The organism is Streptomyces sp. NPDC048434 (assembly GCF_043200375.1).
Classification (GTDB): Bacteria; Actinomycetota; Actinomycetes; order Streptomycetales; family Streptomycetaceae; genus Streptomyces.
Genome location: NZ_JBICXQ010000030.1, coordinates 56971 through 114641 on the forward strand (window position 1 = coordinate 56971; position 57671 = coordinate 114641).

Consider the following 57671-nt stretch of genomic DNA (forward strand, 5'->3'; position numbering starts at 1 on the left):
TCTCGGCCTCCGTGGCGTCCTCGGCAGCCTCCGAAACGGCCGGCTCCGCCGTCTCCTCCGCCTCGGCCGTCACCGCCGCAGCGGTGCTCTCCTCCGTCGATGCTTCGGACTTATGGCGGCGAAACCGCGAAAACACGCCCATAACTGCTCCTACGCTCTTCATGTGGCGAAATCCCATGCCGCTGGGGAACGGCCCATTGCGCCGCTCGCGGGCGCCGGTGAGACGCACCGGCTTCTCGGGACCTCGCAACAGGCAACGAACCCATCGGTTGCCCGTCACGTCGCTCGTTCGAGATGGGGGTGTGATGTTTGCGAGACTGACGGGGTGAACACCGCCGTTCCCGCTCCGCGGGTCATCGCCGTCGTCGGTCCCACCGCGGCCGGAAAGTCCGATCTGGGCGTCGCACTCGCACAGCATGTGGGGGGCGAAGTCATCAATGCCGACTCCATGCAGCTCTACCGCGGCATGGACATCGGCACCGCCAAACTCACGCCAGAGGAGCAGCAGGGCGTCCCGCACCGGCTCCTGGACATCTGGGACGTGACCTGCGCGGCCAGCGTCGCCGAGTACCAGCGGCTGGCCCGCGCCGAGATCGACCGGCTGCTCGCCGAGGGCCGCACCCCCGTCCTCGTCGGCGGCTCCGGTCTGTACGTACGCGGTGCGATCGACGCCCTCGACTTCCCCGGCACCGACCCGGAGGTACGCGCCCGTCTGGAGGCCGAACTGGCCGACGTGGGCACCGGCCCCCTCCATGCCCGGCTGGCGGCCGCCGACCCCGAGGCGGGCCGCGCGATCCTGGCCAGCAACGGCCGTCGCATCGTGCGCGCCCTGGAGGTCATCGAGATCACCGGCCGCCCCTTCACCGCCAACCTCCCCGGCCACGAAGCGGTCTACGACACCCTGCAGATCGGCGTCGATGTCGAGCGCCCCGAGCTCGACGAGCGGATCGCCCGACGGGTCGACCGCATGTGGGAGGCGGGCCTGGTCGACGAGGTGCGGCGCCTGGAGGGCAAGGGGCTGCGCGAGGGCCGTACGGCCTCCCGGGCGCTCGGCTATCAGCAGGTGCTGGCCCAGCTTGCGGGGGAGTGCACCGAGCAGGAGGCGCGCGACGAGACGGTGCGCGCCACCAAGCGCTTCGCGCGCCGTCAGGACTCGTGGTTCCGCCGGGACCCACGGGTCCACTGGCTCAGCGGCGCCGTCGAGCACCGGGCGGAACTTCCCGGGCGGGCGCTGACGTTGCTCGAACGACCGGTCACAGCCTGATCACGTCATGGCATCGGGACGCTCCGGCCGCCATCCGGGCCCCTGAGGGCGTGTCATCATCGACCTTCGATCGAGGCGTGCAGTCAGCAGTGGGGAGGGCGCGTGGCTATGGAGGCCGGCCCTCGCAACCGAGCGCAGCAACCGGACAGCGGCGCTGACGCGGCTCCCCTGACCGACGACGGTCCGGATACCGAAGACGGTCTGACCGGCGCCGATGGCTCCGGCACCGGACCGCTCACCGACCCGGACACCCTGGACGACTCCGACGCCCCGGACTCCGGCACCGACGGGCCCGGCGAGGGCGGCGAGTCCTTCCGGGAGTTGCGCCCGCCGCGCCGGTTGCGCCTGTGGCAGCTGGCGCCGATCGTCGCGCTCGCGGCCCTCGGCTCGCTGATGTTCGCCTTCCCCCTCGCCTTCGAGTTCGGCGGGGACGGCGGCGCGGTGATCGCCATGCTCGGCCTGCTGCTGTGCTGCTGCGCCGCCGGCTGGGGCATGATGGCCGCCCGCCGCGTCGGCCACGTCTGGCCCGGCCTCCCGGCACGCGGTTCCGGCCGTCGCGCCAACTGGCGTGTGGTGCTGCTCTACGCCGTCGTGGTGGCGATCCCGGCGTCGCTGGCCATCTGGCGCGTGGCCCGGCTGCGCTGAACCGGCGGGGACTCCTCGCGCGGGGCTGCCCCGGGCGTCGTACGAGCGCCGCCCGGCCCCCGTAAGGCCGATTCCTCCGGCGCCCCCGTACGATGCAAGGGTGACCAGCACGCAGCGCCTCGCCTTCCTCAAGGGCCACGGCACCGAGAACGACTTTGTGATCGTCCCCGACCCGGACGGCCGCATCGATATGCCCGCGACCGCCGTCGCCAGGATCTGCGACCGGAGGGCCGGACTCGGCGGCGACGGCCTGCTGCGCGTCGTACGCTCCGCCGCGCACCCGGAGGCGCTGGCCCAGGCCGACGAGGCCGAGTGGTTCATGGACTACCGCAACGGCGACGGCTCGATCGCCGAGATGTGCGGCAACGGCGTCCGCGTCTTCGCGCGCTATCTGCTGCACGCCGGCCTGGTCGAGGCCGGTGACCTCGCCATCGCCACCCGCGCCGGCGTACGCCGCGTCCACGTCGCCAAGACCGGCGACGTCACGGTCTCGATGGGCCGCGCCGAGCTCTTCGAGGAGAGCGTCGTCGTCACGATCGGCGGCCGCAGCTGGCCGTCCCGGAACGTGAACATGGGCAATCCGCACGCCGTCGCCTTCGTCGACGATCTGGCCCACGCCGGCGACCTGCTGGCCGTACCGCCGTTCGGCCCAGCGTCGGTTTATCCCGAGGGCGTGAACATCGAGTTCGTCGCCGACCGCGGTCCGCGCCATGTGGCGATGCGGGTCCACGAGCGCGGCTCGGGCGAGACCCGCTCCTGCGGCACCGGCGCCTGTGCGGTCGCCGTCGCCACCGCCCGCAGGGACGGACTGGACCCCACGGCGACCGGAACGCCCGTCACGTACACGGTCGACGTGCTCGGCGGCAGCCTCTCGATCACCGAGCTGCCCGACGGCACGGTCGAGATGACCGGCCCGGCCGAGATCGTCGCCGAGGGCACCTTCGACCCCGCCTGGCTGGCCGCCGCGCTCGCCTGACGCACCTGCGGCGTCCCGGGCTCCGAGCCTCCCGCGAGCAACGATTCCGGCCGAAACATTCGCTCGAACGGGTGATCCGTATCACTCTGAGCGAGAGGCGGACAGCGCTGCGTGATGGGGTCGATAGCATCAAGCACCGGCCCGGACGTCCGAACTGGCGCGTCCCACCGCCGGTCGACGCTGCCGGAGGTGCCCATGAGCGCAGAGGCCACTAACCCTGGTAACCCTGGAGCAGCGGGCCGCAAGCGCGGCCGCCGCCGACTGGAGCTCAGAGGGCTGCGCCGTATCGGCCGTGCCGCGCTGCTCGGCACCGCCCCGCGTGACGGCCTCCCGCATGCCATGGAGCATGTGGCCAAGGTGCACCGCGGCCACCACCCGGACGCCGATCTGGACACCCTCACCAGGGCGTATCTGCTCGCCGAGTCCTCGCACCGCGGCCAACTGCGCAAGAGCGGCGAGCCGTACATCACCCACCCGCTTGCGGTGACCCTCATCCTCGCCGAACTGGGCGCGGAAACCACGACCTTGACGGCCTCCCTGCTCCACGACACCGTCGAGGACACGGAAGTGACGCTGGATCAGGTTCGGGAACGGTTCGGCGCGGAGGTCTGCTATCTGGTCGACGGCGTCACCAAGCTGGAGAAGGTCGACTACGGCGCGGCCGCCGAGCCGGAGACCTTCCGCAAGATGCTGGTGGCGACCGGCAACGACGTCCGGGTGATGTCCATCAAGCTCGCCGACCGGCTGCACAACATGCGCACCCTCGGCGTGATGCGCCCCGAGAAGCAGGCCCGGATCGCCAAGGTCACCCGCGATGTGCTGATCCCGCTCGCCGAACGCCTCGGCGTCCAGGCGCTCAAGGCCGAGCTGGAGGATCTCGTCTTCGCGATCCTGCACCCCGAGGAGTACGCCACCACCCGGGCCCTGGTCATGGAGTACGCCACCCGGACCGACCCGCTCACCGCCCTCGCGCAGCGGGTGCGCACGGTCCTGGACGAGGCCGGTATCGACGCCGAAGTCCTGGTCAGGCCACGGCACTTCGTCTCCGTGCACCGCGTACGCCTCGCCCGCCGTGAGCTGACCGGCGCGGACCTCGGGCGGCTGCTGGTGCTGGTCGCGGAGGACGCCGACTGCTACGCCGTCCTCGGTGAGCTGCACACCTGCTTCACCCCGGTCATCTCCGAGTTCAAGGACTTCATCGCGGCCCCCAAGTTCAACCTCTACCAGTCGCTGCACACGGCGATCACCGGCCCAGCCGGGGAGATCGCCGAGACGCTGATCCGTACGCACCAGATGCACCGGGTCGCCGAGGCCGGGGTGATCGCGCTGGGCAATCCGTACGCCCCCACGGACGGCGCGGACGCCCCCGAGGGCGAGCGGGCCGACCCGACCCGTCCCGGATGGCTCTCCCGGCTGCTGGAGTGGCAGCGCACCACCCCGGACCCGGACACGTTCTGGACCTCGCTGCGCGACGACCTCGCCCAGGACCGGGAGATCACCGTCTTCTGCGCCGACGCCCCGTCGGACGGCTCGTCGGCCGGCACCGGCGGTGCCATCGGTCTGCCCGCCGGGGCGAGTTGTGTGGACGCCGCCTACGAGCGGCACGGCGAGGTGGCGCACTGTTGCATCGGCGCCCGCGTCAACGGACGGCTCGCCACGCTCTCCACCGTCCTGCACGACGGCGACAGCCTGCAGCTGCTGATGGCCCCGGACTCCGCGGCCGGCCCCTCGCCCGAATGGCTCGACCACGCCCGTACGCCCGCCGCCCGGCTCGCCATCGCCCGGTGGCTGGCCGGGCCGGGGGAGCCCGGCGCCCGCCCGGCGACTGCCGGTGAGGGGACCGCCGTGGTGCCCCCCGCCGACCGCCAGACCGCAGGCCATGACCGGTCCGGAGCGGACCCGGCCGCCCCCGCCTCGGTCCTCGCGGTGGTGGATCTGCCCGGCGCGGCGGTCCGGCTGGCGGGCTGCTGCACCCCGGTGCCGCCGGACACCGTCACCGGATTCGTCGTACGGGGCGGCGCGGTCACCGTCCACCGCGCCCTGTGCCCCGTCGTGGCGCGGATGGCGGCCACCGGCCGGCAGCCGGTCGAAGTGCGCTGGCGGGGCGCCGGCCAGGGGGGCCACGGCTGCCGGGTCACCCTCCTGGCCGAGGCCTTCAGCCGGCCGCACCTCCTGGCCGACCTCACCGAAGCCATCGCCTCCCAGGGCGCCGCCGTGGTGTCCGCCGCCGTCGAGCCCCCGCACGAGCAGCGGGTCCGCCACACCTACACGCTGCATCTGCCGAACGCCGCGGGGCTGCCGTCCCTCATGCGGGCCATGCGCCAAGTGCCCGGTGTCTTCGACGTGTTGCGTGCCGGGCGGGCCCGCCGGGCCGCGGCGCTGCGCCCCTGAACGGGGCCGGGGCCCGCCGGGTGACGGTCCGTCGGAAACCCCTCCGTCCGGCGGGGTAAGACGGACGCACGATCCGCCGCCCGTTCGGGTGCCGTTTGCCCTGTTACCCGCGGGGGAGGGGGCCGCGTTGGTAGCCGTAGTTCATGTTCCTTCCCCTGCGCCGCCCGTCCCGCGACCCCGATCGCCCCGTTCCCGCCCTGTCCCGCGGCCCGAGCGGGCGGCTCCGGTGGACCGGCCGCCGGGCCGCCGCCCTCGGGCTGGCCGCACTCGCCACCGTCGGCATGGCCGAGCCGCCGGCCCTGGGGCCGCAAGGCCTCGGCGACCGCCTCTTCCCCATGCTCGGCAACACCGGCTACGACGTCACGTCCTACGACGTCTCCCTGGACTACTCCGGCCACAACGACCAGCCGCTGGACGCCACCACCGAGATCACCGCCCGTGCCACCACCGAGCTCGACCACGTCAACCTCGACTTCGCCCACGGCACCGTGCGCTCCGTGAAGGTCGGCGGCCTGCCCGCCCAGCACCAGCAGCACGGCGAGGACCTGGTGCTCACCCCGGCCTTCCACATCTCCCGGGGCCAGGAGGTGAAGATCTCCATCGAGCACACCAGCGACCCCCGCGGCAAGGGCAACGGCGGCTGGCTCCGGACCTCCGACGGCCTGGCGATGGCCAACCAGGCCGACGCCGCGCACCGCGTCTTCCCCTGCAACGACCACCCCTCCGACAAGGCGCTCTTCACCTTCCACATCACCGCGCCCCAGGAGCTGACGGCCGTCGCCAACGGGCTGCCCCTGAGCCCCGGCGCCCGCGCGGGGCGCCGTACCTGGACCTATCGCACCACCCACCCCATGGCCACCGAGCTGGCGCAGGTCTCCATCGGGAAGTCCAGCGTGCTGCTGCGCCACGGACCGCACGGCCTGCCCGTCCGCGATGTCGTACCCACAGCGGACCGCCCCGCCCTCGCGCACTGGCTGGCGAAGACCCCGGCCCACATGGCCTGGATGGAGCGCAAGGTCGGCCCCTACCCCTTCGAGGCGTACGGGGTGCTGATCGCCAACGCCAGGACCGGCTTCGAGCTGGAGACCCAGACCCTGTCGCTCTTCGAGAAGGGCATGTTCACCACCGAGCAGCTGCCCGGCTGGTACGTGGAGTCGGTGATGGTGCACGAACTGGCCCACCAGTGGTTCGGCGACAGCGTCAGCCCGCGCCGCTGGTCCGATGTCTGGCTCAACGAGGCCCATGCCACCTGGTACGAGTCCCTCTACGCCCAGGAGAAGGGCGGCAGCCGGGCCTCTCTGGACGCCCGGATGCGTCATGCGTACGAGGAGTCCGACGGCTGGCGCGCCGACGGCGGACCGCCCGCCGCGCCCAAGGCACCGAGCCCGGGACAGAAGATCGGGATCTTCCGCCCCATCGTCTACGACGGCAGCGCGCTCGTCCTGTACGCGCTGCGGCAGAAGATCGGGGTCGCCGCCTTCGACCGCCTGGAACGCGACTGGGTGGAACGGCACCGCGACGGCGTGGCGGACACCGCCGACTTCGTCCAGCTGTCCTCCCAGGTCGCCGGGCAGGACCTCACCGGCTTCTTCCAGGAATGGCTCTACGGCGACCGGACACCCCCGATGCCGGGGCATCCGGAGTGGCTGCCCAAGGGGGCCGCGGGAAAGCCGGGGCGGCCCAAGGGCGCCGTCGCGAGCCCCGGGCCGAAGGGAGCTGCCGCGAGCCCTGGGCCCAAGGGCGTCGCCGCGAGCCCTGGGCCCAAGGGCGCCGCCGCGAGCCCTGGTCCCAAGGCAGCGGCCGAGAACCCCGCGCCCAAGGGAGCCGCCGAAAACCCCGGAAAACCCGTGTGACGGCCTTCCCGGGGCGTGGGACCATCGTCGGGACGGCGCCGGTCGGCCCGGGAATCTCCGGGGCGGCTCGGACGTTGTCATGGGCGACGGCCGTGGCGGTACCGCGGCGGTCGCCGCACCACCGACAGTCCCGGCGGGAACACCCGGTCCCCGCGAGGGCTTCCCAACGACGCAAAGGATCAAATGACCTCCTCTTCTTCCCTTCCGCAGGACCGGCAGCGCCTCCCCGAGAGCCTTCGGGCCAACGCCCTGATGGAAGAGGACGTCGCCTGGAGCCACGAGATCGACGGGGAGCGTGACGGCGACCAGTACGACCGTTCGGCACGTGCGGCACTACGCCGTGTAGCGGGCCTTTCCACCGAGCTCGAGGACGTCACCGAGGTCGAGTACCGACAGCTCCGCCTGGAGCGCGTGGTGCTCGTCGGTGTCTGGACCTCGGGCACGGTCCAGGAGGCGGAGAACTCGCTCGCCGAGCTCTCCGCACTCGCCGAGACCGCCGGGGCCATGGTCCTGGACGGCGTCATCCAGCGCCGCGACAAGCCCGACCCGGCCACGTACATCGGCTCCGGCAAGGCGCTGGAGCTGCGCGACATCGTGCTGGAATCCGGGGCGGACACCGTGGTGTGTGACGGTGAGCTCTCCCCGGGCCAGCTGATCCACCTCGAGGACGTCGTCAAGGTCAAGGTGGTCGACCGGACCGCTCTGATCCTCGACATCTTCGCCCAGCACGCCAAGTCCCGGGAGGGCAAGGCGCAGGTCTCGCTGGCACAGATGCAGTACATGCTCCCCAGGCTCCGTGGCTGGGGCCAGTCGCTGTCCCGGCAGATGGGTGGCGGTGGCTCCGGTTCGGCGGGCGGCGGTATGGCCACCCGTGGTCCCGGTGAGACCAAGATCGAGACGGACCGGCGGCGGATCCGCGAGAAGATGGCGAAGATGCGCCGGGAGATCGCGGAGATGAAGACCGGCCGGGACATCAAGCGCCAGGAACGCCGGCGCAACAAGGTCCCCTCGGTCGCCATCGCCGGCTACACCAACGCCGGCAAGTCCTCCCTGCTCAACCGCCTCACCGGCGCCGGTGTACTGGTGGAGAACTCCCTGTTCGCCACCCTGGACCCCACCGTCCGGCGGGCCGAGACGCCCAGCGGACGGCTCTACACCCTCGCCGACACCGTCGGCTTCGTCCGGCATCTGCCGCACCACCTCGTCGAGGCGTTCCGTTCCACGATGGAGGAGGTCGGCGAGTCCGATCTCATCCTGCATGTGGTCGACGGCTCGCATCCGGTGCCGGAGGAGCAGCTGGCCGCCGTACGCGAGGTGATCCGCGAGGTGGGCGCGACGGACGTGCCCGAGATCGTGGTCGTCAACAAGGCCGACGCGGCCGATCCGCTGGTGCTGCAGCGCCTGCTGCGCCAGGAGAAGCACGCCCTCGTGGTCTCGGCCCGAACGGGCCAGGGCCTGGACGAGCTGCTGACCCTGCTCGACGAGGAACTGCCCCGGCCGCGGGTCGAGATCGAGGTGCTGGTGCCCTACACCCAGGGCGCCCTGGTCTCGCGGGCACACGCCGAGGGCGAGGTCATCTCCGAGGAGCACACCGCGGACGGCACGGTCCTCAAGGCGCGGGTGCACGAGGAGCTGGCCGCCGAGCTCCAGCGCTTCGTCGCCGCGGCGTAGCGGCCGGGCAGCGCGGACGGCAAAGGGCCCGCCCCCGGGAAACCGGGGGCGGGCCCTTTCGTCCTGCCCATGGGCGATGCGGGGGTGGCGCCGTCCCCGGCACCACCCGCCTCACACCCTTACTGCTTGCCGGCCCACTTCTTGCTCATGGTGTCGAACATGCTCTTGGCCTCGGGGCCCAGGTGGGGACCGGCGGACCAGCGGGCCGGACGCGGCCCCATCGACATGTTGGAGACCAGCACCGGCTTGCCGTCATTGCCCTTGATGAACCAGGGGCCGCCGGAGGAACCACCGGTCATGGTGCAGCCGATCCGGTACATGGTCGGCTTCTTGGCGTCCATCGACAGACGGGTCGGCTTGTCGGTGCACTGCTGCTGCGCCGCACCGTCGAACGGCGGCTCGGCCGGGTAGCCCTGGGCGGTCAGGCTCGGGATCTTGGCCATCGCGGGCGCGTTGAAGTCGACGTCGTAGGCGCCGCCGGCAACCTCTTCCAGCGACTTGCCGCCCGTGCTCTCCTCGGGCTTCACATGCATCAGCGCGAAGTCGTACGGAGCCATCGGCACGCCCGGAACGGCGCCGCCGCCCTTGATCCACTGCTGGGACGTCGCCATGTCGTCCGCCCACCACTTGCCCGACGGGACCCGGTCCTCGTAGGGCTTGCCCTTCAGCTGGCCGGCGGTGCCGCCGGTCTTGTTGAAGTTCGGCACGAACATCATGTTGCGGTACCAGCCGCCGCTCTTGCCGGCGTGCACACAGTGCGCCGCGGTCCACACGAGGTTGGACTTACCGGGGTGCGCCGGGTCCTTGACGACGGTGGCGGAGCAACGCGACCCGCCCTCGGGGGTGCTGAAGAGCAGCAGGCCCACGCCGGGAGCGGTCGAGGTGTACGGGGTCTTGACGGCCTGCGCCGGAACGGCTGCGGGCTCAGGGTCGGTCTTGCCCTGGTCCTCCGAGATGTCCTCGGGCTTGCTGGGGTCCTGGGGCGGCTTGACCTTGTCGATCTTGTCCTTGTCCCAGAAGTCCTTGATGATCGGGTTGATGAACTCCCCGGCCTCCCGGAGCCACTTGTCCCGGTCCCAGTTCTTCCACTCGCCGTTCTTCCACTTGTCCAGGTCGACGCCGTGTTCCTTGAGCTTGTCCTGGATGTCCTGAGGGATCTTGAAGTCACCCCCGCCTGTGGAGTCCTGAGCCGCGGACTGGCTGGGCTTGGCGTCCGCGTTGTCGCCCTCCGGTCCGCAGCCGGTCGCCGTGAGTGCCACGACAGCGGTGAGGGCGGCGGCGGCCAGGACTGGCCGACGTATGGATCGCATGGGTGAGCTCCCCCTGGTGAATCGACTGAGCCGGTGTGGCTTGTTCGGTGTTGCGCCGGTCTGTTCTTTGTCATGAACCTCAAGACCCGGCGCAACACCCCACTATGCCGGTGACGATGGGGACGGCGGTACTCGGGTCCCCGGTTCCACGCCATCAAGGATCTTGCGGACAACCGTGATCCCGGGTCGCCGTCGTCGTTGGTACGTACGGGGGACGGCCGGGCTGCCCCCAGCCCGCGCGGCATTCAGCAGCTCACCAGCAGGAGGACACAACTGCCGTGGTGTTGACCGAAACCGTGCCGGCGGCCGTGCCGCCGGCCCATGAGGGAATCCTGCGGCGGCAGTCCCTGCGCGAGTCCGCCGCCCGCACCTACGCGCGCTCGCTGCCCATCGTCCCGGTGCGCGCCCGCGGGCTGACCATCGAGGGCGCCGACGGCAGGCGCTATCTCGACTGCCTCTCCGGCGCCGGCACCCTGGCGCTCGGCCACAACCACCCGGTGGTGCTCGAAGCGATCCGGACGGTTCTCGACTCCGGCGCACCGCTGCACGTCCTCGACCTCGCCACCCCCGTCAAGGACGCCTTCACCACCGAGCTCTTCGCCACCCTGCCGGGGGAGTTGGCGGAAAAGGGGCGCATCCAGTTCTGCGGCCCGGCCGGCACGGACGCCGTCGAGGCCGCCTTCAAACTCGTCCGCACCGCGACCGGCCGGGACGGCCTGATGGCCTTCTCCGGCGCCTACCACGGCATGACCTCGGGGGCGCTCGCCGCCTCCGGGGGAGCGCAGCACACCAGCGTGGTCCGGCTGCCCTATCCGTACGACTACCGCTGCCCCTTCCAGACCGGCGGCGAGCGCGGTGCCGAACTCGCCGCGCGCTGGACACAGAGCCTGCTCGACGACGACAAGAGCGGGGTACCCCAGCCGGCCGGGATGATCCTCGAACCCGTCCAGGGCGAGGGCGGGGTGATCCCCGCGCCGGACGGCTGGCTGCGGCGGATGCGGGAGCTCACCGCCGCCCGGCAGATCCCGCTGATCGTGGACGAGGTACAGACCGGCGTCGGACGGACCGGCGCCTTCTGGGCGGTCGACCACAGCGGCATCGTGCCCGATGTGATCGTGCTGTCGAAGGCGATCGGCGGCAGTCTGCCGCTCGCCGTGATCGTCTACCGCGAGGAACTCGACGCCTGGCAGCCCGGCGCGCACGCGGGGACCTTCCGCGGCAACCAGCTCGCGATGGCCGCCGGCGCCGCCACCCTCGCCTACGTCCGCACGAACGGCCTCGACCGGCGTGCCGGGGAGCTCGGCAGCCGGATGCTCGACCGGCTCACCTCGCTCGCCGCCGCCCATGACTGCATCGGCGACGTCCGCGGCCGCGGGCTGATGCTCGGCATCGAGCTCGTCGACCGCACCGCCGATGCCGACGCCACCGGCGCCCGACCCGCCGACCCGCAGCTCGCCGCCGCCGTTCAGCACGCCTGCCTGGACCGCGGCCTGATCGTCGAACTGGGCGGCAGGCACTCCGCCGTCGTCCGGCTGCTGCCACCCCTGACCATCACCGACGAACAGGCGGACGCCATTCTCGACCGCCTCGCCGACGCCATCGCGGCGGCGGTCCGCACCACCCCCGGGCCGACGGGCTCGTCCCCCACGACAATGCGAGGCACCTCCCCATGAACGAATGCCCCGGCCCCGACGGTGGCCAGGCCGCCGAGCGCATCCCCGCCCACCAGGGCGCGGGCACGATCGAGGCGGTACCACGCCAGCAGCGGCGCGCCGCCGACGACACCTGCCACCAGCAGACCCACGAGGCTCCGGACCGGGCCGCCCCCGCTCCCCACGGCGCTCCCGGCCCCTACGACCACGCCCGGTCCGGTGACCACGACCCCCTCGACCACCCGGACCCGGCGGTCGCCGCCGACGCCGCGGGCATCGAGCATCTGCTGCGCTGCTGGCTCCGGGAGAGCGGCACCCACCGCCCGGCCGAAGGCGGGCTGCGCATCCCCCTGAGGGCCGCGGCGTGTGCCCTGCACATCCCCGTCCGCTACTGGTCACCCACGGGCTGGCACCGTCTGGGCGCCCCCACCGTCGAAGGCGCCCCGGCCGGCGCCGCCCCGCTGGACGCCGTCACCCTCGCCGCGCTGCTGCGCCGGGAGGCCGCCTACGGCGACCGCCGGGCTTCCGACGGCGGCGAGCACCGGGTGGCGGACGGCGACGAGCGACCGGACCCGGACGGCGCGCGGCAGCAGGCACCGGACGGCGACGGTGCCGAACTCATCGGCCGGGTCGCCAACTCCGTACGCAATGTCGCCACCTTCCTCACCGACCGGCGGGCCCGGCCCGCCGACGACCACGGCGCCCTCTTCCTCGAAGCCGAACAGTCCCTCCTCCTCGGCCACCCGCTGCACCCCACGCCCAAGAGCCGCGAAGGCCTCTCCGATGCCGAGACCCGGGCGTATTCGCCCGAACTCCGCGGCGCCTTCCCGCTCCACTGGACGGCCGTGCACCGCTCCGTCCTGGCCGCCGACTCCGCCTGGACCGAACGCGGCAAGTCCGTACCGGCCGAGCAGCTCGCCAGGGGCCTCGCCGGGGACGGCCTCCGACTCCCCGACGACACCGTGCCGTTGCCGCTGCACCCCTGGCAGGCCAGGGAGCTCGCCGACCGCCCCGACATCGCCGCCCTCCGCGCGGCCGGCCTGCTGCACGACCTCGGCGCCCACGGCCCGCTCTGGCACCCCACATCCTCCGTCCGCACGGTCTACCGCCCCGACGCGGACGCCATGCTCAAGCTCTCCCTCGGGCTGCGGATCACCAACTCCCGCCGGGAGAACCTCCGTAAGGAACTCGCCCGCGGCGTCGAGGTGCACCGACTGCTGCGCACCGGCCTCGCCGAGCAGTGGCAGACCGTGCACCCCGGCTTCGACATCGTCCGCGACCCGGCCTATCTCGCCGTCGACGGCCCCGACGGCGAACCCGTCCAGGGCCTCGATGTCGTCATCCGCCACAACCCCTTCAGCACCACCGACGACGCCGTGTGCATCGCCGGCCTCACCTCCCCCCGGCCCTGGCCCGGCCGCTCGGGCGTGCGCTCCCGGCTCGAAGATCTCGTCGGTACGCTCAGCGCCCGCACCGGCCGCCCCTTGGGGGCGGTGGCCACCGAGTGGTTCCTGCGCTACCTGGAAGTCGTCGTACGGCCCGTGCTGTGGCTCGACGGCACGGCCGGCATCGTGCTGGAGGCCCACCAGCAGAACACCGTGGTGCTGCTGGATCCCCACGGCTGGCCGGTCGGCGGCCGCTACCGCGACAACCAGGGCTACTACTTCCGCGCCTCCCGCCGGGCCGAGCTGGAGCGGCGGCTGCCCGGTGTCGGCGTGGCCAGCGACAGCTTCGTCGCCGACGACGTCACCGACGAACGCTTCGCCTACTACCTCGGCATCAACAACGTCCTCGGCCTCATCGGGGCCTTCGGGGCCCAGCGCCTGGTCCGTGAGGAGATCCTGCTCGCCGCCTTCCGGCGGTTCCTCGCCGATGCCGCGGCGGCCCCCGGCACACACCGCTCGCCGCTTCCGGAGCAGTTGCTCGCCGCCCGCACGCTGCGCTGCAAGGCCAACCTGGCGACCCGGCTGCACGGCCTGGACGAACTCGTCGGCCCGGTCGAAACCCAGTCCGTCTACGTCACTCTGCCCAACCCCCTCGCCCCGTAGCCGCCCACCGCAACTCCGACCGCAGCCTTCTGCCCCCGCCCCGGCGCCCCGCGACCCACCAGGCCACGCGGCACGCGGCCACGAGAGGAGAGTGTCGCCGTGCCACCCACCGAGTCCGACCTCGGCTCCAGCTCCGATGACACCCTCGACCTGCAGCTCCCGCCCGAATTCAGCGCGCTGTTCGCCGAGGGGTACCGGCAGCAGGCGTCGCCGGACGTCCCGGCCGTCGGCCCGCTGCTCGACAACCTGGCGGGCTGGGGGGCGGCCGGCACCCCCGCCGGGCCGTTCGAGCTGGTCCCCGTCCGGCTGGGCCGCGATCTCGACCGGATCACCGGCTGGATGAACGATCCGGCCGTGGCGGCCTTCTGGGAGCTGGCGGGCCCGCCGGAGACCACTGCGGCCCATCTGCGCGGCCAGCTCGACGGCGACGGCCGCAGTGTGCCCTGCCTGGGGGTGCTGGCCGGTGTCCCGATGAGCTACTGGGAGATCTACCGCGCCGATCTGGACCCCCTCGCCCGCTACTATCCGGCCCGGCCGCAGGACACTGGTGTCCATCTGCTCATCGGCGGTGTCGGCGACCGGGGACGCGGGCTGGGCGGCATGCTGCTGCGCGCCACCGCCGATCTCGTACTCGACCACCGGCCGCAGTGCGCACGGGTCCTCGCCGAGCCCGACGTGCGCAACACCGCCTCCGTCGCGGCCTTCCTGAGCGCCGGATTCCGCTACGGCGACGAGATCGAACTGCCCGGCAAACGCGCGGCGTTGATGGTCCGCGACCGCGCCCACCGCCACCTGCTCTGACCCCGGGACCGTCCCTCGACGGTCCCGCTCCGGTCCGCCGTCCACCCCCGCTGCCCCGGTTGTCCCCCGTACGTGCCGGGGCGGTCCCGCTTCGAGGAGCCCGCCTTGTCGCCTGAGCCCCAGCCTTCGCACAGCGCCTGGCAACACGCCGCGCGCCGACTGTTCGCCAAGACCCTGGCGGAGTTCGCGTACGAGGAAGTCCTCACCCCCGAGCCCGACGGCACCGCACCCGACGGCACCCCCCACTACCGCCTGCCGGTCACCGACGACCTCGTCTACCGCTTCCGCGCCCGCCGCGGCGCCTACGGCCACTGGCGCGTGGACCCCGATTCGATCACCCCCGACGCCGATCTCTTCCGCTTCCTCACCCACGCCCACGACACCGTGCTGGGCCTGTCCGGCGACACCACCGGCCATCTCGTCCGCGAGCTGACCGCCACCCTCGCCGCCGACACCCGGCTCGACGCCACCGCCGTCAGCGCCGCCGACCTCGCGGATCTGGACTACGCCACCCTCGAAGGCCACCAGACCGGCCACCCCTGGCTCGTCGCGAACAAGGGCCGGCTCGGCTTCTCCGCCCACGACGCGGCGACCTGGGCCCCGGAGGCCCGCACCGCCCAGCGCCTGCCCTGGCTCGCCGCGCACCACAGCATCGCCCACTACCGCGGTATCCCCACCCTGGCCACCCCCGACCGTCTCTACGGCGAGGAGCTGGCCCCCGCCACCCGTCACGCCTTCGCCCGCACCATCGCCGACGAGGGCCACGACCCCGCCGACTACCTCTACCTCCCCGTCCACCCCTGGCAATGGGACGAGACCATCGCCCCGCTCTTCGCCCCGCAGCTCGCCGACAGATCCATCATCGCGCTGCCCACTGACAACGACCTCCGCCTGCCGCAGCAGTCGATCCGTACCTTCCTCAACATCAGCCGCCCACGGGCCCGTACGGTCAAGCTGCCGCTGTCCATCCTCAACACCCTCGTCTGGCGCGGGCTGCCCACCGAGCGCACCCTCGCCGCGCCCGCCGTCACCCGCTGGGTCCACGGTCTGCGCGACGCCGATCCCTATCTGCGCGACGAGACCCGGGTGATCCTGCTGGGTGAGACCGCCTCCGTCACCGTCGAGCACCCCCTCTACGACCGGCTGCCCGGCGTCCCGTACCAGTTCAAGGAGCTGCTCGGCTGTATCTGGCGCGAGCCGGTCAGCGGTCATCTGGACCCCGGCGAACGCGCCCGCACCCTGGCCGCTCTGCTGCAGACCGATCCCCAGGGGCGCGCCCTGACCGCGGAGCTGGTGCGCCGCTCGGGACTGGCCCCGCGCGACTGGCTGGCACGGCTGTTCGGCGCCCTGCTGCCGCCGCTGCTGCACTTCCTCTACCGGTACGGCACGGTCTTCTCCCCGCACGGCGAGAACGCCATCGTCGTCTTCGACGAGCACGACGTCCCCACCCGCCTCGCGGTCAAGGACTTCGTCGACGACGTCAACACCAGCTCCCGGCCGCTCCCGGAACACGACTCCATGCCGGACGACGTACGGGCGGTGCTGCTGACCGAACCGCCCGCCTTCCTCACCCAGTTCATCCACTCCGGACTGTTCGTCGGCGTCTTCCGCTACCTGGCGCCGCTGTGTGCGGACCAACTGGACGTCCCCGAGGCCGAGTTCTGGTCACTCGTACGGGCGGAGATCCTGCGCCACCACGAGCGCTTCCCCGCCCTCAAGGAGCGGTACGAGACCTTCGACCTGCTCACTCCGCGGATCGAGCGGCTGTGCCTGAACCGCAACCGTCTGCATGTGGACGGTTACCGGGACCGCCGCGACCGCCCGCACGCGGCCGTGCACGGCACCGTTCCCAATCCGCTCCACCACCCGTGACCGGACCGGCTGTCAGTGGTCCCGCGTAGGCTTGCAGCGCTATGACGAAGCCCTCCCTCCCCGATCTGCTCCACGCCGCCGTCACCGCCGTCGGCGGCACCGAGCGCCCCGGCCAGGTGGCGATGGCCGAGGCCGTTGCCGAGGCCGTGGACGAACAGGCCCATCTGCTGGTGCAGGCCGGCACCGGCACCGGAAAATCCCTCGGCTATCTGGTACCGGCCCTCGCGCACGGCGAGCGCGTGGTGGTCGCCACGGCCACCCTGGCGCTGCAGCGCCAGCTCGTCGAGCGCGATCTGCCGCGTACGGTCGAGGCGCTGCATCCGCTGCTGCGCCGTCGCCCCGAATTCGCCATGCTCAAGGGTCGCTCCAATTATGTGTGCCTGCACCGCCTCCATGAGGGCGTCCCCCAGGAAGAGGAGGACGGGCTCTTCGACGTGTTCGAGCAGGCGACTCCGACCAGCAAGCTCGGCAAGGACCTGCTGCGGCTGCGCGACTGGGCGGACGAGACCGAGACCGGCGACCGTGACGCGCTGACCCCCGGAGTCTCCGACCGGGCCTGGGGCCAGGTCTCGGTCTCCTCCCGGGAGTGTCTGGGCGCCTCGAAGTGTGCCTACGGGGCGGAGTGCTTCGCCGAGGCCGCCCGGGAGCGCGCCAAGCTCGCCGATGTCGTCGTCACCAACCACGCGCTGCTCGCCATCGACGCGATCGAGGGCGCACCGGTCCTCCCGCAGCACGAGGTCCTGATCATCGACGAGGCCCATGAGCTGGTCTCCCGGGTCACCGGCGTCGCCACCGGCGAGCTGACCCCCGGCCAGGTCAACCGCGCCGTCCGCCGGGCCGCCAAGCTCGTCAACGAAAAGGCCGCCGACCAGCTGCAGACCGCGTCGGAGTCCTTCGAGCGCCTCATGGAGCTGGCCCTGCCCGGCCGCCTCGAAGAGATCCCCGAGGATCTCGGGTACTGCCTGATGGCACTGCGGGATGCGGCCCGTACGGTCATCTCGGCGCTCGGCTCGACCCGCGACAAGTCGGTCCAGGACGAGGACGCCGTCCGCAAGCAGGCCCTCGCTTCGGTGGAGAACGTCCATGCCGTCGCCGAGCGCATCGCGAACGGCTCCGAGTACGACGTGGTCTGGTACGAGCGCCACGACCGCTTCGGCGCGTCCCTCCGGGTGGCCCCGCTGTCCGTCTCGGGCCTGCTGCGCGAGAAGCTCTTCGAAGACCGCTCGGTGACCCTCACCTCCGCCACTCTCAAGCTGGGCGGCGACTTCAACGGGGTCGCGGCCTCCCTGGGTCTGGCTCCCGAGGGCACGGAAGGCGAGGACGTTCCGCCCTGGAAGGGCCTGGACGTCGGCTCCCCCTTCGACTACTCGAAGCAGGGCATCCTCTACGTCGCCAAGCACCTCGCTCAGCCGGGCCGCGAGGGCAGCCGCACCGACATGCTCGATGAACTCACCGAGCTGATCGAGGCCGCCGGTGGCCGCACCCTCGGCCTCTTCTCCTCCATGCGCGCCGCCCAGGCCGCCGCCGAGGAGCTGCGCGGCCGGCTGGACCTGCCGATCCTGCTCCAGGGCGAGGAGACGCTCGGCGAGCTGATCCGGGCCTTCGCCTCCGATGCCCGTACGTGCCTGTTCGGCACCCTGTCCCTGTGGCAGGGCGTCGATGTACCCGGTGCGAACTGTCAGCTGGTGGTCATGGACCGGGTGCCGTTCCCGCGCCCGGACGACCCGCTGATGAGCGCGCGGCAGAAGGCGGTGGAGGAGGGCGGCGGCAATGGCTTCATGGCGGTCGCCGCCACCCATGCGGCACTGCTGATGGCCCAGGGCTCCGGCCGTCTGGTCCGCGCCACCGACGACCGCGGCGTGGTCGCCGTCCTCGACCCCCGCGTGGAGCGGGCCCGCTACGGCTCCTTCCTCCGCAAGTCGATGCCCGACTTCTGGTACACCACCGACCGCAACCAGGTCCGCCGCTCCCTCGCCGCCATCGATGCGGCAGCAAAGGCGACGGAATCACCTGAAGCGGCCCCGCCGGCGGAGGAGAACCCCGAGTGATCGGAAAGGCATGCCCCAGCCCTCCGGCCACCCCGGCCGGCCCGTAGTCACCAACTGAGCAACCCCGAGCGGACATTGGCCACCTCCGCGGGAGCGGCCGCGGTTCGGCGGCGAGGGCGCGCAAAACCAAGCCCCGGAACCGGCGCAGTGGTTCCGGGGCTCGGTAGTGAGGGGTGCGTCAGATGCGGCGCAGCACCGCCACCACCTTGCCGAGGATGGTCGCCTCATCGCCGGGGATCGGCTGGTACGCGGAGTTGTGCGGCAGCAGCCACACATGGCCGTCCTCGCGTTTGAAGCGCTTGACGGTGGCTTCGCCGTCCAGCATGGCCGCCACGATGTCACCGTTCTCGGCGACCGGCTGGCGGCGGACCGTGACCCAGTCGCCGTCGCAGATCGCGGCTTCGATCATCGAGTCGCCGACGACCTTCAGGACGAACAGCTCGCCGTCGCCGACGAGCTGGCGGGGGAGCGGGAAGACATCCTCGACCGACTCCTCCGCGAGGATCGGGCCACCGGCGGCGATCCGGCCGACCAGCGGGACATAGGAGGCGGCGGGCTTGCCGGCGGTCTCCGTCGCGGCGGAGGTGGTCTGGTCCGAGCCGCGGACCTCGTACGCCCGGGGGCGGTGCGGGTCGCGTCGCAGGAAGCCCTTGCGCTCCAGAGCCATGAGCTGGTGGGCGACGGACGAGGTGCTGGACAGTCCGACGGCCTGGCCGATCTCGCGCATGGACGGCGGGTAGCCGCGCCGCTGCACCGAATCCCGGATCACCTCGATCACCCTGCGCTGGCGGTCGGTGAGTCCGGAACTGTCGGCTCGGATCCCTGGGGGCCGACCCGGCAGCGAGCGGGCCGGCTTCTGCTCTTCGGAGTCCAACGTGGCGTCGTCCATCGGCGGCCGCTGTGCCTGTTGTGGATCGAACCGGCTCTGGGAGTGGCTTTGTGCAGTGATGGTCGCGCTGTCTGCGGTGGTGGTCACGTCGGCCCCTCTCGAAATGTTCTCCCTAGTTAGCCAACGGTAGTTGCTTTCGAAAGGTTGCGCCAAACACACGTTCGAGTGAAATATTCGCCGATTGGGTGCCCGGATCAAGTGGCTGGGTGTATGGCCGAGCGGTAATTCAGGCCTTGAGCGGGTGCCGGAGCCCGCATTTCCCGGCCGTCCGGTGTGTCGGGCCCCGTGCGCACGGGGGCTCGGCGATCGGCCGCCGTGGCCCTGCTGATTCTGTCACCACCGCCCCTCCGCGGCGCCGGCCGGGTGGCTTCCCGTACTCTCATGGGCGACCGGCCGGCCCGTCGCCGCCGCGACACGCGGTAGGCGGATGTAAGCGGCCCGACACCACATCTAGTGGTTAGATGCGATCGGTTACCCAGAAGTTGTGGTGCCTGGTCCCTCCGGGGCCGGGAATCGCCTATGCTGGTGACTGCTCCGAAGGGCCCGTACGGACCGGTCGGAGGTTGTCGCCGTACGCCGGGTTCGTTGGCGTACGTACGTCCGTATATCGAGGGTGAGGAGGGTTAGAGCCATGCACTGCCCCTTCTGTAGGCACCCGGACAGCCGGGTCGTCGACAGCCGCACCACCGATGACGGGACGGCGATCCGCCGGCGCCGCCAGTGCCCCGACTGCTCCCGCCGTTTCACGACCATCGAGACGGCATCGCTGATGGTGATCAAGCGGAGCGGGGTCACCGAGCCCTTCAGCCGCAACAAGGTCATCGCGGGAGTACGCAAGGCGTGCCAGGGGCGCCCGGTCACCGAGGACGCCCTCGCCAAGCTCGGCCAGCGGGTCGAGGAGGCGGTGCGTGCCACGGGCAGCGCCGAGCTGTCCACCCATGACGTCGGGCTCGCCATACTGGGCCCGCTGCAGGAACTCGACCTCGTCGCGTACCTGCGCTTCGCGTCCGTTTACCGGGCCTTCGACTCACTCGAGGACTTCGAGGCGGCCATCGCCGAGCTGCGCGAGCAGCGCGAGCTGGGGCCGCCCGGGCAGGAATGCGGGACCGACGGGGAGGCCGGCGGTCCGGCAGCTCCCGTGCCCGCCACCGCCGCCGACTGAGTTCGGCGCGCATCCAGGACCTGTATCGGGGCGAGAGCAGGGCGTCCCGGCGCAGAAAGACAGACACCGTGCCACGGAATGAGTGCGCACATATGGGCGTTTGCCCGTATACAGGGAGGCGGCATGACAGAGACGACGAGCGGCCCGGCACGAGGCTCCCGCGCCAAGGGCAGCAAGGCGAGCAAGGGTCTGCGTATCGAGCGCATTCACACCACACCCGGCGTGCATCCGTACGACGAGGTGGAGTGGGCGTCTCGTGACGTCGTCATGACCAACTGGCGCGACGGCTCGATCAACTTCGAGCAGCGTGGCGTCGAGTTCCCCGACTTCTGGTCGGTGAACGCGGTCAACATCGTCACGAGCAAGTACTTCCGTGGTGCGGTGGGCTCCCCGACCCGTGAGGCGAGCCTCAAGCAGCTCATCGACCGGGTGGTCAAGACGTACCGCAAGAGCGGCGAGGAGAACGGTTACTTCGCCTCCCCGGCGGACGCCGAGATCTTCGAGCACGAGCTGGCGTACGCGCTGCTCCACCAGGTCTTCAGCTTCAACTCGCCGGTGTGGTTCAACGTCGGCACCCAGCAGCCGCAGCAGGTCAGCGCCTGCTTCATCCTCTCCGTCGACGACTCCATGGAGTCGATCCTCGACTGGTACAAGGAAGAGGGGATGATCTTCAAGGGCGGCTCCGGCGCCGGCCTGAACCTCTCCCGCATCCGCTCCTCCAAGGAGCTGCTCTCCTCCGGCGGCAACGCCTCCGGCCCGGTCTCCTTCATGCGCGGCGCCGACGCCTCCGCAGGAACGATCAAGTCGGGCGGCGCCACCCGCCGCGCGGCGAAGATGGTCGTCCTGGACGTGGACCACCCGGACGTCGAGGCTTTCATCGAGACCAAGGTGAAGGAAGAGGAGAAGGTCCGCGCGCTGCGCGACGCGGGCTTCGACATGGACCTGGGCGGCGACGACATCACGTCCGTCCAGTACCAGAACGCCAACAACTCCGTCCGGGTGAACGACGAGTTCATGAAGGCCGTCGAGGCCGGCTCGAAGTTCGGGCTGCGCGGCCGGATGACCGGTGAGGTCATCGAGGAGGTCGACGCCAAGGGGCTCTTCCGCAAGATGGCGGAGGCCGCATGGGCGTGCGCCGACCCCGGCATCCAGTACGACGACACCATCAACCACTGGCACACGTCGCCCGAGTCGGGCCGGATCACCGCGTCCAACCCGTGCAGCGAGTACATGCACCTGGACAACTCCTCGTGCAACCTCGCCTCGCTCAACCTCCTGAAGTTCCTGCGCGACGACGACCTGGGCAACCAGTCCTTCGACGCCGAGCGCTTCGCCAAGGTCGTCGAGCTGGTCATCACCGCGATGGACATCTCCATCTGCTTCGCGGACTTCCCCACCGAGAAGATCGGTGAGACCACCCGCGCCTACCGCCAGCTGGGCATCGGCTACGCCAACCTCGGCGCCCTGCTGATGGCCACCGGGCACGCCTACGACTCCGACGGCGGCCGCGCGCTGGCCGGTGCCATCACCTCCCTGATGACGGGCACCTCCTACCGGCGCTCCGCCGAGCTGGCCGCGGTCGTCGGCGCGTACGACGGCTACGCCCGTAACGCGGATGCCCACAAGCGCGTCATGAAGCAGCACTCGGATGCCAACGGCATCGCGGTGCGCATGGACGACCTGGACACTCCGGTGTGGGCGGCGGCCACCGAGGCCTGGCAGGACGTGCTGCGCCTCGGCGAGAAGAACGGCTTCCGCAACGCGCAGGCCTCCGTGCTGGCCCCGACCGGCACCATCGGCCTGATGATGGACTGCGACACCACGGGCGTCGAGCCGGACCTGGCCCTGGTCAAGTTCAAGAAGCTGGTCGGCGGCGGCTCCATGCAGATCGTGAACAACACGGTCCCCAAGGCGCTCAAGCGGCTCGGCTACCAGCCCGAGCAGGTCGAGGCGATCGTCGCCCACATCGCCGACCACGGCAATGTCGTCGACGCCCCCGCCCTCAAGCCGGAGCACTACGAGGTCTTCGACTGCGCCATGGGCGTCCGCTCCATCTCCGCCATGGGCCATGTGCGCATGATGGCCGCGGCGCAGCCTTTCCTGTCCGGTGCGATCTCCAAGACGGTCAACGTCCCGGAGACGGCCACCGTCGAGGAGATCGAAGAGGTCTACTTCGAGGGCTGGAAGCTCGGCCTGAAGGCGCTCGCGATCTACCGCGACAACTGCAAGGTCGGCCAGCCGCTCTCCGCCAAGAAGAAGGAGCCGGCGGCCGTCGAGGCCGAGGCCCCGGTGGAGAAGAAGGTCGTCGAGTACCGCCCGGTGCGCAAGCGCCTCCCCAAGGGCCGTCCCGGCATCACCACCTCCTTCACGGTCGGCGGTGCCGAGGGCTACATGACCGCCAACTCCTACCCGGACGACGGTCTCGGCGAGGTCTTCCTGAAGATGTCCAAGCAGGGCTCGACCCTCGCGGGCATGATGGACGCCTTCTCCATCGCGGTGTCCGTGGGCCTCCAGTACGGAGTGCCGCTGGAGACCTATGTCTCGAAGTTCACCAACATGCGCTTCGAGCCGGCCGGTATGACGGACGACCCGGACGTGCGGATGGCGCAGTCGATCGTCGACTACATCTTCCGCCGCCTGGCGCTGGACTTCCTGCCGTTCGAGACCCGTTCGGCGCTCGGCATCCACTCCGTCGAGGAGCGCACGCGCCACCTGGAGACCGGTTCGTACGAGCCGTCCGACGACGAGGTCGACGTCGAGGGCCTGGCCCAGTCCGCGCCGCGCCAGACGGAAGCGGTGACGGAGTCCACTCCGGCGGTGAAGATCGTCGAGGAGGTCGCCGCACCGGCTCCCCAGCAGGCGCACACCAACGCCGAACTCGTCGAGATGCAGCTGGGCATCAACGCCGACGCGCCGCTGTGCTTCTCCTGCGGGACGAAGATGCAGCGGGCCGGCAGCTGCTACCTGTGCGAGGGCTGCGGGTCGACCAGCGGCTGCAGCTGAGCATGAGCGGGCCCGCGCGGGAGGCTTCCTTCCGCGCGGCCCGTGCCTCGGGCTGATACAGCTCGTGGAAGAGAGGAGGGGACCGGCCGGGCGCCGATCCCCTCCTCTTTTGCCGCCGGTTTCGTGCCGGGTCCCGTCAGCGGCCCATCAGCGAGGCAAACGCGTCCGGGTCGGTGTCGAATCCGCTGAGTGCCGCGCGGAACCGCCATTGGCCCGCCTCGTCCCGGGCGAATTCGGCGACCGTTGCGGCGGTGGCCTCCGCGACCTCGGTGAAGTCGTTCTCGGCCAGATCGGTGTAGCCCTCGCGGATCCGTACGGCCGTGTTCTCTATGTCGCCGAAGACCTTGCGGCCCTCGCCCTGCTGGATGGCCACCCCCACGACCACCCGGGCGTAGGTGTCGGACAGCCGGTCCAGCTCCAGGGTCATGATCTCGTCGAAGCCGAACCCCTGGCCGGTCCTGCTGTCCCGGTTGAGGGTGATGGTCCCGTCGGGCGACCGGCTGTCGAAGTGCACCAGATAGGCAGGGTCGCCGTGCGGCGCGTCGGCCGTATAGGTCGCCGCGATGATGTCGAGGTCATTGTCCGGCGTCCCGAGGGGGCTCGGGTCCCACTTGAGCGTTACCTCGGCCTTCTCGATCCCTTTGTTGAACGTGCTCACCGGGCTTCCCTCCCGTCATCTCCCGGGGACGCGGCCTGGCCCACGCGGGCGCGCGGCCCCTCCTCGGGACTTCCCGTTGACTGACCATCGTGCCACGTCCGGCGGTGCCCGGGCGGAGTGAACTGCCTCTGGTCACCTGCGGTTTGCCTCGGTCCGGGTGGCTGGAAAGTGCCCAGCGGGCCATGGGATCGCGGGGTCTGCTCAGTGCACCTGCTCGTTCCAGAGCCGGGCGAGCCCGCCGTCCAAGACGTCCAGAGCCTCGGCGGGGGAGAGGTGGCCGATCAGGACGTGGGTGGTGAGGCCGTCGGCCAGGGCGAGGAGGGTGCGGGCCGCGCGGTCCGGGTCGGAGGTGTCGGAGGCCTCGGCGATCAGCCGCGCGAACACCGCCCGCAGTTGTGCGTAGTTGGTGCGCAGGATTTTGGCCAGGGACAGGCTGACCGCGGCCTGGGCCACGAAGGCCAGCCAGACCCGGGCCTCGGCGCGATGCTCCTCACTGACCAGCGAGACCTCGGTCGCGGCGTGCCCCAGCGCCGTACGGGCCGACTGGGCGGGCGATGCGGTGAGCCTGGCCGACACCCGCGTGGCGACCCGCTCGCCGATGTGGCCGAGCGCGAAGACCAGCATCTCCTCCTTGGTGCCGAAGCAGCGCTGAACGGCCCCCATGGACACCTCGGCCCGGGCCGCCACGTCGCGGAGCGTGACGCCCTCCAGCCCGCTCTCGTCGGCGAGTTGGCACACGGCTTCGGCGATCTGCCGGCGCCGGCTCTCGTGGTCGACCTGCTTGGGCATGCCCCGCACTCCGGTTTTTTCGATGCGTACGTATCGGTGACCAGGCTACGATGCCGAAGCGATGCAAGTGCATCGGAACAATGTGCCGGTGCGTCGGGAACGTGCCGGAAGGCGGCCCGAACGGTCCGGATGAGGGCCGCCCGGGGGCCGAGAGAAAGGGGGAGGGCATGCGCAACGCGCTGTGGAAGATGGCGGCCCGCGCCCAGGCGGCGGCGGTACATAGCGGCGAGGTGTCGGCGGTGGAGCTGGTGGAGGCGCACCTGGAACGGATCGCCGAGGTCAATCCGGCCGTCAACGCCGTCACCCAGCTCCTCGCCGAGCGGGCGCGGGGCGAGGCGGCGCAGACCGACCGCAGACGCGCGGCGGGTGACCGGCTCGGGCCGCTGGCCGGGGTGCCGTTCACCGTGAAGGAGACCACGGGCATCGAGGGGGTGCCGACGACCTACGGCGCGGAGCGATTCCGTGACGCCGTCGCGCACTGCGATGCGCCCCCGGTGGCGCGGCTGCGCGCGGCCGGCGGCATCCCCATCGGACACAGCAATGTTCCGACGCTCATCCTCGCCGGGATCCACACCCGCAGTGAGCTGTTCGGGGACACCGCGAACCCGTGGAGCGCTGCGGTCACACCGGGCGGCAGCAGTGGCGGCGACGGTGCGGCCGTGGCAACCGGGATGGCGCCACTGGGACTCGGCAACGACTCCGGAGGGTCGGTGCGCCTTCCCGCGTCCTTCTGTGGCGTCGCGGGGCTGAAGCCGACCTACGGACGGTTCGCCGCCGATCACCGGCTCGGACCGGACGACCCGTCCTTCGCAGCCCAGGTCCTCGTGGTCGACGGCCCCCTGGCCCGTACGGTCGATGATCTGCGGCTCGCGTACGAGGTGCTGGCCGGGGCCGATCCGCGCGACCCGCGTGCCGTGCCGGTGCCTCCCTACGGGGAGCCGCTGAGGCACCCCCTCAAGGTGGCGAAGGTGGCGGACCCCGGGGGCCGCGGTGTGCACCCTGTGGTGCGTCAGGCCGTGGAGAGCGCGGCCGAGGCGCTCCGGGACGCGGGCTACGAGGTGTGCGAGGTGGCGGACGTACCGCGGCTGGAGGACGCGCTCGATGCCTACGGCCGGATGACGCTCACGGAGTTCGCCACCACCTGGCCGGTGGTCAAGCCGCTGCTCGGGGAGGGCGGCCATCGCTATATCGAGAGGGCGATGGCGGAGTCCCGCCCCGTGGAGCTGGCGGAGTATCTGCGGCTGACCGGGGTGCGGATGGGCCTCCAGCGGGACTGGGCGGCGTTCCTGGACGAGTATCCGCTGGTCCTGGGGCCGGTGTTCACCGATCCGCCGTTCGCTCCGGGGGAGGAGGTCCGGGACGAGGAGGGCCATCGGCGGGTGCAGCGCGCGCTGCGGCTGTGCACCGCCACCAGTTTCGTCGGAGTGCCTGCGGTGGCCGTACCCACCGGGGTGGTGGACGGACTCCCGTACGGCGTGCAGCTGATCGGGCGCTCCTACCGGGAGGACCTGTGTCTGGCAGCGGCAGAGGCGGTGGAGCAGCGGCTGGGTGTCCAGACGCCGATCGACCCGCGACCGTAAGGAAGTTCGGGCCGGTCGGAAGGTGACGCGCAGTGACCCCGCCTCGCCGTTGGGCCGTACGATGGCGCGGTGCTGGTCAAGTGGATTCGTCTCACCGTTGTGGACCGTCGAGGGTTCGAGCGGGGGCAGCGGAAATGGGCGGGGCTGCTGGGTGAGCCGGGGTTTCGAGGGCAGGGCGGGGGGTGGAGCCGGGGGCGGCCGGGCGTCGCGCATCTGGTGGCCTTCTGGGAGAGCCGGGCCTTCTACGACTCCTTCATGGCGCGTTCGCACGACCGGCTGGCGGCCGCTCAGGTCGGCACGTTCAAGGACGCCCAGGTGCGGCTGTTCGAGCACGAATTCGATGTGAAGGTGGGCTTCCGTCCGTCGTTCGGCGACGTGGACGTGCTGCGGCTGGCGCACTGCCAGGTACACCAGGACCGGGTGGATCACTTCATGCTGATGCAGGAGAAGGTCTGGAACCCCGCGATGGCGGGGTCGCCGGGAATGCTGCGGGGGATGCTGGGGCGGGCTCCGGGGGAGGAGTTCTTGGTGCTGTCGATGTGGCAGTCGGCGGCTGAGCGGGGGAAGTACCGGCCCGAACGGGTGGAGCGGCTGGCGCTGCGGGCCCAGATAGCCGCGGATGTCCGGGCGATCGCGGGCGATGTGGTGCAGCTCGAACCGTCGTGGACGGTGTGAGGGACGGTGTGGTCAGGGGGCCGCACCGGGGGAGTTGCCGGCCGTGCTGCCGGTGGTGAACGCGCCGGCGCGGGCGGCGGCCAGCGTGGCCGCCACGGCCTGGTCGGCAAGGGCGTCGTCCACCGGCTCCCGGCTGATGAACAGGCGGAAGAAGAGCGGCGCGGAGACCGAGCGGACGAGTGCGCCGGCGTCGATGGCGCGGTCCGGGGCGGTCCCGGAGGCGGTATCCGGCGGGGCGGCTTCCGGGGTGTCCGGCACAGTGTCCGGGGTTGCCGGCAATTCCCCGCGCCGGACGGCGCGTTCGACGAGGACCTCGCAGCGCGTGAATCGCTCGGCATAGTAGTCACGCAGCGCCACGGCCGCCCGCTCCGACTGGAAGGCGGCGGCGATCATCGCGGAGCCTGATGCGGCCACCGCCGGCTCGGTGAAGGAAGCGACGACCTCGCAGGCCAGCGCACGCAGATCGCCCTCCAGGGATCCGGTGTCGGGCGGGGCCCAGCTGTCCTCGCCCGCAAGATCGAGAGCGTCCGCCACCAGGCCCTCGACGTCCTTCCAGCGGCGATACAGCGTCGTCTTGTGCACACCGGAGTGCTCCGCGACGTATTCGACCGTCAAGCCCGGATAGCCGTACTCGGTGAGTCCGGCCAGCACGGCGTCGCGGACGGCGGCGCGGGTGCGGGCGGTGCGGCCGCCGGGGCGCCGGGTGCCGGGGGTGGGCGCGGAACCGCCGGTCTCGCGCCTGTTCTCGTGCGCGGTCTCGTCAGGCAATTGCAACTCCATTGCGTTAGCGGCTTGCGTGTGTCATCCTCATCGTAATGCGACGAAGGTTGCATTTGTGTGGGGAGGGTTATTGCGGACTCGAAACTCATTACGCGACACCGTCAGGTTCTCCGTCCACCGGCTGCTGCTCGCCGTGTGCCGCCGCGGTCTTGCCGGGGTCGCGCAGAGGCTGACCGCCCTGCTGATGTCGTTCGGCTGCGTGCGGCATGTACAGAGCAGGAGATCTAGGCTGGCGGCATGGCCCGGCCCCGACGCATCGTCCTCATCCGCCATGGAGAGTCGGCGGGGAATGTCGATGACACCGTGTACGAGCGGGAGCCCGATCATGCACTCGCCCTCACCGAGACCGGGATGCGACAGGCGAAGGAAGCCGGTGGCCCGCTGCGCGAGATGTTCGGCGATGAACGGATCTCCGCCTATGTCTCGCCCTATCGACGCACCCACCAGACCTTCCGCGGACTCGGCCTCGATCCGGCCAGGGTCCGGGTGCGCGAGGAGCCCCGGCTGCGCGAGCAGGACTGGGGGAACTGGCAGGACCGCGACGACGTACGACGGCAGAAGGCCTACCGCGACGCCTACGGCCACTTCTTCTACCGCTTCGCCCAGGGCGAGTCCGGAGCGGATGTCTACGACCGGGTCGGGGCGTTCCTGGAGAGCCTCTGGCGCAGCTTCGAGGACCCGAACCACCCGCCGAACGTCCTCATCGTCACGCATGGTCTGACCATGCGGCTGTTCTGTATGCGGTGGTTCCACTGGACGGTGGCGGAGTTCGAGTCGCTGTCCAATCCCGGCAACGCGGAACGGCGGACCCTGTTGCTCGGCCCGGACGGCCGCTACACCCTTGACCGGCCGTTTGAGCGCTGGTGTGTACCTGAGCCTTATGGCGTCACCGGTTAGAGTGCACAGCGATGACCCCCGACCACCGTGACGCAGACCGCTGTGCGCGAGCTCTGGCCAGCCTGCGCGGCCTCGCCGTGGGTGATGCCCTCGGATCCCAGTTCTTCGTCCCCGCCCACTACCCCTCTCTCAAGCGCCGCGAGCTGCCTCCTTCCCCCTGGCAGTGGACCGACGACACCGAGATGGCCTGCTCCGTCCTGGCCGTGCTCACCGCCCATGGCCGGATCGACCAGGACGCACTGGCCCGGTCCTTCGCCGACCATCATGACTTCGACCGTGGCTACGGCCCGGCCGTCAACCGCATGCTGCGGCTGATTCGCGAGGGCGGCGACTGGCGCGAGCTGGCGTCCGGACTCTTCAACGGCCACGGCTCGTGGGGCAACGGAGCGGCCATGCGCATCGCCCCCCTCGGCGCCTGGTACGCCGACGACCCCGAGCAGGCCACCCACCAGGCGGAGATCTCCGCCTACACCACCCACCAACACCGCGAGGCCGTCGTCGGCGCCATGGCCGTCGCCGCCGCGGCCGCCCTGGTGGCCGACCCGGCCCGGGACACCGGCCCCGAACAGCTGCTGGACGGCGTGCTGGAGCTCATCCCGCGCAGCGCCGTACAAGCCGGGCTGCGCCGCGCCCGCGACATGCTCGACTACGCCGACTCCGGCACCGTCGCCGCCGTCCTGGGCTGTGGACGGCGCACCAGCGCCCACGACACCGTGCCCTTCACGCTCTGGGCCGCGGCCCGGCATCTGGGCAACTATGAGCGGGCGTTTTGGACCACCGCGCAGGCGGGCGGCGATGTGGACACCACCTGCGCTATCGTCGGCGGCATCGTCGCCGCCGGCCACGCCGGCAACCCGCCCGAGGCATGGCTGGACGGCACCGAGCCGCTCCCGTCCTGGACCCCCGCCCTCGCCGGCTGATCACGTCGTTCCGTCCGGCCGCTGCCCTCGTCGCCCGCTGCGGCGCACGCGCGCCCGTCCGCTTCCGTCCCTCCTGCGCCCTCCAACAGGCGGCACCGGGCCGAGACTTCACTCCACACGGTCCCGCGCGCGGCGTGGGGGCGCCGGCGTCCGATCCTGGCCGCGGCCGGCCTGAACCTGCTTCCGCGTACCCATCGGTAGCGGAACCGGCGGGTCCCGTTCGCAGCCCGCTCGCGCGGTCGTTGGCACCGTTCGCCACCAGGTGGGGATCCGGTGCGGACGGCTGGACCGAATAGGCGTAACCTTGCTGGCGCCATGCCGTACGAGCCCCCCACCCATTCCGTCGAGCGATCATTGCGCGCCACGACGGGCGCCAAGATCGTTGCAGGTGTCGACGAGGTCGGGCGCGGAGCCTGGGCCGGTCCGGTCAGCGTCTGCGCAGCCATCACCGGTCTGCGCCGCCCGCCCGACGGACTCACCGATTCCAAGCTGCTGACCCCCAAACGCCGGACCGAACTGTGCCATGTGCTCGGCACGTGGGTCACGTCGTACGCCCTGGGGCACTCCTCACCGGAGGAGATCGACGAACTGGGGATGACCGCTGCCCTGCGGCTCGCGGCCGTACGCGCCCTGGAGGCGCTGCCGGTCCGGCCGGACGCGATCATTCTCGACGGCAAGCACGACTACCTGGGCACGCCATGGCGGGTCCGCACGGTCATCAAGGGCGACCAGTCCTGCATCGCGGTCGCCGCCGCGTCCGTGATCGCCAAGGTGCGGCGCGACGCGATGATGGCCGAACTGGGCCTGGTATACGCCGACTTCGACTTCGCGGCCAACGCAGGCTACCCCTCGCCGACCCATCGCATTGCCCTGGAGGAGTACGGTCCTACGCCGCACCACCGAGTGTCGTGGTCCTACATGGATGCCCTGCCCCGCTGGCGGCATCTGAAGAAGGTGCGCATCACCCCCGAAGCAGCCGCTCTGGAAGGCGGTGGCCAACTCGGCTTCGATTTCTGAGCGGTACGGACATCAATTCGGTACCCGATGACGTGTTCCGCACTTACGTTTGATAGAAATCCCTTTATGCCTCTCATCCCCGAGGAGCCTCAGATTCACGAGAGTGTCCCGGGTCCCCGCGCAACTCCGGCCGCCGGCCGTACCGCGCCGACCCCCCGTCCCGTTCCTGGTCCCGGTCCCCGCCCCGCGCCGCCGCGTGGCGCTCCCGCGTCCAGTGTCCGTCCGGGCAAGCCCGGACCTGCTGCCCCGCCGCGTGGGCCTGTCGCCGCTCCGCCGGCGCAGCGCACCAGCTCCCCGCAGCCGCCCGCCGGCAAGACCGGCACCGCCGCGGGAGCGCAGCTCCAGCTGATCCCGGCCCCCGCCGACGGCGCCGTCGACGCCGCCGACGAGGCCGTCGACCTGCTGCTGGACTCCGGGCGTGCGCCGGGCGACATCCTGGTGCTGACCACCGGTGAAACGCACCCGTGGGCCGCGCATGAACTGTCCTTCGGTGAGGCGTCCTACTGGGCCCAACACGATGCCGCGGACGATGTGTTCTACGCGGACGCCGGGGCCGAGCGTGCTACCGGCCGGCCCGTGGTGGTCGTCGCCGTCAACGGCGGTGCGGACGAGGTCACCGCGCAGGCGCTGCCCGCGGCGATGGCCCGTGCCGGAGCGCTGCTGATCGTCTGCGGTGACCCGCAGCGGATCAACACCGTTCTCGGCGCGCCCGCCTGATCGCTGCCGCTTCGCAACAGCCCGTCGGCCCTGCAGGCCGTCGGGCTCGCTTGCGTTCCCGCATGGGCGAGGTCCGGAGGCCGGGGGCTTCGGCGGGGGAGGGGTGCGGCTGCAACGGTCGAGGCGGTCAGTCTTCTGCCGCGTACTGGGGCGCCGAGAGGGTGTGCCGTGTGCCGTGTGCCGTGTGCCGTGTGCCGTCTGCCGGAACGCTGGGGCCCCGGCTTCGGTCCCGTATCGGAAGCCTGGGACGTACGTCGGCCCGGACCGCTCAGCGTGCCGCCGTGTGCCGATGGGCTTCCGGGGCACCGCCTCCGGTGCGCCGCGGCATCGACCGATTCGGAGTGACGGGAAGATTCGCGGCCGTATGCGGCGCATCCGGACGTGCCGCCGTCGTGCGACGTGCCTCCATGCGACCCGCCCCCGCACCGCGTGATTCCGTGACCGACTCGTTCACGGAGGCTGGCCTGGGGCGGCGCCCGCCCCGGCCCTCGCCCAGCACCTGCCAGCGGTCCGGGGTCAACGTGATGTATGCCCCACAGCGGAGCCCGTGCAGGGTGCAGGCGTCGCGCAGCCCCCACATCCACGCCCCGTCCGTCTCCGTCCAAAGGGGTTCGCCCTCACGGCAATAGAGCAGCACGGCGGTCCGGACCGGGGCGCGCAGCCGCAGGTCGTGCGGGATGACCCGGCGCAGATGCGCCAGCAGTACATTGCGGAACTCCCAGCCGTCGGGAGCGGCCGTGCACTCGGTGAACGAGGCACTGGCCGTCACCCGCTCATGCGTATCGAGCACCGCGACGACAGCCGTCGACGGCACCGGCCGATGACGGTGGTGCAGGCCGGCGACGACCTCTCGGGGATTGCGCAGCAACGGGATACCGGCCGAGGCCCATTCGGCGGGCTCCAGCATCCGCCCCAGGCGGGCGGCGGAGTCGGCGGACGTGGGCGGGGACACCTGCGGGGGCGGGGCGAAGCCGAAGGTCACGTTCCTCCCATCGTCTACGCGTCCGCACGTCGGGCGGTGGCCGGGCGCGGGTACGCACCACGACATGGCCCTGCCTGACCACGGACGGCCGGTACGGGGAAGCAACTCCAATTCTTGCGGTCGTACAGGCATGCGGCAACGAGCAATTCCCGCCCGCGACCGGAATCGCCCGGAGAACGGCAAATATCCCTACTCATCGCTGCATCGAGGCAGGCCTTACCGCTCCTAGCCCTGTACGGCGAGGACCAGCGGAAACACCTCCTCGGCTCCCGCCCGGCGCAGCAGCCGCGCGGCCACGGCCAGCGTCCAGCCGGTATCGGCGTAGTCGTCCACCAACAGCACCGGGCCGCCCGCCGAGGCCAGAGCCTGCGCCAGCTCCGGCGGCACGCCCAGCGAACCGTGCAGAGCCCGTAGCCGCTGGGCACTGTTGCTGCGCGGAATCCTGCCGTCGCCACCGTCGTCCGCCGAGGTCACCGTGCCCAGGAACGGCATGCGGCCGACCGCGGCGATCCGCTCGGCCAGTGACCGGATCAGCTGCGGGCGGCTGTGCGAGGAGAGCGCGACGACGCCCACCGGGCGGGCCGGTGCATCCGCCGCCCCCGAGGCCCAACCACCGGGCCCCTTGGCCCAGTCGGCGAGGACGGTGACCACCGCGGCCGCCACATCGTCGGGGACCGGGCCGTCCGGCGCCTGTGGTGCGAGCATCGGCCGCAGACGGTTGCCCCATCCGATGTCGGAGAGCCGTCCCAGGGCCCGGCCGGTCGCGGCGAGCTCACCTGCCGCGATACGCCCCTTGAGGTCGACACCGACGGTCGGCAGCCCCGTCGGCCACATCCGCCGCGGCTCCACTTCCACGCCGGGCCGCCCCAGCTCACCGCGCGCCGCATCCAGCGAGGCGGCGGACACCTCGGTGGTGAACCGTGCCTCGGCGCAGTTGTCGCAGCGGCCGCACGCCACGGCCGCCTCGTCGTCCAACTGCCGGCGCAGGAACTCCATCCGGCAGCCGATCGTGGTGGCGTACTCCCGCATTGCCTGCTGTTCGGCCTCGCGCTGGCGTGACACCCACGCATAGCGCTCGGCGTCGTACGACCATGGCCGGCCGGTGGACGTCCAGCCGCCCTTGACGCGCTGCACGGCGCCGTCCACATCGAGCACCTTGAGCATGATCTCCAGGCGTGAGCGGCGCAGTTCGACCTGCGGCTCCAGGGCCGGCAGCGACACCGGCCGGCCGGCGGCCGCCAGGACGTCCAGGGTCCGCCGCACCTGCTCCTCGGGCGGGAACGCCAACGAGGCGAAGTACTTCCAGATCGCCTCGTCCTCCCGCCCGGGCAGCAGGAGGACCTCGGCGTGCTTGACCCCACGGCCGGCCCGGCCCACCTGCTGGTAGTACGCGATGGGGGACGACGGCGAGCCCATGTGCACCACGAAACCCAGGTCGGGCTTGTCGAAGCCCATGCCCAGCGCCGACGTCGCCACCAGGGCCTTGACGCGGTTGGCGAGCAGATCGTCCTCGGCCTGCTGACGGTCGGCGTTCTCCGTCTTGCCAGTGTACGAGGAGACCGTGTGCCCGCGATGGCGAAGGAAGGCCGTGACCTCCTCGGCGGCGGCAACGGTGAGCGTATAGATGATCCCCGAGCCCGGCAGCTCGTGCAGATGGTCCGCAAGCCAGGCGAGCCGGTGCGCGGCGTCCGGCAGCGGGAGGACGCCCAGGCTGAGGCTCTCCCGGTCCAGTGGCCCGCGCAGAACCAGCGCCTCGGTGGAGCCCTCGCCCGTGCCGAGCTGTTCGGCGACATCCGCGGTCACTCGCGCGTTGGCCGTGGCGGTGGTGGCGAGCACGGGCACACCGGGCGGGAGGTCGGCGAGCATGGTGCGCAGCCGTCGGTAGTCCGGCCGGAAATCATGGCCCCAGTCGGAGATGCAGTGCGCTTCGTCGACGACCAGCAGACCGGTTGCCGCCGCGAGCTTAGGCAGCACCTGATCGCGGAAATCGGGGTTGTTGAGCCGCTCGGGGCTGACCAGCAGGACGTCCACGTCGCCGGCCGCCACCTCGGCCTGGACGGTGTCCCACTCCTCGGTGTTGGCGGAGTTGATCGTGCGGGCGCGGATCCCGGCCCGCGCGGCTGCCTCGACCTGATTGCGCATCAGCGCGAGCAGCGGGGAGACGATCACGGTGGGTCCGCTGCCGCGCTCACGCAGCAGCGCCGTCGCGACGAAATAGACCGCGGACTTGCCCCAGCCCGTGCGCTGTACGACCAGTGCGCGGCGGTGGTCGGCGACCAGCGCCTCGATCGCCCGCCACTGATCCTCACGCAGCCTGGCCTCGCCGCCGGGATCCCCGACGAGGCGGGTCAGGACGGCGTTGGCTGCGGCACGCAGATCTTCGTTGCTCATGCCCCCATGCAACCCGATGCCACTGACAACGCGCGAACCCTCGCCCGAAGCTGTGGACAACCTCGTCGCCCGCGAGTTATCCACAGGGGTCGCGGCGCAGCGGCCGGCCGCGGGATCTTCGAGCCATGAATCCGCACAGCGAACCGAGCAAGCGCACCGGCGACATCCACTCGACCCCCACGCCCGCCGACCCCTCCGCCGCTAAGCCCTCGAACTCCTCGAACTCCTCGAACTCTCCTCGCACTCCCCGCGACCCGAAGCTGGATGCCCCCGCCGACGCGCCCGGCGCAGCCGGATCCGACCCCACGGCACCCACTGACCCGGCCGGCCCCACCGAAGCTTCCAGCCCGCCCGGCCCCGCAAAAGCCACCAACCCTTCTGATCCCGCTGACACCACTGTCCCCCTGACCTCGTCCGACCTCACCGGCTCCATGGTCCCGTCACTTCCCTCCCGCCCCTCCCACTCCTCCACCCCCTCCGACCCCTCCGACGCGACCAAGGCCCCGTCCGCCGAAGCCCAGGTCACCCTGCGCGGCCCGGCCGAGCTCGCCGACGCCCTGCCGTATCTCATGGGCTTCTATCCGGACGACAGCGTCGTGATGGTCGCGCTGAACGGCGAGCGCGGACGCTTCGGCGGCCGGGTCAGGCTCGGCATCCCCACTGGCACCGCGCAGTGGCCGGATGTTGCCGACCAGCTTGCCGAGTGCCTGATCTCCGCAGGCCAGGACCGTGACACCCGTCCCGCGGCGATCATCGTCTACCTCTGCCAGGAGCCGGTGGCGGGGGAGAGCGGCAAGGACGTCAAGGACCGCCTTCGCCCCCTCGCCCAGCGGCTGCGCACTGCCTGCGGCGCGCTCGACGTACCGGTCCTGGAAGCCCTGTGCCTCTCCAACGGCCGCTTCTGGTCCTACTGCTGCCCCGACTTCCGGTGCTGCCCCGCGGAGGGCACCCCCATGGTCATGCCGGGCACGTCCGTCATGGCCGCGGCCGCCGCCTACGCGGGAATGCAGGTGCGCGGCTCCCTCAAGGAGATGGAGGCCAGGCTCACGCCCCGCACCGGGCTGCGGGCCGCCGAACAGGAGAAGGCGCTGGACGCGGCCGCCGGCGCGCTGGTTCCGCGCATGCTCCGGCGGGACGGCGCGGCGGACGTCCGCCGGAACACCCTCGACATGGCCGGCGCCATGATCCACCGGTTCCGTGAGGACACCCCCTCGGGCAGCAACCGGGCCAGGGACGCCTGTGACGACGCACTGATCACCGACGCCGAGGCCGCCGATCTCATCCTCGGCCTGCAGGACCGGGTCACCCGCGACCGGGCGGCGGAGTGGATGGACGGCTCCGCTGCCGCGCCGGCCCTTCGGCTCTGGCGTGCCCTCGCCCGCCGCTGCGCCGGCGGCTATGTCGAACACGCGGTGGCACCGCTCACCCTCGCCGGCTGGGTCTGCTGGTCCACCGAGGACGGACCCTCGGCGCGCGTCGCCCTCAGCTGCGCCTTGGCCCTCGACCCCGACTACACCTTCGCCCAGCTGCTGCACCGGGCCATCAACGAAGGCCTCGACCCGGAGCCGCTGCGCCGCTGCCTGCGCGAGCAGCACCGAGAGGCGGTGACCACCGCCGAGCCCGCCGTCCCCGCGCCTGCCGCCAAGAAGACACCGCAGTCCACGAAGCGCCCCGGGCCGACCCGCTCCGGACCGGCCGGCCGCCCCCGCGGACCACGTGGTGGCACGGGCCCCGGTTCGCGTACGACCGACGGGCGCGGCAGGCGCCGGGCCGGCCGGAATGGCGACCGGAGCCGACGGTGACCCTGCCGTCGCTGCGCAGCCGGCGTGACCTGGGCGCCGGCCGGGCCGTTCACCTGAGTGGAGCAGCCCGTACGGAGCCCCGACCTCATCAGGGAGCACAGAACGTGCCAGGCATCGTCCCCACTTCTCAGCCGGCCAGCCGGCTGCCCGGAGAGCGGCGCCCGGCGCCGCCCCGGGTCCCGCAGCCCCAACCCGTCCATTCCTCACTCGTCTGTGTGGCCCTCCCGGCCCTCGCCGTGTCCCCGGCGTCGGGACAGCTGACCGGCAGCGGCATGGACGGCTTCTACCGCGACGGCCGGCGGGTCCTGTCCCGCTGCGAACTGCGGGTCGGGGGCGACGAACCGCTCATCGTCCAAGGGCGGTTGACGGGCGCGGACCGGGCCCGGTTCATCGGGACGATCCGCAGGGCCGGAGAGCGCGGGCCGGACCCGGAGATCCGTCTGGAGCGCCTGCGATCCGCCGACGGCACCGAGCAGATCACGTTCCGCAGCAGTGCCACGCGGCCCGTTCGGCTGGCGGTCGAGATCCGGCTGGGCACGGACCTCGCGGAGCTCGGCGCCGTCGCCGTCGGCCTCCCGGGCCCCGAACTGCGGGCCGCTGTCCACGGGGCCGGGCTCCGCTGGTCCGGGACCGGTGTGCACGCAGTGGTGTCCGCGACGCCCTCACCCCAGGATGCGCTGGCCTCGGCGGGACTGCTGCGCTGGGAACTCGATCTGCCGGCCGGCGGCCACCGCAGCATTGAACTACGCGCCAGGCTGGAGTACGAGCCCGGCCGACCGGGCGGCCCCTTGGAGCACCGGCGTGCAGCGGACGTCCGCATCCCCGCACCGCGCACGGGAGCGGTCGCTCCGCGGAGACGCAGCGACCGGCCGCCGCGCCCCTGGACGGCGGCCCGGTTGGAGTGCGACGACCGTCGGGCCGACGCCCTCATGGCGAGCAGCCTCGACGATCTCCACGGTCTGGTGATGCGGGACCCGGTCGCCGCTACGGACATGTATGTCGCCAGCGGATTCCCCTGGCGTTGCGGCCTGGCACCGGTCGAGGCGCTGTGGACCGCCCGAATGCTGCTGCCCCTGGGCACCAAGCTCGCCGCGGGCACGCTGCGCGCACTCGCCCGTAGCCAACAAGCCGCGCCAGGGGCGGATTTCGGCCGAATTCCCGGTGCTCTGCGGGACGCCGGTCCGCACTCCCCACCCAGCTGCGCCGGCATCGAGGCAACCCTTCTGTTCCCCGCCGTTCTCGCGGAGGCCCGCCGTTGGGGCCTGCCCCAGCACGAGACCGAGGGGCTGCTGCCCGCCGCGGAGCGCTGCCTGACGTGGCTGAGGAGGGTCACCGACCCGTAGGCCGGCCGCCGCGGCGGTTACGTCCCCGATCCCGCGCCCGGCGGACCGTACCGCTGCGAGACCCAGGCCCATGCCCATCGTGCAGCCCTCCTGGGCGCCGACCTCCTCGATGCTTTCCACTCGTCCGACGCGGCGGCGCTGCGGGACTGGGCGGCCGACCTGCGCACCCGGTTCCGCAGGGACTTCTGGCTGGAGGGCGCGGCGGGCGGCCGTCCCGCCGCCCTGCTCACCGCCGACGGCCGACCGGTCCCGCACCTCGGTTCCGCCTCCGCCCATCTCCTCGACACCGGACTGCTCGGTGGCGGCACTCTGGCCCCCGGCCTGCTGGACGCGGCACAGACCGACCAGCTGGCCGGCCTGCTGGGCAGCCCGGCCATGGACTCCGGGTGGGGACTGCGAGGGCTGAGTGCCAAGGAGAGTGGCTACAACCCCTTCGGCCACCGCAGTGGTGCGGTCCGCGTCCACGAGACGGCGGTCGCCGCCGCCGGCCTGGCCGCAGCCGGCCACGAGCGGGCAGCCGACGCACTGCCCAAAGGCATCCTCGACGCCGCGGACAGCTTCCGGTACCGCCTCCCCGAGATGTACGCGGGCGAGCAGCGCACCGGCGGCGGCGCCCCCGTACCGCATCCGGCGGCCTGCCGTCCCGCTGCCGTGGCGGCGGGCGGCGCGGTGCACATACTCGTCGCGCTCGCGGGCCTGCGGCCCGACGTTCCCGCCGGGACGGTGTCCGTGCGGCCGCTCGGTACCGTCCCGCTCGGCGCGATGCAGCTCACCGGTCTGTGTGTCGCGGAGCAGCCGTTCGCGGTACGGATCAGCAGGCTCGGCATGGGGATGGTGGAGACGGCGGCAGAAGGCCTGCAACTGGGCTCGTGAGGTGCTCCGGGGCCTGTTTATCGTCAAGGGGACGACTATGATCACGCCCATGCCTCCCTACGACCCGTCGGCCTTCCCGCCCTTCGCCGTCACTGTCGACCTGGTCGTGCTCACCGTGCGCCGCCACGCCCTGTGCGCGCTGGCCGTGCGCCGCGGTGAGCCGCCGTTCCAGGGCCGCTGGGCCCTGCCCGGTGGTTTCGTCCGGGCCGATGAGGATCTCGAGGCCGCGGCCGCCAGGGAGCTCACCGAGGAGACCGGTCTGCACGCCCATTCCCCGGCGGGCCCGCCCCCCGTGTACGGCGCACACCTCGAACAGCTCGCCACGTACGGCGACCCCAAGCGGGATCCCCGGATGCGGGTCGTCAGTGTCGCGCACCTGGCGCTCGCCCCCGACCTGCCCGCGCCCACGGCCGGCGGCGACGCCCACAGCGCGCGCTGGGCACCCGTGGAAACCCTCCTGGAGCAGGACGACACCCTCTCCCGCGAGGGCGAGCTGGCGGCCCCACTGGCCTTTGACCACGCCCGGATCCTCGCCGACGGCGTGGAGCGCGCCCGCTCGAAGATCGAATACTCCTCGCTCGCCACGGCCTTCTGCCCGCCGGAGTTCACCGTCGGCGAGCTGCGCCGGGTGTACGAGGCGGTCTGGGGCGTCGCCCTGGATCCCCGTAACTTCCACCGCAAGGTGACCGGCACCCCCGGGTTCCTGGTGCCCACGGGCGGCACGACGACGCGTCAGGGCGGCCGCCCCGCACAGTTGTTCCGGGCCGGCGGGGCGACGCTTCTCAACCCGCCGATGCTGCGCCCCGAGGTCTGAGCCTGGGCGGAGCCCACGGCACGGCGGGGCTGAAGTTCACCCGCAGTGACACGACAAACCGTCAAGATTGAACATTACGAGAAAATAGGACATATCGCGGTACCTTGGGCGGGTGAGTCCCTTCGTGTCCCTTGCAGCTTCCGACCGGCCTCACGCCCCGCCAGGGGCGCGATGTCTCGCGCCGCCGGGCCGCCCGGCGAAACTCGCGGCCCGCATCCGGCCACTGTCGGCGCCCTCGATGGAGGGGTGTCGCGCGCCCGTGGCGCCACCCCGCTAGCGTCCGGCCCGCCCGGACCCGTGGCTGTCCACCCCGCCCGTGACCGCCTGCCGGGTCCGCCGGCCCGGCCCTCTCTGCGGTCCTGCTCTTGGCTTCGGCGCGACTGGCGGGCGGACCCCGTCATCGCCCTTATCGAGTGCCCTGCTCTTGCTGTCAGTTGGGCGGGACCGCTGCCCGGTCGTGTGCAGGCGGGGTTATCGGAGGTCGGTGTATTCCGCTTCACCGCAACGGGATTGCCGGAGGGCTCTGTCGTAGTGCTCGGCAGGGGGCGATCCACTGTCCAGCGGCCGCGTCAAGTACCCGTTCGCAATCGACCAAGACGCATCTGTTCGTGATGTGGCTCGCGCGCCAACCCGTAGGCAGCGCCCTGGTGTTGCCGTCAACCCGTCTGGTCTGCGGATATGTGCTCGCGATACCGTGCGGCTTCTTCCGCTGATCGAGTAAGGCATATATTTTGGCGCCTTGTTGTTGCGGCTGCTGTTCACAACTCGCCACGGAGAGCGCATTTCTTTCCGATAAAGCGTCAATTAGGGGATGGGGGGCGATCACCCTTTCGTGTGCTTTTCACCAAAGACCTCAAGGGTGTTCAGGGTGTCGCCGACAAAAGATGCGTGAGTACCCTTGCGCACACCATGATGACCGCGGCTCGCCCCGGCGACACCGGCCTCGCAGGCCCGGGCGAGCTTGACCGCTACCCCTACGCGAACGCCGCCAACGCCGCGAACGCCAACAACGCAGCCGGCCATGACCGTGCCGAGCGCGTTTCGCAGGTCTGGGACAGCTCCGAGGCAGACATCGGCCGGGTCGGCCGTCGCACGGCCGGCAGCCGCGGCCGCGGCCTGCACGGCCAACTCGTCCAGCAGCTCGGGCAGATGATCGTCTCCGGGGACCTCGGCGCCGACCGCCCGCTCGTCCCCGAGGAGATCGGCCAGCGCTTCGAGGTCTCCCGCACCGTCGTCCGTGAATCGCTGCGAGTCCTCGAGGCCAAGGGCCTCGTCAGCGCTCGCCCGAACGTGGGCACCCGAGTGCGCCCGGTAAGCGACTGGAACCTCCTCGACCCCGACATCATCGAATGGCGGGCCTACGGGCCCCAGCGTGACGACCAGCGCCGCGAGCTCTCCGAGCTGCGCTGGACGATCGAGCCCCTCGCCGCCAGACTCGCCGCCGGCCATGGCCGGGAAGACATCCAGCAGCGGCTGGCCGACATGGTCGAGATCATGGGGCACTCCGCGGCCCAGGGCGACACCATGACCTTCTCCCGCGCCGACGCCGAGTTCCACTCGCTGCTGCTGCAGCTCGCCGGTAACCGCATGCTCGAGCATCTCTCGGGCATCGTCTCCGCCGCCCTCCATGTCTCGGGCGGCCCCGGCGGCGGCTGCGAGCGGCCGGTCGAGACGTCCGTGGGCCAGCACATGCGGGTCGTCGACGCCATCGGATCCAGCGACGCCACGGCAGCCGAATCCGCGATGCGCCAGCTCCTCGCCGCCCATGGCGAGGTCGTCGGCCAGGGCTCCCAGACGCCCGTGGACCACGTCGTCCCCGCGCCCCGCGAGCACTGAAGGTCCGTACCCGACCGCGTACGGACCGTAGTCGCCGCGCGGCCCAGTGCCCTGCGCACCCCTCGGGGCGGGGCACGCCGTACGCGGCGAGGCGCAGAAATATCGCCGGATCCGGGTCGCCGACCGGATCCGGCGACAGGTCTTGGGAGGGTTGCATGTCATATGACTGGGAATGGGTCGTTATGGGGTGTGACTCGGGCCACGCAGATTGGGCGTAACGCTCTTCCGGGAAGCGCGATGACTTAAGAGGTGATAGCCGAGGAGGGAATACGAGCGGCGTTCGTGACGCTGTTCAACTCCCCGGTTGCCCCTGCGCCGTCGGTCCATCCCCACCGGCGGTCGTCGGCTCCGATCCACATTGGACGGGGTCGGAAGCCGTTTCCATCGTTCCGAGAGGTTGTTCGTGTCGGCCAGCACATCCCGTACGCTCCCGCCGGAGATCGCCGAGTCCGAGTCTGTGATGGCGCTCATCGAGCGGGGAAAGGCAGATGGGCAGATCGCCGGCGATGACGTGCGTCGGGCCTTCGAGGCTGACCAGATTCCGCCAACCCAGTGGAAGAACGTTCTGCGCAGCCTCAACCAGATCCTCGACGAGGAGGGTGTGACGCTGATGGTCAGTGCCGCAGAGGCGCCCAAGCGCACCCGCAAGAGCGTCGCAGCGAAGAGTCCGGCGAAGCGCACCGCCACCAAGACCGTCGCGGCGAAGGCCGCCACGGTCAAGAAGACCACCGCCGCCGCGGCCCCCGCCCCTGTGGCGGACCCGTCGGCCGATGAGTCCGAGTCCGCGCCTGCAAAGAAGGCGGCGGCGAAGAAGACGACCGCCAAGAAGACGGTCGCGAAGAAGGCCACGGCCAAGAAGGCCACCGCAAAGAAGACCGCGTCCAAGAAGGACGTCGACGAGCTGCTCGACGACGAGGCGACCGAGGAGACCCCGGCACCCGGCAAGGGTGACGCGCCCGAGGCCGCCGAGGGCGCGGAGAGCGCCGGTTTCGTCCTGTCCGACGACGACGAGGACGACGCGCCTGCGCAGCAGGTCGCCGCGGCCGGTGCCACCGCCGACCCGGTCAAGGACTACCTCAAGCAGATCGGTAAGGTCCCGCTCCTCAACGCCGAGCAGGAGGTGGAGCTCGCCAAGCGCATCGAGGCGGGTCTGTTCGCCGAGGACAAGCTGGCGAACTCCGACAAGCTCGCACCGAAGCTCAAGCGTGAGCTGGAGATCATCGCCGAGGACGGCCGACGGGCGAAGAACCACCTCCTGGAGGCCAACCTCCGTCTGGTCGTCTCCCTGGCCAAGCGGTACACGGGCCGCGGCATGCTGTTCCTGGACCTGATCCAGGAGGGCAACCTCGGTCTGATCCGTGCGGTCGAGAAGTTCGACTACACCAAGGGCTACAAGTTCTCGACCTACGCCACGTGGTGGATCCGTCAGGCCATCACCCGCGCCATGGCCGACCAGGCCCGTACGATCCGTATCCCCGTCCACATGGTCGAGGTCATCAACAAGCTCGCGCGCGTCCAGCGCCAGATGCTCCAGGACCTGGGCCGCGAGCCCACCCCGGAGGAGCTGGCCAAGGAACTCGACATGACCCCCGAAAAGGTCATCGAGGTCCAGAAGTACGGCCGTGAGCCGATCTCGCTGCACACCCCGCTGGGCGAGGACGGCGACAGCGAGTTCGGTGACCTCATCGAGGACTCCGAGGCGGTCGTCCCGGCCGATGCGGTCAGCTTCACGCTTCTGCAGGAGCAGCTGCACTCGGTGCTGGACACGCTCTCCGAGCGTGAGGCCGGCGTCGTGTCCATGCGCTTCGGCCTCACCGACGGTCAGCCCAAGACGCTGGACGAGATCGGCAAGGTCTACGGCGTCACGCGTGAGCGGATCCGTCAGATCGAGTCGAAGACGATGTCGAAGCTGCGTCACCCGTCGCGTTCCCAGGTGCTGCGCGACTACCTCGACTAGTCCAACCGCCCCAAGAGCGCCACGAGCCCGGTCACTCCTAATCGGAGGGCCGGGCTCGCGCCCGTCCGGGGTGCGCCGGGCCGCCGTTTGGGTCACTCTAGGTGTGCGCGCACTGTCCCAGAGTCAGGAGTCCGAATGCGTCCGACCGCACATACTGCCCTCGGAGCCCTCGCGCTGGTCCTCGCCCTGCCGGCGTCGGCGGTTGCGGACGAGGCGGTAATCGGCGGAAAGCCCGCGCCGCTGTCACAGAGCCCCTGGGCGGTGGCTCTGGCTTCCCACGAGCGCTTCGGGGCCCAGCGCTCCGGACAGTTCTGTGGCGGTGTGCTCGTCGGGCACTCGACGGTGGTGACGGCGGCGCACTGTCTGAGCAAGGAGGTGCTGGGCGTCCCCTGGCGGGAAGTACGGGATCTGAGGATCGTCGTCGGACGCGACAAGCTCAGCGGTGGCGGTGGACAGGAGCTCAAGCCTTCAAAGATCTGGGTCAACCCGCGCTACAACAACTACACGAACGACGGTGACATGGCTGTCCTCACGCTGGCCAAACCGGTTCCGAACCGGCCCATCCCGATAGCGGGACGGCAGGACAACGCCTACCGGGCCGGCAGTGCGGCCACGGTCTACGGCTGGGGCGACACCACGGGCGGAGGCAGCTACGCGTCACAGCTGCGGGCGGCACACGTCAACGTGTTGCCTGATGCGGTCTGTGCGCGGGCGTATCCGGGCAGCGCCGACGGTACGTACAAGGCGCGAACGATGCTGTGCGCGGGGGAGCCGGACGGCGGCCGCGACGCCTGTCAGGGCGACAGCGGCGGGCCGCTGGTCGTGCGCGGACGGCTGGTGGGCCTGGTGTCGTGGGGGACCGGCTGCGGTCAGCGAGGCAGTCCTGGGGTCTATACGCGCGCCTCAGCGCTTCCCTCGGCGGTGTCCGCACACGGGGCCCACTGAGCGGCGCGGGGACGTGAGCGCGCGAGTGCGGGCGGTGTCCCCTGTGGTGTCGGGGAACCGCCCGCGGTTACGGCGCTGGGCCGCTGCTCGCTCGTCGTGGATGCGAAGTGTCAGCGTTCCTCATCGGACGCGGACGCCGGAGAAGCGGTCAGCCGCTCCGTCTCGTCCTGTATTTCCGCGGCGATCTTCTTGAGTTCTGGCTCGAACTTGCGACCGTGGTGGGCGCAGAAGAGCAGTTCTCCGCCGGACATCAGGACGACGCGCAGGTAAGCCTGGGCGCCGCAGCGGTCGCAGCGGTCAGCGGCCGTCAGCGGGCTCGCGGGTGTCAGAACAGTAGTCACGTCGCCTCTTCTCTAGCTCGACGAGCTGTCGTACCAGGGTCAACATCCAACCAGGCCGAAAACGTTCCCGCTCGTGCCTTTTCCTCGAAAAAATTCTCCGAGGGGGCCGGGTGCTGCCGGGTGGCGGCGAATGAGCCGTATTGCTTGGTGGTCTGATTCACGTTGGTTGTTGGATCTGTGTCCTCCCGGCCGGCTTGCCGGTTGTTGATGAGGACGTGCCCGGAGCCTAAATGGTTCATGCCTCGAAGGGAACGTGATGTGCACGTCACTCGGACGTCACCCCATCGAGGGATCGAACGTACGAGCGAAATTCTACTACCATGGGCATGGTTACGGGTGGCGTCACATCGGCTCTACCAGGCCTCGGTACCCTCTGACGGGCGACACCGCCACAACCGAGTCCGCGGAATGCGGACTGCCAGAAATTCAGCGAGGAGCGAACCGCGTGACCGCCGAGATGTCCGTGCCGTCCACCGCAGTGCTGACCGGGGCAGACCGGGACGGTTCCAACTACACCGCGCGGCATCTGCTTGTCCTCGAGGGGCTCGAGGCCGTCCGAAAGCGCCCAGGCATGTACATCGGCTCGACGGACAGTCGAGGCCTCTTGCACTGCCTGTGGGAGATCATCGACAACTCCGTCGACGAGGCGCTGGGCGGCTACTGCGACCACATCGAGGTGATCCTCCACGACGACGGGTCGGTGGAGGTCCGGGACAACGGCCGCGGCATCCCCGTGGACGTCGAGCCCAAGACCGGCCTCAGCGGCGTCGAGGTCGTCATGACCAAGCTGCACGCCGGTGGAAAGTTCGGCGGCGGCGCGTACGCGGCCTCCGGCGGCCTGCACGGTGTCGGCGCCTCGGTCGTCAACGCGCTCTCCGCGCGGCTCGACGTCGAGGTGGACCTTAACGGCAAGACGCACTCGATCAGCTTCCGCCGCGGCGTCCCCGGGATCTTCACTGAATCGGGCCCGGACGCCCCGTTCGACCCAGGCAACGGCCTGCTCAAGGGCAAGCGGATCGCCAAGACGAAGACCGGCACCCGGGTGCGCTACTGGGCCGACCGGCAGATCTTCCTCAAGGACGCCAAGCTTTCCCTGGACACCCTGTACGCCCGCGCCCGCCAGACGGCGTTCCTCGTGCCGGGCCTGACCCTGGTCGTCCGTGACGAGCGGGGCATCGACGGCGCCGGCAAGAGCGAAGAGACGTTCCGCTACGACGGCGGCATCAGCGAATTCTGCGAGTACCTCGCGCAGGACAAGGCCGTCTGCGACGTGCTCCGGCTGACCGGCCAGGGCACCTTCAAGGAGACCGTGCCGGTCCTCGACGACCGCGGCCACATGACACCGACCGAGGTCACCCGGGAACTGGGCGTCGATATCGCGCTGCGCTGGGGCACCGGCTACGACACGATGGTCAAGTCGTTCGTCAACATCATCGCGACGCCCAAGGGCGGCACCCACGTCTCCGGCTTCGAGCGGTCGATCGCCAAGACCGTTAACGAGGTACTGCGGTCGAGCAAGCTGCTGCGCGTCGCCGAGGACGATGTCGTCAAGGACGACGCCATGGAGGGCCTCACCGCCGTCGTGACCGTACGACTCGCGGAGCCGCAGTTCGAGGGCCAGACCAAGGAGGTGCTCGGCACCTCCGCCGCCTCGCGGATCGTCGCCCAGGTGGTGAGCAAGGAACTCAAGTCGTTTCTGACCTCCACGAAGCGGGATGACAAGCAGCAGGCGCGCTCCGTCATGGAGAAGATCGTCGCCGCGGCCCGTACGCGCATCGCGGCCCGTCAGCACAAGGAGGCACAGCGGCGGAAGACGGCGCTGGAGTCCTCCTCGCTGCCGGCCAAGCTTGCGGACTGCCGTAGTGACGACGTCGAGCGCAGCGAACTCTTCATCGTCGAGGGTGACTCGGCGCTGGGCACCGCAAAACTGGCCCGGAATTCGGAATTCCAGGCACTGCTGCCGATCCGCGGCAAGATTCTGAATGTCCAGAAGTCATCGGTTTCGGACATGCTCAAGAACGCCGAGTGCGGTGCCATCATCCAGGTCATAGGGGCTGGTTCCGGTCGTACCTTCGACATCGACGCCGCCCGCTACGGCAAGGTCATCTTCCTGGCCGACGCGGACGTCGACGGCGCGCACATCCGCTGTCTGCTGCTGACCCTCTTCCAGCGCTATATGCGGCCCATGGTCGTACAGGGCCGGGTCTTCTCCGCCGTCCCGCCGCTGCATCGCGTCGAACTGATCAACCCCAAAAAGGGCCAGGAAAAGTACATCTACACCTACTCGGACAACGAGCTGCGCCAGACGCTGCTTGAGCTCCAGCGCAAGAAGGTCCGCTACAAGGACAGCATCCAGCGCTATAAGGGCCTGGGCGAAATGGACGCCGACCAGCTTGCCGAGACGACCATGGACCCGCGCCACCGCACGTTGCGCCGCATCAACATCAGCGACCTCGAAGCGGCGGAGAAGGCCTTCGACCTCCTCATGGGTAACGAAGTCGCCCCCCGTAAGGAGTTCATCACCAACTCCGCTGCCACTCTGGACCGTTCTCGCATCGACACCTGACCGGACCGCAGCTCCCGAAGGGCGCCTCTCCACCCTTGGGTGGACGGGCGCCCTTCGGCATTTCCACCCGGTGCCCACCCTGGCTCCGATCCGGCCGTCGGCGCCGCTCCATAGCGTCGGGAACGTTGAATTTCCCGTCCCACGAAGGGCCTAGGTCATGAGCGGCTTGCTCAACATCGTTGTGATCATCGCGGCGGTTGTATGGGTGTTCGTCCGGCAGTGCACGGCGCAGCGCGTCACGTCGGAGGGCAAGAAATGGTGGCTGATTCCGGTCGTGCTGACGGTCCTGGCGGTGCGGCAGCCCGGCCTCCTGGACCCCGGGCACCAAACGGCGTCCGTCGTCCTGCTCGGCGCGGAGATCCTTATCGGGCTGGCCTGCGGTGTCGGCTGGGCCTGGACGACGCGCATCTGGACGGACGCGGACGGAGTGGTGTGGAGCAAGGGAGGCTGGGCGGCGGCCGGAGTGTGGCTTTGCGGCATGGCGCTGCGGCTCGGCCTCATGGGCATCGCCGCGGCCATGGGCGTCCACCAGGGCAGCGCGGCAACCATGCTCTCCGTTGCCGCGATGCTGCTGACCCGTGCCGGTGTCACCACCTGGCGGGCCCAAGCCCTGCAGCAGACGTACCGTGTCCCTGTTGCGGGCTGACACCTCGCGTGCGCAGTGGAAAGGACCGTACGTGCCGCTGAACTCCTGGACGAGCTGGCCCCTGCCGGAGTCACTGTCCCGTGAGGGCATCAGCGACGTCCGGGTATGGATCGGCCGGTCGGTGCGTGTCGTGGTGGTCGCGAGCCTGGCGTGGACCACCCTGGCGGGGCCGGGCTTCACCGGCTGGGGGCTGGTGGCGGCGTGCGCCGGTATGGCCGTCACCATCCTGGCCTTCCGCGGCTTCTTCCGTACGACGCGGGCACGCCGTCTGTGGCCGTCGATCGGGCTGTTCGCAGTACTGGAGGCGGCGGCCTTCGGCTTCCAGTTCGCCGGGGCGCGGACGCCCGCGATTGTCCTGTGGTGTGCCTGTGCCGTCATCGCCATGCAGCGACTTCCGCTGAGTGCCGCGGTGCCGTGCTCCGCCGTGGCCCTCGGTGCGTACGCAGTGGTGGATCACGGCAACTGGATCACGACCGCCGCTACCACCGCGGGTCTGGCGCTGGCGGGCTATGTCGTACGGATGGATGCCGAGGCGCGCGGCAACGCCCAGCGGCTGCTGGCCCAGGAACGGGCGGCCCGCAAGGCGGAGGCCGAATCGGCGGCGCTCACCGAACGCGGGCGGATCGCACGCGAGATCCACGACATCCTCGCCCACAGCCTGAGCGCACAACTGGTGCACCTGGAGGCGGCGCGGCTGCTGATCCAGCGCAGCACCGATCTCGAGGGCGATCGTGACCAGCTCCTGGACCGGGTGGTGGCGTGTCGCGGGATGGCCCGTGAAGGGCTGGACGGCACCCGTGAGGCGCTTTCCGCGCTGCGCGGGGAGATGATCCCGGTCGAGGACTCTCTGCGCCGCCTGACGGCCGCTGAGGGCGTTCGACTGGAGGTGGCGGGAGAGGGCCGCACCTTGCCGGCCGAGGCAGGTCTCGCGGTCCGCCGGGTCACCCAGGAGGCGCTGACGAACGTCCGCAAGCACGCCCCGGGGGCACGGGTGAGCGTGCGGCTGGAGTACACGAGGGACGACGTAGGGCTGGAGGTACGTGACTTCGGTGGCCGCGGCAAGCCCGGCGAGCTCGCGAACAGCGGCTCCGGATACGGTCTGCTCGGGATGCGGGAGCGCGCCGAACTCCTCGGCGGAACGCTGGATTCCGGCCCTGACGAGGAGGGTTTCGTGGTGCGGCTGCGGGTGCCCGCATGACGGCACGCACGGTGACACGGGTGGTGGTCGCCGATGACCAGACGGTGGTGCGCGAGGGGATCGTGATGCTGCTGGGGCTGCTGCCGGGCATCGAGGTCATCGGATCGGCCGCGGACGGCGAGGACGCGGTCCGCCTCGTCGCCGAACTCAGCCCCGACGTCGTGCTGATGGACCTGCGGATGCCACGTTGTGACGGTGTCGAGGCCACCCGGCGTATCCATGCCGAGCACCCCGGTACCCAGGTCGTGGTGCTCACCACCTATGCGGACGACGACTCGCTCTTCCCCGCCCTGCAGGCCGGCGCCCGTGGCTATCTGACCAAGGACGCCGACGGCGATGAGATCGTCCGCGCCATCGACGATGTGCTCTCGGGTGAAGCCGGCCTGTCGCCCAAGATCCAGCGCAAGCTGCTGGAGCGCTTCACAGCGCCCGTACGACCCGTGCCGCAACCGCCGGACGAGCCGCCGGACGGGCTGACCGCCCGCGAGGTGGAGGTGCTGCGGCTGGTCGCCGAGGGCCAGTCCAATCCGGAGATCGCACGCACGCTGCACGTCTCCACCGCGACCGTGAAGACCCACATCAACAATCTCTTCGCCAAAGCAGGGTTGCGGGACCGGGCCCAAGCCATCCACTACGCGTACCGCCACGGCCTGGCCCAGCCTCCCGGATAGCCCCCATCACCTGATGGGGTGAAGGGTTCGGAATGAAGAGTCCCGGATCTTCCTTTCTGCCCAACCTTGGGTCGCACGGACAACAGCCCCGTGCACCAAGGAGAGTTCGGTGGACAAGCAGGACGGCCGCTCGGCCGGTGAGCCGGGGGGCGTACGGCTCGACGACCCCTGGTACGACGCTCTCGCCTCCGGGTGGGGCGAGCTGGAGGGCGCGACGGAGGCGGCGGGCGAGTGGGACAGCAGGCAGCGACCCCGGCCGGTACCAGTACCGGAACAGCGGGCCGCGCCGCATGACGAGATCTACCTTGCGGTGCAACGAAGCGCGGCCTTCCAGGAGGTGCGCCGCCGCTACCGCCGGTTTGTCCTGCCCGGCACGGCGGTCTTCCTGGCCTGGTACCTCGCCTATGTAATTGCGGCGACCGCCGCGCCCGGCCTCATGGCCCACCGCGTCGCCGGCGCCCTGAACGTCGCGATGCTCGCCGGCCTCGGTCAGTTCGCCACGACGTTCCTGCTCACCTGGGCGTACGCGCGCCACGCCCGGCTGCGCAGGGACAGCGCGGCGCTCGACATCCGCTGGGAGACCCAGGAACTCACTGGAGGGAACATCCGGTGACCGACGACCACCAGACCCTCGCCTTGGTCCTGTTCAGCGTATTCATCGCCGTCACCCTGGCGATCACCACCTGGGTGAGCCGTCGCAGGCACGGCTCCGCCGAGGAGTTCTACGCGGGAGGGAGGCTCTTCTCTCCGATGGAGAACGGTTTCGCCATCGCGGGTGACTACATGTCCGCCGCTTCCTTCCTCGGTATTTCCGGACTGATCGCCCTCTTCGGCTACGACGGCCTGCTGTACTCGGTCGGCTTCCTCGTCGCCTGGCTCGTCGTCCTCTTCCTCGTCGCCGAACTGGTCCGCAACTGCGGCAGGTTCACCCTCGCCGATGTCGTCGCAGCCCGCATGCGGGAACGCCCCGTCCGTATCGCGGCCGGCGCGGCCTCCGTCACCGTGTCGGTGCTCTATCTGGTGGCACAGATGGTCGGGGCCGGCAGTCTGGTCGCTCTGCTTTTGGGGGGCGCGGGCCAGCAGGCCCGTACCTGGATGGTGATCGGCGTCGGTGCCTTGATGGTGGTCTACGTCGCCTTCGGTGGGATGCGCGCCACGACCTGGATCCAGATCGTCAAGGCCGTGCTCCTCATGGGCGGCGCCATCGCACTGACCGTCCTGGTACTGGTCCGGTTCCACGGCGACGTCAACGTGCTGCTGAACACCGCCGCCGAACGCAGCGGCCACGGCCGCGACTTCCTCGCACCGGGTCTCAAATACGGTGACGACTGGACCTCTCGGCTGGACTTCATCAGCCTTGGCGTCGCGCTCGTCCTGGGGACGGCCGGGCTGCCGCACATCCTCTCCCGCTTCTACACCGTCCCCACGGCGCGCTCCGCCCGTCGATCCGTCGTCTGGTCCATCGCGTTGATCGGTGGCTTCTACTTGATGACCATCGTGCTCGGGTTCGGTGCTGCGGCGGTGCTCGGCAGCGACGCCGTCAGGACGTCCAATACAGCCGGCAACACCGCCGTCCCGCTGCTGGCCCTCGACCTGGGAGGCGGCGCAGGTTCGACCGGCGGCACGGTTCTCTTCGCCGTGGTGGCGGCAGTCGCGTTCGCCACCATCCTGGCCGTGGTCGCCGGCATTACGCTCGCCTCATCGGCCTCCGTCGCGCACGACCTGTATGCCTCGCTACGGCGTCCGCGCGGCACGGCGCAGGATGCCCAGCGTGCCGAGGTGGCCGTGGCGCGCATTGCGGCGGTGGCCGTCGGCGCGGTCGCGATCGGCCTCGCCCTGCTCGCCCAGGACTTGAATGTCGCTTTCCTGGTGGGCCTGGCCTTCGCCGTTGCCGCATCGGCCAATCTTCCGGTCCTGCTGTACACGCTCTTCTGGCGCCGCTTCACGACCCGTGGCGCGGTGTGGTCCGTATACGGCGGTCTGATTCCGGCGATCACCCTGGTCGTTCTCTCACCGGTGGTCTCCGGCAGCCAGGAGTCACTTTTCCCCGGAATGGACTTCGCCCTCTTCCCGCTCGACAACCCCGGTGTCGTATCGATCCCGCTGGGCTTCCTGATGGGCTGGCTGGGAACGGTGCTCTCCCCGGAGGCCGCCGATGAGGCACGGCATGCAGAGACGGAGGTACGGGCGTTGACCGGGGCGGGGGCGGCTTAGGGCCTGTTCGATATATCAGGGTCGGACCGGTCCTGACGTCCGAGCGGACGGGGCGGGGCGCGGCAGCTGTGTGGTGCTTGGTTGCCGTGCTCATGCGTGGCGTTGGCTCTCCCGGCTAGACCCACTCGTAGCGGTGCTCGGGGCGGCCGGTCTCGCCATACCTGAGTGTGAGACGCACCCGCCCGGCGCGTTCCAGGAGTTTGAGGTAGCGCTGTGCGGTCTGTCGGCTCAGCCCCGCCTGGACGGCGACGTCCTGCGCCGACAGCGGGGCGTCCGCGGAGCGCAGCACCGAGCGCACACGGTCGGCGGTGGCGGTGGAGTGCCCCTTCGGCAACTCGGCGGGGCCCGCGTTGGCGGCCCCCAACGCTCCGAAGATCCGGTCCACTTCGGACTGCTCCGCCTTCCCGCCCCCCGCGAACGTACGGTGCAGCGCGGCGTAACCCATCAACTTGGAGCGCAGGCCCGCAAAGGTGAACGGTTTGACCAGGTACTGCAGCGCACCGTGGCGCATCGCGGCCTGCACGGTGGCGATATCGCGAGCCGCCGTGACCATGATCACGTCGGTGAGCAGGCCGCGCCGCCGCAGGTCGCCGACCAGTTGGAGCCCCGTTTTGTCGGGGAGGTAGTGGTCCAGAAGGATGAGATCGACAGCGTGCGTCTCGAGGGCTGCAAGAGCCTCGGCGGCCGTGTGCGCGAGGCAGCTGACACGGAAGCCCTCGACCTTGGCGACATACGCCGCGTTGATCTTCGCGACGTGCACATCGTCGTCCACGACCAGAACGTCGATCACCGGCCGGCCTCCGTGGCGCCTTCGGGGCGAAGAGTGTGCCCCTCGTCCCGTCTGGTGGGGTGGGTGCCCGTGACTGCTTCCTGGGCGGTTGCTTGACGCGCTCCGGAAAGCTCATCGGAGAGTGCGTCGGGGACCGTCACGGTGAACACAGCACCGCCACCGGGACGCTCGCCGACCTCGGCGCTGCCTCCGTAGCGCTCAGCGAGACGCCGTACGAGCGCCAGGCCGATGCCGCGTTGCCCGTGGGCCGGCGGTTCCTTGGTCGTCCAGCCGTCGGTGAAGATCTCTGCGCGACGTTCCTCGGGCACGCCCGGTCCGTTGTCGCTGACGCGCACGATGGCGGTGTGCCCGTCGGCGCGGACCTCCGCCTCCAGTTGCGCGTCGCGCTCGCCCGACGTGGCGTCCAGTGCGTTGTCGACGAGGTTGCCCAGGATGGTGACCAGGCTGTGTGGGTCGACCAGGCGGTCGGGCAGGTGCGTATGGGGGGAGAGGCTCAAGGAGACGCCGCGCTCGGTGGCGACGGTGGCCTTGCCCACCAGGAGGGCGGCCAGCAGCGGATCATGGATGCGCTCGGTGACCTGTTCCGCGGTCGCCCGATGCACGCCCACGGCCTGCGTCACAAAGTCCACCGCCTCCTCGTGCAGCCCGAGTTCGAGCAGGCCGAGGAGGGTGTGCAGCCGGTTGGCGTGCTCGTGGTCCTGGGCACGGAGGGCATCGATGAGGCCACGGGTGCCGTCCAGTTCGCGCCCCAGCCGCTCCAATTCAGTACGGTCGCGCAGGGTGATCACTGCACCGCCGTCGTCGGTCGGCATGCGGTTCGCCACAAGGACCCGCTGCCCGCTGACAGCCAGCAGGTCCGCCCCCGAAACGCGGCCGGCCAGGACGTCGGTCGTACGGCTCGGAGGCAGGGCCCCATCCAGGGGGCGGCCGATGTCCTCGGCACGGAGATCCAGGAGGCGCTGCGCCTCGTCGTTCATCAGGCGGATGCCGCCGCTCTGGTCGAGCGCGAGGAACCCTTCCCGGATGCCGTGCAGCATCGCCTCCCGCTCGACGAGCAGCGCGGAGATGTCGGAGAACGCCAGGTCGTGGGTGCGGCGCTGGAGCCGGCGGGAGACGAGATAGGCGGCGAGCGCGCCCACGGCGAGCGCCCCGCCCGCGTAGGCGAGCAGCTGCGGGACGGTGGAGAGCAGCCGTTCCTGCACGCTCTCGTACGCGATGCCGACGGAGACAGCTCCGACGACCTTGCCGTCGTCGTCACGGAGCGGGACCTTGCCGCGCGCGGAACGGCCGAGGGTGCCCTCGTCGATCTGCATCACCTCCTGGCCGGAGAGCGCGGCGCTCGGATCGGTCGAAACGTGGCGTCCGATCTCATCCGGGTCGGTATGGGACCAGCGCACGCCCCGCTTGTCCATGATCACCACGTACTCCGCACCGGTGGCGGCGCGAATCCGCTCCGCCTCGTTCTGCACGGGGCCGTGGCGCGTCGGACGGGAGGACTCCAGCGCATCGTCGAGGCGGGGCGCGGCTGCGGTGGTCTGCGCAATGGCGAGAGCCCGTCGCATCGCCTGATCGTCGAGCTGCGCACTGAGCGGGGCGAGGAACAGGCCGGTCGCCAGGGCCGTGACACCGGTGGCGATGGCCAGCTGGACCATGAGCACCTGGGAGAACACCCGCCGCGGCCATCCCAGCCGGGGCCTTGTCCGGCGCGTTGCGTGGGCGGCCGGTCCCTGGTCGGCCGGGACCGGAGAATCTGACGCTGGCCGGCCGTCAGCCGTGTGGGCGCTGCGGCCCGGCTCGTCGCTGGTGGTGCCGGGGGTCGTACCGGCAGGAAACGGCGCGGAGCCCGAGGGCTCGGCAGCGCTCGGGCGGGGAACCGATGCTTCCTTATCGCCCATACGAACGAACAGTAAGCGTGTGGATGGGCTGGCCGGTAATCCCTGACGGGGCGAATTCGGAGGGTGTCCGGGCGGCGACTCGAAGGTGACTCCGACGGTCGCGAGCCGCACTACGCGTCTCCTGCATGCCCGCCTTGGTCGGAGGCGGGTATGAAGAGCGCCCACCATCACGACCGCCCACGCCATGGCGTCGGCAATCACCGCAACGGCGACGGCGTGGCGACTCACGGCCGCGCCGCCGGTTCGTTCCGCTCGGGGCTCTCGGCCTTCAGTTCCTCCGTGTCATCCCCAGCAGCAGGCCGTCGATGCGGCCATGTCACCGTCGTCTCGCCGAGCGGTGGCAGACGGCTGGCGCCAGTGACGAAGACGCAGGTCAGGCACTCGTCAAAGGGCCGGGGGAGCGTCGGGAGGGGTTATCCACAGATCTTTCGGTCGCGGAGTGTGCGCACGTAATCTCTCACGGTGAAGCTGTTGGGTTGGTTTTGCGTCGGCGGTGAGGGGCCGACCGGGGCAGGGTGAGGTGCGCGATGAGGCGTGCGGAAGGGAGCGGCTATGCGGTTGACGGGGGAGGGCCACGAGGTCTGGCGCAAGTCGTGGAGGGCGGCGGGTTGTGTGCCGCTCGGTCGGCGGGCCAAGGGCGGACGAGCCCGACACAGGTGGTCGGTGCGATTGGATTGCCGTCTCACCTGGTCGTGGAGCAGCCGCCCGCTGCCGGGCGCCGTACGCGCGGCCGGCGCGGCCTCATGCGGCCGGAACGACAGCCGGATTCCGGACGGACGTCGGCTCGGTCCGTACGAGGGTCCGCACCTGTCTTCTGAGGCGGGTGGGGAAGTGCGGAGTGGTGACGTACCCGGCGAGAGTCCGGGGAAGCCCGCCAAGTCACCTGCCGACGGCCTGGGCCGTCCTGTGAGGCATGCCGCTCACCGCGCTGATCGAGACAACCGCCATACGCGCAGGTGGACCGAGCGGCGCACCACAGCTCGCGGGCGCCGCAGCACCATCGGCCCGCTGTTCGACGATGACCTGCCAGATGCGGCCGTCGGAGTGCGCAACGGTGACCGCCCAGGCGGCGGAGGCTCCGGCAATGGCCGTACGGCCGGGCGTCAGGCTGTCGGCAGACTTCGGTTCGGGCCACACCGTGTCGGTCCGTACGACATCGAGTGCGTCCGCCAGGTCCTCCCCGATCAGATCACGGATCGCGAGGTCGGCCGCCTGGCCCGGCCGGTCCCAGGCCGAGCGGCCACGGGTGTGGTCCACCGTGATCCGTCCGTCGCGCGCCGCCTCCACGGCCTCCTTGACCTGGGGGGCCGAGGCGCGTCCGTAGGCGTAGCCGTAGGGGAGGACGAAAAGGGTGGGGGAGAAGCGGTGGCCCCCGATGTGGGTGACCTCCCAGGCCTCGGTTCCGCAGGCGGCGAGTTCGGCGGCCAGTGGGCGGCCGAGCAGGGCACAGCAGCGGTCCCGCTTGCCGTTGGTGCACACAAGGACCAGGGGCTCACCGATGTACGGCTCCCAGAGGCCGTGGTGCTCTCCCGCTCCCAGGGACCCGAAGTCCAGCCCGAGGGCCGCCTGCGGGTCGGTGACGGTGGTCGTGCGGATCCAGGAACGTCCCGGCGCGGTGTGCGCAAGGAACAGCCGCCGCCGGGAGGCCCCATGACGGTCGGCATGGCGTCCCGGTCGGCGGATCAGGGCGACGCGTACGTCCGTCCCCGCTGCCGCGGCCTCCAAGGCCCGGCCGACGGCAGGGTCGAGGTGACTGTCCGTCAGCGCATGGGTGCCCCAGGGGCCCGGCTGCTCGATGAGCAGCCAGGTGCGGGCAGGGGCCGCGGTCCCGGCGAGAGATTCGGCCGATTCACGAGAAGTGGTGGCGCAGGTACTCACATAGGTGAGCCTAACCTCATCTGCCCTGTGCCGGATTCCGGGTGGTGCCCAGAGGGGTGATGGCGAACGGAATACCCCGTGGTGGCGAGGCCCCTTCGCGTGAGGTTCGGCGATGCCAGGACATGCCGTATCGGTGCTGGTGCTGCCGGAGTCCTGGGTCTGCCCGGGGCGGACCACCCTGCAGTGCTTCCCGTCACGGTAGCGGCTGAGGTGGGCGGGGGCCGTGGTACAGGCCGCTGGGGCGCATACGGAGGGGCGGTTCGGTGTATTCCTCCAGGGCGTGGGCGATCCAGCCGGCGGTGCGGGAGATGGCGAAGATTGTTTCGCCTGCCTCTGCCGGCATTCCCGCCGAGACGGTCAGTACGGCCAGCGCCAGGTCGACGTTGGCATGTAGCTCCGTGTGCCGGGCCGTGGTGGTGATATCGACGCGCCCCGCGGACTTGCGGGCGTCATCGTCACCGAGACCCAAGTGGGCGACGTCCGGGGCATCGAGGGCTTCTACCACTACCGCCAGTACTCCGCCGTCGAGCTGGCGACGGCCCGCACTTTCGAGGACGTCTGGTACCTGATGTTCCACGGGGAGCTGCCCGACGCGGCGCAGCTTGCGGCTTTCAGGGCCGGGACCGCAGCTCTGCGCACACTGCCCACGGCCGTACGCGACGCGCTGCCCGCCCTCGCCCATGCCGGTGTGCTCACCGGTCCGCTCGCCGGGCTGCGCACCGCGCTGTCGCTGCTCGGCGCCTCAGCCGGCTTCCGGCCGTTGTACGACGTCGACGCAGCCTGCCGACGCGCTGACGCGCTCGCCGCGTGCGCCGCCGTACCGACCCTGGTCACCGCGCTCCACCGGCTCGGCCAGGGCCTGCAGCCCGTCGAGCCTCGCGCCGATCTGAGCTACGCCGCCAACTACCTCT

General features: G+C 70.9%; 43 protein-coding genes and 2 pseudogenes (2 of these 45 only partly in view). 32 read left to right on the top strand and 13 right to left on the bottom strand.

The genetic code is table 11. The features are described from left to right. Positions 1–142, bottom strand: partial view of a hypothetical protein gene (locus ACGFWI_RS30650; protein WP_393909298.1) — the 5' portion only. 203 nt of this gene lie to the left of the window's left edge; the window shows 142 of its 345 coding nt (coding positions 1–142); its start codon is at positions 140–142; the stop codon falls past the left edge of the window. A gap of 183 nt (positions 143–325) precedes the next feature. On the opposite strand from ACGFWI_RS30650, the gene miaA reads away from it, so the two are divergent. The 6 genes from miaA to hflX all read left to right on the top strand — a co-directional run bounded on the left by miaA (position 326) and on the right by hflX (position 8800). Next, positions 326–1264, top strand: coding sequence for a tRNA (adenosine(37)-N6)-dimethylallyltransferase MiaA (miaA, locus tag ACGFWI_RS30655; protein ID WP_393909299.1), 939 nt, complete (start codon positions 326–328; stop codon positions 1262–1264). A gap of 108 nt (positions 1265–1372) precedes the next feature. Next, positions 1373–1909, top strand: a complete 537-nt coding sequence (locus ACGFWI_RS30660; RefSeq protein WP_393909351.1) for a hypothetical protein — start codon at positions 1373–1375, stop codon at positions 1907–1909. A gap of 100 nt (positions 1910–2009) precedes the next feature. Continuing rightward, positions 2010–2885 (top strand): diaminopimelate epimerase, encoded by an 876-nt coding sequence (gene dapF / locus ACGFWI_RS30665; RefSeq protein ID WP_393909300.1) that lies wholly within the window; start codon positions 2010–2012, stop codon positions 2883–2885. A 195-nt stretch (positions 2886–3080) separates the two neighbouring features. Further along, on the top strand, positions 3081–5276 hold the full coding sequence (locus ACGFWI_RS30670) for a RelA/SpoT family protein (protein WP_393909301.1): 2196 nt from the start codon (positions 3081–3083) through the stop codon (positions 5274–5276). Positions 5277–5419: 143 nt separating this feature from the next. After that, entirely contained in the window at positions 5420–7129 is a 1710-nt protein-coding gene (locus tag ACGFWI_RS30675; RefSeq protein ID WP_393909302.1) for a M1 family aminopeptidase, read from the top strand. A 183-nt stretch (positions 7130–7312) separates the two neighbouring features. Continuing rightward, positions 7313–8800, top strand: coding sequence for a GTPase HflX (hflX, locus tag ACGFWI_RS30680; protein WP_393909303.1), 1488 nt, complete (start codon positions 7313–7315; stop codon positions 8798–8800). A gap of 119 nt (positions 8801–8919) precedes the next feature. On the opposite strand, the gene ACGFWI_RS30685 is transcribed toward hflX, so the two are convergent. Continuing rightward, positions 8920–10110 carry a trypsin-like serine peptidase gene (locus tag ACGFWI_RS30685; RefSeq protein ID WP_393909304.1) on the bottom strand — a complete coding sequence of 397 codons (1191 nt, stop codon included), beginning with the start codon at positions 10108–10110 and terminating at the stop codon, positions 8920–8922. A 278-nt stretch (positions 10111–10388) separates the two neighbouring features. Here ACGFWI_RS30685 and ACGFWI_RS30690 point away from each other — a divergent pair, with 278 nt between their 5' ends. The 5 genes from ACGFWI_RS30690 (at position 10389) to ACGFWI_RS30710 (ending at position 18531) form a co-directional block, all read left to right on the top strand. Then, positions 10389–11783, top strand: coding sequence for a diaminobutyrate--2-oxoglutarate transaminase family protein (locus ACGFWI_RS30690; RefSeq protein ID WP_393909305.1), 1395 nt, complete (start codon positions 10389–10391; stop codon positions 11781–11783). After that, positions 11780–13810, top strand: a complete 2031-nt coding sequence (locus ACGFWI_RS30695; RefSeq protein WP_393909306.1) for an IucA/IucC family protein — start codon at positions 11780–11782, stop codon at positions 13808–13810. The genes ACGFWI_RS30690 and ACGFWI_RS30695 overlap by 4 nt, the downstream gene beginning before the upstream one ends. Positions 13811–13909: 99 nt before the next feature. Continuing rightward, on the top strand, positions 13910–14611 hold the full coding sequence (locus ACGFWI_RS30700) for a GNAT family N-acetyltransferase (RefSeq protein ID WP_393909307.1): 702 nt from the start codon (positions 13910–13912) through the stop codon (positions 14609–14611). A gap of 105 nt (positions 14612–14716) precedes the next feature. Beyond that, a complete protein-coding gene (locus ACGFWI_RS30705) occupies positions 14717–16483 on the top strand; it encodes an IucA/IucC family protein (protein WP_393909308.1) in 1767 nt (588 codons plus the stop codon). Between the two features lie 41 nt (positions 16484–16524). Further along, on the top strand, positions 16525–18531 hold the full coding sequence (locus ACGFWI_RS30710) for an ATP-dependent DNA helicase (protein WP_393909309.1): 2007 nt from the start codon (positions 16525–16527) through the stop codon (positions 18529–18531). Between the two features lie 178 nt (positions 18532–18709). Here ACGFWI_RS30710 and lexA read toward each other — a convergent pair whose 3' ends face one another. Next, complete coding sequence (gene lexA / locus ACGFWI_RS30715) at positions 18710–19507, bottom strand: transcriptional repressor LexA (protein WP_393909310.1); 798 nt, start codon at positions 19505–19507, stop codon at positions 18710–18712. A 544-nt stretch (positions 19508–20051) separates the two neighbouring features. Here lexA and nrdR point away from each other — a divergent pair. Both nrdR and ACGFWI_RS30725 read left to right on the top strand, forming a co-directional pair. After that, positions 20052–20582 carry a transcriptional regulator NrdR gene (gene nrdR, locus ACGFWI_RS30720; RefSeq protein ID WP_393909311.1) on the top strand — a complete coding sequence of 177 codons (531 nt, stop codon included), beginning with the start codon at positions 20052–20054 and terminating at the stop codon, positions 20580–20582. A gap of 123 nt (positions 20583–20705) precedes the next feature. Beyond that, a complete protein-coding gene (locus ACGFWI_RS30725) occupies positions 20706–23585 on the top strand; it encodes a vitamin B12-dependent ribonucleotide reductase (RefSeq protein ID WP_393909312.1) in 2880 nt (959 codons plus the stop codon). A 136-nt stretch (positions 23586–23721) separates the two neighbouring features. On the opposite strand, the gene ACGFWI_RS30730 is transcribed toward ACGFWI_RS30725, so the two are convergent. Both ACGFWI_RS30730 and ACGFWI_RS30735 read right to left on the bottom strand, forming a co-directional pair. Beyond that, positions 23722–24243: a TerD family protein gene (locus ACGFWI_RS30730; protein ID WP_393909313.1), complete on the bottom strand. Its 522-nt coding sequence runs from the start codon at positions 24241–24243 to the stop codon at positions 23722–23724. A 201-nt stretch (positions 24244–24444) separates the two neighbouring features. Further along, on the bottom strand, positions 24445–25032 hold the full coding sequence (locus ACGFWI_RS30735) for a TetR/AcrR family transcriptional regulator (protein WP_393909314.1): 588 nt from the start codon (positions 25030–25032) through the stop codon (positions 24445–24447). A 167-nt stretch (positions 25033–25199) separates the two neighbouring features. Here ACGFWI_RS30735 and ACGFWI_RS30740 point away from each other — a divergent pair, with 167 nt between their 5' ends. Both ACGFWI_RS30740 and ACGFWI_RS30745 read left to right on the top strand, forming a co-directional pair. Next, positions 25200–26612, top strand: a complete 1413-nt coding sequence (locus ACGFWI_RS30740) for an amidase (protein WP_393909315.1) — start codon at positions 25200–25202, stop codon at positions 26610–26612. A 69-nt stretch (positions 26613–26681) separates the two neighbouring features. Next, positions 26682–27287: a YdbC family protein gene (locus ACGFWI_RS30745; protein WP_393909316.1), complete on the top strand. Its 606-nt coding sequence runs from the start codon at positions 26682–26684 to the stop codon at positions 27285–27287. 12 nt (positions 27288–27299) lie between these two features. Here the strand turns inward: ACGFWI_RS30745 and ACGFWI_RS30750 are convergent, their stop codons facing one another. Next, positions 27300–28067, bottom strand: a complete 768-nt coding sequence (locus tag ACGFWI_RS30750) for a TetR/AcrR family transcriptional regulator C-terminal ligand-binding domain-containing protein (protein ID WP_393909317.1) — start codon at positions 28065–28067, stop codon at positions 27300–27302. Between the two features lie 237 nt (positions 28068–28304). On the opposite strand from ACGFWI_RS30750, the gene ACGFWI_RS30755 reads away from it, so the two are divergent. The 4 genes from ACGFWI_RS30755 to ACGFWI_RS30770 all read left to right on the top strand — a co-directional run bounded on the left by ACGFWI_RS30755 (position 28305) and on the right by ACGFWI_RS30770 (position 31618). Beyond that, entirely contained in the window at positions 28305–28964 is a 660-nt protein-coding gene (locus ACGFWI_RS30755) for a histidine phosphatase family protein (protein ID WP_393909318.1), read from the top strand. 11 nt (positions 28965–28975) lie between these two features. After that, a complete protein-coding gene (locus tag ACGFWI_RS30760; RefSeq protein ID WP_393909319.1) occupies positions 28976–29884 on the top strand; it encodes an ADP-ribosylglycohydrolase family protein in 909 nt (302 codons plus the stop codon). Between the two features lie 315 nt (positions 29885–30199). Then, positions 30200–30901, top strand: coding sequence for a ribonuclease HII (locus ACGFWI_RS30765; protein WP_393909320.1), 702 nt, complete (start codon positions 30200–30202; stop codon positions 30899–30901). A gap of 66 nt (positions 30902–30967) precedes the next feature. After that, positions 30968–31618: a hypothetical protein gene (locus ACGFWI_RS30770; protein ID WP_393909321.1), complete on the top strand. Its 651-nt coding sequence runs from the start codon at positions 30968–30970 to the stop codon at positions 31616–31618. A 268-nt stretch (positions 31619–31886) separates the two neighbouring features. On the opposite strand, the gene ACGFWI_RS30775 is transcribed toward ACGFWI_RS30770, so the two are convergent. Both ACGFWI_RS30775 and ACGFWI_RS30780 read right to left on the bottom strand, forming a co-directional pair. Then, positions 31887–32600 carry a hypothetical protein gene (locus tag ACGFWI_RS30775; protein ID WP_393909322.1) on the bottom strand — a complete coding sequence of 238 codons (714 nt, stop codon included), beginning with the start codon at positions 32598–32600 and terminating at the stop codon, positions 31887–31889. A gap of 225 nt (positions 32601–32825) precedes the next feature. Further along, positions 32826–34991, bottom strand: coding sequence for a RecQ family ATP-dependent DNA helicase (locus tag ACGFWI_RS30780; protein ID WP_393909323.1), 2166 nt, complete (start codon positions 34989–34991; stop codon positions 32826–32828). Positions 34992–35116: 125 nt separating this feature from the next. On the opposite strand from ACGFWI_RS30780, the gene ACGFWI_RS30785 reads away from it, so the two are divergent. The 6 genes and pseudogenes from ACGFWI_RS30785 (at position 35117) to ACGFWI_RS30810 (ending at position 44561) form a co-directional block, all read left to right on the top strand. Then, positions 35117–36793 (top strand): DUF4192 family protein, encoded by a 1677-nt coding sequence (locus tag ACGFWI_RS30785; RefSeq protein ID WP_393909324.1) that lies wholly within the window; start codon positions 35117–35119, stop codon positions 36791–36793. Positions 36794–37008: 215 nt separating this feature from the next. Beyond that, positions 37009–39009 (top strand): annotated as a pseudogene (locus ACGFWI_RS30790) (glycogen debranching N-terminal domain-containing protein). Between the two features lie 49 nt (positions 39010–39058). After that, a complete protein-coding gene (locus tag ACGFWI_RS30795) occupies positions 39059–39823 on the top strand; it encodes an NUDIX domain-containing protein (protein WP_393909325.1) in 765 nt (254 codons plus the stop codon). A gap of 834 nt (positions 39824–40657) precedes the next feature. Beyond that, positions 40658–41659 (top strand): FadR/GntR family transcriptional regulator, encoded by a 1002-nt coding sequence (locus ACGFWI_RS30800; RefSeq protein ID WP_393909326.1) that lies wholly within the window; start codon positions 40658–40660, stop codon positions 41657–41659. A gap of 403 nt (positions 41660–42062) precedes the next feature. Beyond that, positions 42063–43616 (top strand): RNA polymerase sigma factor, encoded by a 1554-nt coding sequence (locus ACGFWI_RS30805; RefSeq protein ID WP_393909327.1) that lies wholly within the window; start codon positions 42063–42065, stop codon positions 43614–43616. 135 nt (positions 43617–43751) lie between these two features. Beyond that, positions 43752–44561 (top strand): serine protease, encoded by an 810-nt coding sequence (locus tag ACGFWI_RS30810; RefSeq protein WP_393909328.1) that lies wholly within the window; start codon positions 43752–43754, stop codon positions 44559–44561. A 110-nt stretch (positions 44562–44671) separates the two neighbouring features. On the opposite strand, the gene ACGFWI_RS30815 is transcribed toward ACGFWI_RS30810, so the two are convergent. After that, on the bottom strand, positions 44672–44902 hold the full coding sequence (locus ACGFWI_RS30815) for a hypothetical protein (RefSeq protein WP_003981845.1): 231 nt from the start codon (positions 44900–44902) through the stop codon (positions 44672–44674). Between the two features lie 445 nt (positions 44903–45347). On the opposite strand from ACGFWI_RS30815, the gene ACGFWI_RS30820 reads away from it, so the two are divergent. The 6 genes from ACGFWI_RS30820 to ACGFWI_RS30845 all read left to right on the top strand — a co-directional run bounded on the left by ACGFWI_RS30820 (position 45348) and on the right by ACGFWI_RS30845 (position 52197). Beyond that, positions 45348–47468 (top strand): type IIA DNA topoisomerase subunit B, encoded by a 2121-nt coding sequence (locus ACGFWI_RS30820; protein ID WP_393909329.1) that lies wholly within the window; start codon positions 45348–45350, stop codon positions 47466–47468. 157 nt (positions 47469–47625) lie between these two features. After that, a complete protein-coding gene (locus tag ACGFWI_RS30825) occupies positions 47626–48114 on the top strand; it encodes a DUF1453 domain-containing protein (RefSeq protein ID WP_393909330.1) in 489 nt (162 codons plus the stop codon). 31 nt (positions 48115–48145) lie between these two features. Continuing rightward, positions 48146–49312 (top strand): sensor histidine kinase, encoded by a 1167-nt coding sequence (locus ACGFWI_RS30830; protein ID WP_393909331.1) that lies wholly within the window; start codon positions 48146–48148, stop codon positions 49310–49312. Beyond that, a complete protein-coding gene (locus ACGFWI_RS30835; protein WP_393909332.1) occupies positions 49309–49983 on the top strand; it encodes a response regulator in 675 nt (224 codons plus the stop codon). Before ACGFWI_RS30830 ends, ACGFWI_RS30835 begins: the two co-directional genes overlap by 4 nt. A 109-nt stretch (positions 49984–50092) precedes the next feature. Next, on the top strand, positions 50093–50596 hold the full coding sequence (locus tag ACGFWI_RS30840; RefSeq protein WP_393909333.1) for a DUF485 domain-containing protein: 504 nt from the start codon (positions 50093–50095) through the stop codon (positions 50594–50596). Beyond that, positions 50593–52197, top strand: a complete 1605-nt coding sequence (locus tag ACGFWI_RS30845) for a cation acetate symporter (RefSeq protein WP_393909334.1) — start codon at positions 50593–50595, stop codon at positions 52195–52197. Before ACGFWI_RS30840 ends, ACGFWI_RS30845 begins: the two co-directional genes overlap by 4 nt. 115 nt (positions 52198–52312) lie before the next feature. Here the strand turns inward: ACGFWI_RS30845 and ACGFWI_RS30850 are convergent, their stop codons facing one another. From ACGFWI_RS30850 to ACGFWI_RS30865, 4 genes and pseudogenes are all read right to left on the bottom strand, one after another. Continuing rightward, positions 52313–52987, bottom strand: coding sequence for a response regulator (locus ACGFWI_RS30850; RefSeq protein ID WP_393909335.1), 675 nt, complete (start codon positions 52985–52987; stop codon positions 52313–52315). Further along, positions 52984–54639, bottom strand: coding sequence for an ATP-binding protein (locus ACGFWI_RS30855; protein WP_393909352.1), 1656 nt, complete (start codon positions 54637–54639; stop codon positions 52984–52986). Before ACGFWI_RS30855 ends, ACGFWI_RS30850 begins: the two co-directional genes overlap by 4 nt. Positions 54640–55761: 1122 nt before the next feature. Further along, entirely contained in the window at positions 55762–56760 is a 999-nt protein-coding gene (locus ACGFWI_RS30860) for a sucrase ferredoxin (protein ID WP_393909336.1), read from the bottom strand. Positions 56761–56953: 193 nt separating this feature from the next. After that, positions 56954–57181 (bottom strand): annotated as a pseudogene (locus tag ACGFWI_RS30865) (citrate/2-methylcitrate synthase); the annotation flags it as partial. On the opposite strand from ACGFWI_RS30865, the gene ACGFWI_RS30870 reads away from it, so the two are divergent. Further along, positions 57161–57671, top strand: partial view of a citrate synthase/methylcitrate synthase gene (locus tag ACGFWI_RS30870; RefSeq protein WP_393909337.1) — the 5' portion only. The gene runs 653 nt beyond the window's last position; only the first 511 of its 1164 coding nucleotides appear in the window; it begins with the start codon at positions 57161–57163; the stop codon falls past the right edge of the window. The pseudogene ACGFWI_RS30865 and the gene ACGFWI_RS30870 overlap by 21 nt on opposite strands.

What these genes read in the sequence shown, in the direction of transcription:
- ACGFWI_RS30660 (WP_393909351.1), top strand. Translation starts at nt 1,373, where the DNA reads ATGGAGGCCGGCCCTCGCAACCGAGCGCAGCAACCGGACAGCGGCGCT.
- ACGFWI_RS30670 (WP_393909301.1), top strand. Translation starts at nt 3,081, where the DNA reads ATGAGCGCAGAGGCCACTAACCCTGGTAACCCTGGAGCAGCGGGCCGC.
- ACGFWI_RS30675 (WP_393909302.1), top strand. Translation starts at nt 5,420, where the DNA reads ATGTTCCTTCCCCTGCGCCGCCCGTCCCGCGACCCCGATCGCCCCGTT.
- hflX (WP_393909303.1), top strand. Translation starts at nt 7,313, where the DNA reads ATGACCTCCTCTTCTTCCCTTCCGCAGGACCGGCAGCGCCTCCCCGAG.
- ACGFWI_RS30685 (WP_393909304.1), bottom strand. Translation starts at nt 10,110, where the DNA reads ATGCGATCCATACGTCGGCCAGTCCTGGCCGCCGCCGCCCTCACCGCT.
- ACGFWI_RS30695 (WP_393909306.1), top strand. Translation starts at nt 11,780, where the DNA reads ATGAACGAATGCCCCGGCCCCGACGGTGGCCAGGCCGCCGAGCGCATC.
- ACGFWI_RS30710 (WP_393909309.1), top strand. Translation starts at nt 16,525, where the DNA reads ATGACGAAGCCCTCCCTCCCCGATCTGCTCCACGCCGCCGTCACCGCC.
- nrdR (WP_393909311.1), top strand. Translation starts at nt 20,052, where the DNA reads ATGCACTGCCCCTTCTGTAGGCACCCGGACAGCCGGGTCGTCGACAGC.
- ACGFWI_RS30725 (WP_393909312.1), top strand. Translation starts at nt 20,706, where the DNA reads ATGACAGAGACGACGAGCGGCCCGGCACGAGGCTCCCGCGCCAAGGGC.
- ACGFWI_RS30735 (WP_393909314.1), bottom strand. Translation starts at nt 25,032, where the DNA reads ATGCCCAAGCAGGTCGACCACGAGAGCCGGCGCCGGCAGATCGCCGAA.
- ACGFWI_RS30740 (WP_393909315.1), top strand. Translation starts at nt 25,200, where the DNA reads ATGCGCAACGCGCTGTGGAAGATGGCGGCCCGCGCCCAGGCGGCGGCG.
- ACGFWI_RS30750 (WP_393909317.1), bottom strand. Translation starts at nt 28,067, where the DNA reads ATGGAGTTGCAATTGCCTGACGAGACCGCGCACGAGAACAGGCGCGAG.
- ACGFWI_RS30755 (WP_393909318.1), top strand. Translation starts at nt 28,305, where the DNA reads ATGGCCCGGCCCCGACGCATCGTCCTCATCCGCCATGGAGAGTCGGCG.
- ACGFWI_RS30760 (WP_393909319.1), top strand. Translation starts at nt 28,976, where the DNA reads ATGACCCCCGACCACCGTGACGCAGACCGCTGTGCGCGAGCTCTGGCC.
- ACGFWI_RS30765 (WP_393909320.1), top strand. Translation starts at nt 30,200, where the DNA reads ATGCCGTACGAGCCCCCCACCCATTCCGTCGAGCGATCATTGCGCGCC.
- ACGFWI_RS30770 (WP_393909321.1), top strand. Translation starts at nt 30,968, where the DNA reads ATGCCTCTCATCCCCGAGGAGCCTCAGATTCACGAGAGTGTCCCGGGT.
- ACGFWI_RS30780 (WP_393909323.1), bottom strand. Translation starts at nt 34,991, where the DNA reads ATGAGCAACGAAGATCTGCGTGCCGCAGCCAACGCCGTCCTGACCCGC.
- ACGFWI_RS30785 (WP_393909324.1), top strand. Translation starts at nt 35,117, where the DNA reads ATGAATCCGCACAGCGAACCGAGCAAGCGCACCGGCGACATCCACTCG.
- ACGFWI_RS30795 (WP_393909325.1), top strand. Translation starts at nt 39,059, where the DNA reads ATGCCTCCCTACGACCCGTCGGCCTTCCCGCCCTTCGCCGTCACTGTC.
- ACGFWI_RS30810 (WP_393909328.1), top strand. Translation starts at nt 43,752, where the DNA reads ATGCGTCCGACCGCACATACTGCCCTCGGAGCCCTCGCGCTGGTCCTC.
- ACGFWI_RS30825 (WP_393909330.1), top strand. Translation starts at nt 47,626, where the DNA reads ATGAGCGGCTTGCTCAACATCGTTGTGATCATCGCGGCGGTTGTATGG.
- ACGFWI_RS30835 (WP_393909332.1), top strand. Translation starts at nt 49,309, where the DNA reads ATGACGGCACGCACGGTGACACGGGTGGTGGTCGCCGATGACCAGACG.
- ACGFWI_RS30855 (WP_393909352.1), bottom strand. Translation starts at nt 54,639, where the DNA reads ATGGTCCAGCTGGCCATCGCCACCGGTGTCACGGCCCTGGCGACCGGC.